Origin of the sequence: Leptospira sanjuanensis (assembly GCF_022267375.1) — a bacterium.
Classification (GTDB): domain Bacteria; phylum Spirochaetota; class Leptospiria; order Leptospirales; family Leptospiraceae; genus Leptospira; species Leptospira sanjuanensis.
The window spans coordinates 363,015-415,822 of sequence record NZ_JAIZBH010000002.1; the positions used below are offsets into that span (position 1 = coordinate 363,015).

The 52,808-nt window shown below is 37.3% G+C and carries 84 protein-coding genes and 2 pseudogenes (2 of these 86 cut by a window edge); 4 read left to right on the forward strand and 82 right to left on the reverse strand.

The window, feature by feature from the left end; genetic code table 11:
* Together LFX17_RS19665 and LFX17_RS19670 are read left to right on the forward strand one after the other, a co-directional pair.
* On the forward strand, positions 1-8 hold the end of the coding sequence (locus tag LFX17_RS19665; RefSeq protein WP_238731885.1) for a DoxX family protein. 412 nt of this gene lie to the left of the window's left edge; only the last 8 of its 420 coding nucleotides appear in the window; the start codon falls outside the window, past its left edge; it ends in the stop codon at positions 6-8.
* Between the two features lie 51 nt (positions 9-59).
* Complete coding sequence (locus tag LFX17_RS19670; RefSeq protein ID WP_118957189.1) at positions 60-299, forward strand: hypothetical protein; 240 nt, start codon at positions 60-62, stop codon at positions 297-299.
* A 5-nt stretch (positions 300-304) separates the two neighbouring features.
* Here the strand turns inward: LFX17_RS19670 and LFX17_RS19675 are convergent, their stop codons facing one another.
* From LFX17_RS19675 to LFX17_RS19685, 3 genes are all read right to left on the reverse strand, one after another.
* Positions 305-757, reverse strand: coding sequence for a transporter (locus LFX17_RS19675; protein ID WP_238748726.1), 453 nt, complete (start codon positions 755-757; stop codon positions 305-307).
* Positions 758-935: 178 nt separating this feature from the next.
* Complete coding sequence (locus tag LFX17_RS19680) at positions 936-2,492, reverse strand: NAD(P)/FAD-dependent oxidoreductase (protein ID WP_238748727.1); 1,557 nt, start codon at positions 2,490-2,492, stop codon at positions 936-938.
* A gap of 46 nt (positions 2,493-2,538) precedes the next feature.
* Positions 2,539-3,720, reverse strand: a complete 1,182-nt coding sequence (locus LFX17_RS19685) for an MFS transporter (protein ID WP_238748728.1) — start codon at positions 3,718-3,720, stop codon at positions 2,539-2,541.
* Between the two features lie 325 nt (positions 3,721-4,045).
* Between LFX17_RS19685 and LFX17_RS19690 the strand changes: the two are divergent.
* Positions 4,046-4,924 (forward strand): annotated as a pseudogene (locus LFX17_RS19690) (IS256 family transposase).
* Positions 4,925-5,062: 138 nt separating this feature from the next.
* On the opposite strand, the gene LFX17_RS19695 reads toward LFX17_RS19690, so the two are convergent.
* Together LFX17_RS19695 and LFX17_RS19700 are read right to left on the reverse strand one after the other, a co-directional pair.
* Positions 5,063-5,443 (reverse strand): PIN domain-containing protein, encoded by a 381-nt coding sequence (locus tag LFX17_RS19695; RefSeq protein WP_238731889.1) that lies wholly within the window; start codon positions 5,441-5,443, stop codon positions 5,063-5,065.
* The gene (locus LFX17_RS19700; protein ID WP_218740797.1) at positions 5,443-5,658 is read right to left on the reverse strand and encodes a DUF2191 domain-containing protein; all 216 of its coding nucleotides are present in this window, start codon (positions 5,656-5,658) and stop codon (positions 5,443-5,445) included. Before LFX17_RS19700 ends, LFX17_RS19695 begins: the two co-directional genes overlap by 1 nt.
* Positions 5,659-6,022: 364 nt before the next feature.
* Here LFX17_RS19700 and LFX17_RS19705 point away from each other — a divergent pair.
* A pseudogene (locus LFX17_RS19705) lies at positions 6,023-7,070 on the forward strand (IS481 family transposase).
* 51 nt (positions 7,071-7,121) lie between these two features.
* On the opposite strand, the gene LFX17_RS19710 reads toward LFX17_RS19705, so the two are convergent.
* From LFX17_RS19710 to vapC (LFX17_RS20090), 77 genes are all read right to left on the reverse strand, one after another.
* Positions 7,122-7,520: a helix-turn-helix domain-containing protein gene (locus LFX17_RS19710; protein WP_238731890.1), complete on the reverse strand. Its 399-nt coding sequence runs from the start codon at positions 7,518-7,520 to the stop codon at positions 7,122-7,124.
* Positions 7,521-7,820, reverse strand: coding sequence for a type II toxin-antitoxin system HigB family toxin (locus LFX17_RS20895; protein WP_319937454.1), 300 nt, complete (start codon positions 7,818-7,820; stop codon positions 7,521-7,523). It lies immediately after the preceding gene.
* Between the two features lie 307 nt (positions 7,821-8,127).
* Complete coding sequence (locus LFX17_RS19720) at positions 8,128-8,430, reverse strand: HigA family addiction module antitoxin (RefSeq protein ID WP_238731891.1); 303 nt, start codon at positions 8,428-8,430, stop codon at positions 8,128-8,130.
* Positions 8,431-8,438: 8 nt separating this feature from the next.
* The gene (locus LFX17_RS19725) at positions 8,439-8,720 is read right to left on the reverse strand and encodes a type II toxin-antitoxin system RelE/ParE family toxin (protein ID WP_238731892.1); all 282 of its coding nucleotides are present in this window, start codon (positions 8,718-8,720) and stop codon (positions 8,439-8,441) included.
* 321 nt (positions 8,721-9,041) lie between these two features.
* On the reverse strand, positions 9,042-9,317 hold the full coding sequence (locus LFX17_RS19730; protein ID WP_238731893.1) for a type II toxin-antitoxin system RelE family toxin: 276 nt from the start codon (positions 9,315-9,317) through the stop codon (positions 9,042-9,044).
* Entirely contained in the window at positions 9,307-9,549 is a 243-nt protein-coding gene (locus tag LFX17_RS19735; protein ID WP_238731894.1) for a CopG family transcriptional regulator, read from the reverse strand. The genes LFX17_RS19730 and LFX17_RS19735 overlap by 11 nt, the downstream gene beginning before the upstream one ends.
* A 342-nt stretch (positions 9,550-9,891) precedes the next feature.
* Complete coding sequence (locus tag LFX17_RS19740) at positions 9,892-10,164, reverse strand: BrnA antitoxin family protein (RefSeq protein WP_135686010.1); 273 nt, start codon at positions 10,162-10,164, stop codon at positions 9,892-9,894.
* Positions 10,151-10,396 carry a BrnT family toxin gene (locus tag LFX17_RS19745; RefSeq protein ID WP_238732083.1) on the reverse strand — a complete coding sequence of 82 codons (246 nt, stop codon included), beginning with the start codon at positions 10,394-10,396 and terminating at the stop codon, positions 10,151-10,153. Before LFX17_RS19745 ends, LFX17_RS19740 begins: the two co-directional genes overlap by 14 nt.
* A 386-nt stretch (positions 10,397-10,782) precedes the next feature.
* Entirely contained in the window at positions 10,783-11,199 is a 417-nt protein-coding gene (locus tag LFX17_RS19750) for a type II toxin-antitoxin system VapC family toxin (protein ID WP_238731895.1), read from the reverse strand.
* On the reverse strand, positions 11,177-11,437 hold the full coding sequence (locus LFX17_RS19755) for a ribbon-helix-helix protein, CopG family (protein ID WP_238731896.1): 261 nt from the start codon (positions 11,435-11,437) through the stop codon (positions 11,177-11,179). The genes LFX17_RS19750 and LFX17_RS19755 overlap by 23 nt, the downstream gene beginning before the upstream one ends.
* Before the next feature lie 282 nt (positions 11,438-11,719).
* Complete coding sequence (locus tag LFX17_RS19760; protein ID WP_238731899.1) at positions 11,720-11,920, reverse strand: toxin-antitoxin system, antitoxin component; 201 nt, start codon at positions 11,918-11,920, stop codon at positions 11,720-11,722.
* A 3-nt stretch (positions 11,921-11,923) separates the two neighbouring features.
* A complete protein-coding gene (locus tag LFX17_RS19765) occupies positions 11,924-12,214 on the reverse strand; it encodes a BrnT family toxin (protein WP_238731900.1) in 291 nt (96 codons plus the stop codon).
* Between the two features lie 304 nt (positions 12,215-12,518).
* Positions 12,519-12,944: a type II toxin-antitoxin system VapC family toxin gene (locus LFX17_RS19770; protein WP_238731901.1), complete on the reverse strand. Its 426-nt coding sequence runs from the start codon at positions 12,942-12,944 to the stop codon at positions 12,519-12,521.
* Complete coding sequence (locus LFX17_RS19775; protein WP_238731902.1) at positions 12,941-13,192, reverse strand: ribbon-helix-helix domain-containing protein; 252 nt, start codon at positions 13,190-13,192, stop codon at positions 12,941-12,943. Before LFX17_RS19775 ends, LFX17_RS19770 begins: the two co-directional genes overlap by 4 nt.
* A gap of 417 nt (positions 13,193-13,609) precedes the next feature.
* On the reverse strand, positions 13,610-14,074 hold the full coding sequence (locus LFX17_RS19780; protein WP_238731903.1) for a hypothetical protein: 465 nt from the start codon (positions 14,072-14,074) through the stop codon (positions 13,610-13,612).
* 7 nt (positions 14,075-14,081) lie between these two features.
* A complete protein-coding gene (locus LFX17_RS19785) occupies positions 14,082-14,771 on the reverse strand; it encodes a hypothetical protein (protein ID WP_238748729.1) in 690 nt (229 codons plus the stop codon).
* 324 nt (positions 14,772-15,095) lie between these two features.
* Entirely contained in the window at positions 15,096-15,419 is a 324-nt protein-coding gene (locus LFX17_RS19790) for a type II toxin-antitoxin system PemK/MazF family toxin (RefSeq protein WP_238731905.1), read from the reverse strand.
* Positions 15,413-15,661 carry an AbrB/MazE/SpoVT family DNA-binding domain-containing protein gene (locus LFX17_RS19795; RefSeq protein WP_238731906.1) on the reverse strand — a complete coding sequence of 83 codons (249 nt, stop codon included), beginning with the start codon at positions 15,659-15,661 and terminating at the stop codon, positions 15,413-15,415. The genes LFX17_RS19790 and LFX17_RS19795 overlap by 7 nt, the downstream gene beginning before the upstream one ends.
* A 357-nt stretch (positions 15,662-16,018) precedes the next feature.
* Complete coding sequence (locus LFX17_RS19800) at positions 16,019-16,858, reverse strand: hypothetical protein (RefSeq protein ID WP_238731907.1); 840 nt, start codon at positions 16,856-16,858, stop codon at positions 16,019-16,021.
* Positions 16,859-17,077: 219 nt separating this feature from the next.
* Positions 17,078-17,986, reverse strand: a complete 909-nt coding sequence (locus tag LFX17_RS19805) for a hypothetical protein (protein ID WP_238731908.1) — start codon at positions 17,984-17,986, stop codon at positions 17,078-17,080.
* Between the two features lie 253 nt (positions 17,987-18,239).
* Positions 18,240-18,641, reverse strand: a complete 402-nt coding sequence (locus LFX17_RS19810; protein WP_238731909.1) for a helix-turn-helix domain-containing protein — start codon at positions 18,639-18,641, stop codon at positions 18,240-18,242.
* A gap of 1 nt (position 18,642) precedes the next feature.
* Positions 18,643-18,930 carry a type II toxin-antitoxin system HigB family toxin gene (locus LFX17_RS19815; RefSeq protein ID WP_238731910.1) on the reverse strand — a complete coding sequence of 96 codons (288 nt, stop codon included), beginning with the start codon at positions 18,928-18,930 and terminating at the stop codon, positions 18,643-18,645.
* 123 nt (positions 18,931-19,053) lie between these two features.
* Positions 19,054-19,542 carry a hypothetical protein gene (locus LFX17_RS19820; RefSeq protein ID WP_238748730.1) on the reverse strand — a complete coding sequence of 163 codons (489 nt, stop codon included), beginning with the start codon at positions 19,540-19,542 and terminating at the stop codon, positions 19,054-19,056.
* Positions 19,543-19,904: 362 nt separating this feature from the next.
* On the reverse strand, positions 19,905-20,303 hold the full coding sequence (locus tag LFX17_RS19825) for a type II toxin-antitoxin system VapC family toxin (protein WP_238731912.1): 399 nt from the start codon (positions 20,301-20,303) through the stop codon (positions 19,905-19,907).
* Between the two features lies 1 nt (position 20,304).
* A complete protein-coding gene (locus tag LFX17_RS19830) occupies positions 20,305-20,538 on the reverse strand; it encodes a type II toxin-antitoxin system Phd/YefM family antitoxin (RefSeq protein ID WP_238731913.1) in 234 nt (77 codons plus the stop codon).
* Between the two features lie 318 nt (positions 20,539-20,856).
* Complete coding sequence (locus tag LFX17_RS19835) at positions 20,857-21,213, reverse strand: type II toxin-antitoxin system HicB family antitoxin (RefSeq protein ID WP_238731914.1); 357 nt, start codon at positions 21,211-21,213, stop codon at positions 20,857-20,859.
* Positions 21,210-21,470: a type II toxin-antitoxin system HicA family toxin gene (locus tag LFX17_RS20770; protein ID WP_238731915.1), complete on the reverse strand. Its 261-nt coding sequence runs from the start codon at positions 21,468-21,470 to the stop codon at positions 21,210-21,212. Before LFX17_RS20770 ends, LFX17_RS19835 begins: the two co-directional genes overlap by 4 nt.
* A 283-nt stretch (positions 21,471-21,753) precedes the next feature.
* Positions 21,754-22,182, reverse strand: coding sequence for a PIN domain-containing protein (locus tag LFX17_RS19845; protein ID WP_238732084.1), 429 nt, complete (start codon positions 22,180-22,182; stop codon positions 21,754-21,756).
* A 1-nt stretch (position 22,183) separates the two neighbouring features.
* Positions 22,184-22,495 (reverse strand): type II toxin-antitoxin system Phd/YefM family antitoxin, encoded by a 312-nt coding sequence (locus tag LFX17_RS19850; protein ID WP_238731916.1) that lies wholly within the window; start codon positions 22,493-22,495, stop codon positions 22,184-22,186.
* 273 nt (positions 22,496-22,768) lie between these two features.
* Positions 22,769-23,239, reverse strand: a complete 471-nt coding sequence (locus LFX17_RS19855) for a hypothetical protein (RefSeq protein WP_238731917.1) — start codon at positions 23,237-23,239, stop codon at positions 22,769-22,771.
* 325 nt (positions 23,240-23,564) lie between these two features.
* Positions 23,565-24,506 carry a hypothetical protein gene (locus tag LFX17_RS19860; protein WP_238731918.1) on the reverse strand — a complete coding sequence of 314 codons (942 nt, stop codon included), beginning with the start codon at positions 24,504-24,506 and terminating at the stop codon, positions 23,565-23,567.
* 226 nt (positions 24,507-24,732) lie between these two features.
* Positions 24,733-25,059, reverse strand: a complete 327-nt coding sequence (locus tag LFX17_RS20900) for a type II toxin-antitoxin system death-on-curing family toxin (RefSeq protein ID WP_319937458.1) — start codon at positions 25,057-25,059, stop codon at positions 24,733-24,735.
* 42 nt (positions 25,060-25,101) lie between these two features.
* The gene (locus LFX17_RS19870) at positions 25,102-25,314 is read right to left on the reverse strand and encodes an AbrB/MazE/SpoVT family DNA-binding domain-containing protein (protein WP_238731919.1); all 213 of its coding nucleotides are present in this window, start codon (positions 25,312-25,314) and stop codon (positions 25,102-25,104) included.
* A 326-nt stretch (positions 25,315-25,640) separates the two neighbouring features.
* Positions 25,641-25,904, reverse strand: a complete 264-nt coding sequence (locus LFX17_RS19875) for a toxin-antitoxin system HicB family antitoxin (RefSeq protein ID WP_238731920.1) — start codon at positions 25,902-25,904, stop codon at positions 25,641-25,643.
* Positions 25,888-26,334 carry a putative toxin-antitoxin system toxin component, PIN family gene (locus LFX17_RS19880; RefSeq protein WP_238731921.1) on the reverse strand — a complete coding sequence of 149 codons (447 nt, stop codon included), beginning with the start codon at positions 26,332-26,334 and terminating at the stop codon, positions 25,888-25,890. The genes LFX17_RS19875 and LFX17_RS19880 overlap by 17 nt, the downstream gene beginning before the upstream one ends.
* A gap of 294 nt (positions 26,335-26,628) precedes the next feature.
* A complete protein-coding gene (locus tag LFX17_RS19885) occupies positions 26,629-27,360 on the reverse strand; it encodes a hypothetical protein (RefSeq protein ID WP_238731922.1) in 732 nt (243 codons plus the stop codon).
* A gap of 210 nt (positions 27,361-27,570) precedes the next feature.
* On the reverse strand, positions 27,571-27,969 hold the full coding sequence (vapC, locus tag LFX17_RS19890; RefSeq protein WP_238731923.1) for a type II toxin-antitoxin system tRNA(fMet)-specific endonuclease VapC: 399 nt from the start codon (positions 27,967-27,969) through the stop codon (positions 27,571-27,573).
* Positions 27,969-28,199, reverse strand: coding sequence for a type II toxin-antitoxin system antitoxin VapB (gene vapB, locus LFX17_RS19895; RefSeq protein ID WP_238731924.1), 231 nt, complete (start codon positions 28,197-28,199; stop codon positions 27,969-27,971). Before vapB (LFX17_RS19895) ends, vapC (LFX17_RS19890) begins: the two co-directional genes overlap by 1 nt.
* Positions 28,200-28,496: 297 nt before the next feature.
* The gene (mazF, locus tag LFX17_RS19900) at positions 28,497-28,838 is read right to left on the reverse strand and encodes an endoribonuclease MazF (RefSeq protein WP_238731925.1); all 342 of its coding nucleotides are present in this window, start codon (positions 28,836-28,838) and stop codon (positions 28,497-28,499) included.
* Positions 28,832-29,068 carry an AbrB/MazE/SpoVT family DNA-binding domain-containing protein gene (locus tag LFX17_RS19905; RefSeq protein WP_238731926.1) on the reverse strand — a complete coding sequence of 79 codons (237 nt, stop codon included), beginning with the start codon at positions 29,066-29,068 and terminating at the stop codon, positions 28,832-28,834. Before LFX17_RS19905 ends, mazF begins: the two co-directional genes overlap by 7 nt.
* Before the next feature lie 341 nt (positions 29,069-29,409).
* Positions 29,410-29,712, reverse strand: coding sequence for a HigA family addiction module antitoxin (locus LFX17_RS19910; protein WP_238731927.1), 303 nt, complete (start codon positions 29,710-29,712; stop codon positions 29,410-29,412).
* Between the two features lie 11 nt (positions 29,713-29,723).
* Positions 29,724-30,005: a type II toxin-antitoxin system RelE/ParE family toxin gene (locus LFX17_RS19915; protein WP_238731928.1), complete on the reverse strand. Its 282-nt coding sequence runs from the start codon at positions 30,003-30,005 to the stop codon at positions 29,724-29,726.
* Between the two features lie 329 nt (positions 30,006-30,334).
* A complete protein-coding gene (locus LFX17_RS19920) occupies positions 30,335-30,685 on the reverse strand; it encodes a HepT-like ribonuclease domain-containing protein (RefSeq protein WP_238748731.1) in 351 nt (116 codons plus the stop codon).
* Positions 30,675-30,971, reverse strand: coding sequence for a nucleotidyltransferase family protein (locus LFX17_RS19925; protein ID WP_238731930.1), 297 nt, complete (start codon positions 30,969-30,971; stop codon positions 30,675-30,677). The genes LFX17_RS19920 and LFX17_RS19925 overlap by 11 nt, the downstream gene beginning before the upstream one ends.
* 312 nt (positions 30,972-31,283) lie before the next feature.
* The gene (locus LFX17_RS19930) at positions 31,284-31,829 is read right to left on the reverse strand and encodes a hypothetical protein (protein WP_238731931.1); all 546 of its coding nucleotides are present in this window, start codon (positions 31,827-31,829) and stop codon (positions 31,284-31,286) included.
* Between the two features lie 256 nt (positions 31,830-32,085).
* Positions 32,086-32,505 (reverse strand): putative toxin-antitoxin system toxin component, PIN family, encoded by a 420-nt coding sequence (locus LFX17_RS19935; RefSeq protein WP_238731932.1) that lies wholly within the window; start codon positions 32,503-32,505, stop codon positions 32,086-32,088.
* 2 nt (positions 32,506-32,507) lie between these two features.
* Positions 32,508-32,753 carry a CopG family ribbon-helix-helix protein gene (locus tag LFX17_RS19940; protein WP_135595075.1) on the reverse strand — a complete coding sequence of 82 codons (246 nt, stop codon included), beginning with the start codon at positions 32,751-32,753 and terminating at the stop codon, positions 32,508-32,510.
* 297 nt (positions 32,754-33,050) lie between these two features.
* The gene (locus LFX17_RS19945; RefSeq protein ID WP_238731933.1) at positions 33,051-33,332 is read right to left on the reverse strand and encodes a helix-turn-helix domain-containing protein; all 282 of its coding nucleotides are present in this window, start codon (positions 33,330-33,332) and stop codon (positions 33,051-33,053) included.
* On the reverse strand, positions 33,329-33,712 hold the full coding sequence (locus LFX17_RS19950; RefSeq protein ID WP_238731934.1) for a type II toxin-antitoxin system RelE/ParE family toxin: 384 nt from the start codon (positions 33,710-33,712) through the stop codon (positions 33,329-33,331). The genes LFX17_RS19945 and LFX17_RS19950 overlap by 4 nt, the downstream gene beginning before the upstream one ends.
* Positions 33,713-34,026: 314 nt before the next feature.
* Positions 34,027-34,695 (reverse strand): potassium channel family protein, encoded by a 669-nt coding sequence (locus LFX17_RS19955; RefSeq protein ID WP_238731935.1) that lies wholly within the window; start codon positions 34,693-34,695, stop codon positions 34,027-34,029.
* Between the two features lie 231 nt (positions 34,696-34,926).
* On the reverse strand, positions 34,927-35,226 hold the full coding sequence (locus tag LFX17_RS19960; RefSeq protein WP_238731936.1) for a helix-turn-helix domain-containing protein: 300 nt from the start codon (positions 35,224-35,226) through the stop codon (positions 34,927-34,929).
* Positions 35,223-35,558 (reverse strand): type II toxin-antitoxin system RelE/ParE family toxin, encoded by a 336-nt coding sequence (locus LFX17_RS19965; protein WP_238731937.1) that lies wholly within the window; start codon positions 35,556-35,558, stop codon positions 35,223-35,225. Before LFX17_RS19965 ends, LFX17_RS19960 begins: the two co-directional genes overlap by 4 nt.
* A 261-nt stretch (positions 35,559-35,819) precedes the next feature.
* Complete coding sequence (locus tag LFX17_RS19970) at positions 35,820-36,491, reverse strand: hypothetical protein (RefSeq protein ID WP_238731938.1); 672 nt, start codon at positions 36,489-36,491, stop codon at positions 35,820-35,822.
* 234 nt (positions 36,492-36,725) lie between these two features.
* Positions 36,726-36,926 carry a toxin-antitoxin system, antitoxin component gene (locus LFX17_RS19975; protein WP_238731899.1) on the reverse strand — a complete coding sequence of 67 codons (201 nt, stop codon included), beginning with the start codon at positions 36,924-36,926 and terminating at the stop codon, positions 36,726-36,728.
* 3 nt (positions 36,927-36,929) lie between these two features.
* Positions 36,930-37,220: a BrnT family toxin gene (locus LFX17_RS19980; RefSeq protein WP_238731900.1), complete on the reverse strand. Its 291-nt coding sequence runs from the start codon at positions 37,218-37,220 to the stop codon at positions 36,930-36,932.
* A 321-nt stretch (positions 37,221-37,541) separates the two neighbouring features.
* Entirely contained in the window at positions 37,542-37,865 is a 324-nt protein-coding gene (locus LFX17_RS19985; protein WP_238731939.1) for a DUF6678 family protein, read from the reverse strand.
* A gap of 16 nt (positions 37,866-37,881) precedes the next feature.
* A complete protein-coding gene (locus LFX17_RS19990; protein WP_238748732.1) occupies positions 37,882-38,406 on the reverse strand; it encodes a DUF3916 domain-containing protein in 525 nt (174 codons plus the stop codon).
* Between the two features lie 207 nt (positions 38,407-38,613).
* A complete protein-coding gene (gene vapC / locus LFX17_RS19995) occupies positions 38,614-39,015 on the reverse strand; it encodes a type II toxin-antitoxin system tRNA(fMet)-specific endonuclease VapC (protein WP_238731941.1) in 402 nt (133 codons plus the stop codon).
* On the reverse strand, positions 39,012-39,242 hold the full coding sequence (gene vapB, locus LFX17_RS20000; protein ID WP_238731942.1) for a type II toxin-antitoxin system antitoxin VapB: 231 nt from the start codon (positions 39,240-39,242) through the stop codon (positions 39,012-39,014). The genes vapC (LFX17_RS19995) and vapB (LFX17_RS20000) overlap by 4 nt, the downstream gene beginning before the upstream one ends.
* A gap of 285 nt (positions 39,243-39,527) precedes the next feature.
* The gene (locus LFX17_RS20005) at positions 39,528-40,292 is read right to left on the reverse strand and encodes a hypothetical protein (RefSeq protein ID WP_238731943.1); all 765 of its coding nucleotides are present in this window, start codon (positions 40,290-40,292) and stop codon (positions 39,528-39,530) included.
* Positions 40,293-40,524: 232 nt separating this feature from the next.
* A complete protein-coding gene (locus LFX17_RS20010) occupies positions 40,525-41,400 on the reverse strand; it encodes a hypothetical protein (RefSeq protein WP_238731944.1) in 876 nt (291 codons plus the stop codon).
* Between the two features lie 227 nt (positions 41,401-41,627).
* Entirely contained in the window at positions 41,628-42,560 is a 933-nt protein-coding gene (locus LFX17_RS20015; RefSeq protein WP_238748733.1) for a homing endonuclease associated repeat-containing protein, read from the reverse strand.
* Between the two features lie 237 nt (positions 42,561-42,797).
* Positions 42,798-43,061 (reverse strand): toxin-antitoxin system HicB family antitoxin, encoded by a 264-nt coding sequence (locus tag LFX17_RS20020; RefSeq protein WP_238731920.1) that lies wholly within the window; start codon positions 43,059-43,061, stop codon positions 42,798-42,800.
* Positions 43,045-43,491, reverse strand: a complete 447-nt coding sequence (locus LFX17_RS20025) for a putative toxin-antitoxin system toxin component, PIN family (RefSeq protein ID WP_238731946.1) — start codon at positions 43,489-43,491, stop codon at positions 43,045-43,047. Before LFX17_RS20025 ends, LFX17_RS20020 begins: the two co-directional genes overlap by 17 nt.
* A gap of 212 nt (positions 43,492-43,703) precedes the next feature.
* Entirely contained in the window at positions 43,704-45,962 is a 2,259-nt protein-coding gene (locus tag LFX17_RS20030) for a DNA methyltransferase (RefSeq protein ID WP_238731947.1), read from the reverse strand.
* 273 nt (positions 45,963-46,235) lie between these two features.
* A complete protein-coding gene (locus tag LFX17_RS20035) occupies positions 46,236-46,928 on the reverse strand; it encodes a homing endonuclease associated repeat-containing protein (protein ID WP_238731948.1) in 693 nt (230 codons plus the stop codon).
* A 255-nt stretch (positions 46,929-47,183) separates the two neighbouring features.
* Positions 47,184-47,456, reverse strand: coding sequence for a BrnA antitoxin family protein (locus LFX17_RS20040; protein WP_135686010.1), 273 nt, complete (start codon positions 47,454-47,456; stop codon positions 47,184-47,186).
* Complete coding sequence (locus LFX17_RS20045) at positions 47,443-47,742, reverse strand: BrnT family toxin (RefSeq protein WP_238748734.1); 300 nt, start codon at positions 47,740-47,742, stop codon at positions 47,443-47,445. Before LFX17_RS20045 ends, LFX17_RS20040 begins: the two co-directional genes overlap by 14 nt.
* 329 nt (positions 47,743-48,071) lie before the next feature.
* A complete protein-coding gene (locus LFX17_RS20050; protein ID WP_238748735.1) occupies positions 48,072-48,815 on the reverse strand; it encodes a hypothetical protein in 744 nt (247 codons plus the stop codon).
* Between the two features lie 227 nt (positions 48,816-49,042).
* Positions 49,043-49,315, reverse strand: a complete 273-nt coding sequence (locus LFX17_RS20055; protein WP_238731949.1) for a type II toxin-antitoxin system YafQ family toxin — start codon at positions 49,313-49,315, stop codon at positions 49,043-49,045.
* Positions 49,312-49,572 (reverse strand): type II toxin-antitoxin system RelB/DinJ family antitoxin, encoded by a 261-nt coding sequence (locus LFX17_RS20060; protein ID WP_238731950.1) that lies wholly within the window; start codon positions 49,570-49,572, stop codon positions 49,312-49,314. Before LFX17_RS20060 ends, LFX17_RS20055 begins: the two co-directional genes overlap by 4 nt.
* A gap of 312 nt (positions 49,573-49,884) precedes the next feature.
* Positions 49,885-50,310, reverse strand: coding sequence for a type II toxin-antitoxin system VapC family toxin (locus LFX17_RS20065; protein ID WP_238731951.1), 426 nt, complete (start codon positions 50,308-50,310; stop codon positions 49,885-49,887).
* Entirely contained in the window at positions 50,307-50,558 is a 252-nt protein-coding gene (locus tag LFX17_RS20070) for a ribbon-helix-helix domain-containing protein (RefSeq protein ID WP_238731952.1), read from the reverse strand. The genes LFX17_RS20065 and LFX17_RS20070 overlap by 4 nt, the downstream gene beginning before the upstream one ends.
* 341 nt (positions 50,559-50,899) lie before the next feature.
* The gene (locus tag LFX17_RS20075; protein ID WP_100755623.1) at positions 50,900-51,187 is read right to left on the reverse strand and encodes a HigA family addiction module antitoxin; all 288 of its coding nucleotides are present in this window, start codon (positions 51,185-51,187) and stop codon (positions 50,900-50,902) included.
* Positions 51,188-51,198: 11 nt separating this feature from the next.
* A complete protein-coding gene (locus LFX17_RS20080) occupies positions 51,199-51,477 on the reverse strand; it encodes a type II toxin-antitoxin system RelE/ParE family toxin (RefSeq protein ID WP_238731953.1) in 279 nt (92 codons plus the stop codon).
* 348 nt (positions 51,478-51,825) lie between these two features.
* Positions 51,826-52,548, reverse strand: coding sequence for an HNH endonuclease (locus LFX17_RS20830; RefSeq protein WP_238731954.1), 723 nt, complete (start codon positions 52,546-52,548; stop codon positions 51,826-51,828).
* Between the two features lie 199 nt (positions 52,549-52,747).
* A protein-coding gene (gene vapC / locus LFX17_RS20090; RefSeq protein ID WP_238731955.1) for a type II toxin-antitoxin system VapC family toxin crosses the window boundary here: on the reverse strand, positions 52,748-52,808 show its 3' end. 383 nt of this gene lie beyond the right edge of the window; 61 of the gene's 444 nt are visible here — the last part of the coding sequence; its start codon lies beyond the right edge, outside the window — the gene reads right to left on this strand; it ends in the stop codon at positions 52,748-52,750.

A 52,808-nucleotide genomic window follows, 5' to 3' on the forward strand; every position in this document is an offset into this window, starting at 1 on the left:
GAAAATAAGCTTTCCTAGATTCGGAATCCGATTAAACTCTCTACAGGACGGAGGGAATTATGGGAGAAGAACAGGCAAAAATTCACGCGCTGAATAAGATCGTATCGATCATCGACGAAAAGGCTTCCATTTATCGAAACGAAAGAAAGTCCATGCCTTCCGCGCGCGCGATCGCGGAGAAAAAACTGATTCTCGACTTGATCGACGATGGAATGAAGCTGGCAAAGACGATCCAACCCAAACCGGCCGAACTGATCCGAGACCTCGAAACTCTGAATAAGCAGTTTATGAATCTCTAATGTTTTTACTTTGCCGCGTTCTGGCCGAAATTAAAAAGCAGAATCGCGACAAACGCGGAAAGAATCGAAAGGTAATGATATAAATTCACTTTTTCCGAAAAAAGAAAAACGCCCACGAAGATGGAAGTCGTCAGAATCGAAAGCACCGCATAAAGAATGTAATACGAAGCGCCGTATCTGCTGTATAAAAGATAAAAACCCAAAAACGTAAAATACAACCCCACTCCGCTGATCCAAAAATAATTTCTGTTTTCGATCAGATATTCCTTCAAACCTTCGGGCTTGTAAAAGAAAAGGGAAACGATCAAAAGCACGATGCAGATCAATAAGGTGGGAATGAGAAATAAAAACGGACCGACCGTGATCGTGGATTTCTTTTGGCCGTACGCGTAAAACGCGTTTCCGATCGCCGCGATCGAAGCGAATAAAAAAGGAAGAATGGCTGCATTGAATTTCATCTAAGAAAATCTCCCGAAAATCGATGAACCCAAACTGAATCGATTCTCTCCAAAGGAAAGAAAATTCTCCGCGGATTCATTCTGATTCTTAGATCGAATTCAAAACGGTTTCAGCCGATCGATTGCAAAAAAACAAACACTCGCGGCGAAAAAACGGACTCTCAGAAATGAAAGTGAATTACGCGTTGGCGTTTATGCAAGCGAGTGCGGATCGAATTCCGTCCATCGCAGCGGAAACGATTCCACCCGCGTATCCCGCACCTTCTCCGCAAGGAAACAAACCTTGGATGCGGATATGCTGTAAGGAAATCGGATCTCTTGGAATACAAACGGGAGAAGAAGTTCTCGTTTCCGGAGCGTGAACCACCGCATCGTTCGTAAGATATCCTTTCATCGAACGGTCGAATTCTTGAAATCCTTTCCGAAGCGATTGATAAACGAAGTCGGGAAGAACTTCCTGCAACGCCACGGAAGTGATTCCGGGAGTGTAAGAAGTTTTCGGAAGGTCGGCGGAAATTTTTCCATCCACAAAGTCGGCGAGTTTTTGTGCGGGCGCTTTTTGAGTGCGACCGCCCGCAATCCATGCCTTGTGCTCGATCGATTTTTGAAATTCCATCGCCGCTAAAGGACCGTGTTTTGCGAACGGTTTGAAATCCTCTGGTTTCAGTTCGACAACGATTCCCGAGTTTGCGGTCGGTCTCGCTCGTTTGGAGGAAGACCAACCGTTCGTGACGATTTCTTCCTGTTTCGTAGCGCAAGCGGCAATGACTCCGCCGGGACACATGCAAAAAGAGTAAACTCCTCTTCCGTTGATTTGTTTTACGATGCTGTAGGGCGAAGGCGGAAGATACGGACTGCGAACGTCGCAGTTGTATTGAATCGAATCGATGAGCGATTGTCGGTGTTCGACACGGACTCCGACCGCGATCGGTTTCAGCTCGAGTTCGATTCCTTTTTGATAAAGAAGTTCGAATACGTCCCGAGCGGAATGGCCCGTGGCAAGTATTATGTTTTTTGCATGGAACTTATCTCCGTCCTTCGTAACCACGCCTTGAACGGAATTTCCGTTTAATAAGAAATCGGTGACCCGTTTTTCGAAATGAACTTCTCCGCCCATTTCCACGATCTTCTCACGGATTTTCCGGACGATCTTGGGAAGTTTGTTCGTTCCGATATGAGGATGAGCTTCGACGAGAATGTCCTTGCTCGCACCGAAGCCGACGAGCAACTCGAGAATCTGACGAACGTTCCCTCTTTTTTTGGATCTCGTATAAAGTTTGCCGTCCGAATACGTTCCGGCTCCGCCTTCTCCGAAACAATAATTGGAATCTTCGTTTACGTTATGATGAATATTGACTTCTTTTAAATCAAAAGGACGTTTGGAAACGTCCTTACCTCTTTCTAAAAGGACGGGTTTGAACCCGGAAAGAATCAACTGAAGAGCGGCGAAAAGACCGGCAGGACCCGCTCCGATCACGATCACTTCCTGCGCGTTTGATACGTTCGGAAATTCGGGAAGCGGAATCGGAGATTCCACAAAATCTTCCCGGATAAAAACGAGAACTTTCAGATTGAAGTAAACGGTTCTTTGTCTCGCGTCGATCGAACGTTGAACGACCTCTATATGACGGATCTCTTGTGCGTTAATCTTCAGCGTTTTAGAAACGAAAGCCGTGAGGGCTTCGTTTTCTCCCGCGACTTCCGGAAGAACGCGAAGCTGAAGTTCTTGGATCATAAATAGACTAGTTTTGGAGAATGCGCTTCAAAACAATCGTATTTTCTCAATCGATAGGCAGCTTCGGCAGGAAAAACAAAATCAAACAAGCCAAAGAATGCAAGCCCGCGACAAATAGACTCAAGGAAATTAAACCGAAGTGCAAAAAAGGTGCGACCAACGCCGTTCCGCCGGCAGTCACGGTGATGATGGAAAGAAGAATCAAGGAAGATCCCCTGTTGTCGTCGCCATTCGCAGCGATTACTCCTTTCAAAAACCCGGTCGGCCCGCGAAGACCCAAACCCAAATTCATTAAGGGAAAAATTGCGAGAATCCAATTCGGATCGTTATTTCCAAAAATTGAATATACAATCAACAGAATAGAGGCGACCCAAGATAGAGCCGTTCCGAATAGGAGAAGATTCTCCGATTTGATTTTTTTAGTAAGAGAAGAGGAAGAAACGGCGCCGGAAATGAAAAAAGCGACTCCGATGGTCTGCATCAACGCGAACTTGGAAATATCGGAGTTCATCGTTTTGACGATCACCACCGGTGCGCCGAATACGAACACGAGAAGCCCGCCCAAATTCAACGCCTGACTCAAAGAATATCTCTGAAACGTTCCAGAACGAAGCAGGTTCAGATAAGAACCCTGTTTTCCGTTAGTCGAAACGATCGAAGAACCGTCGATTCGAGAAATCAAAAATACGAACGCCAAAGCGGAGGAAAGAAACGCGGTAACGAAAAAAGAATACTTCCAATTACCAAAACTCAAAAGCCAAACGCCTATGATCGGAGCGAATGCAGGCACTAAGGACTCGACGCTTCCAAGAATGCCGAGCGCTTCGGTGGCCCCCTTTTCGTCGAACAGATTCTTTACGATACCGGGCGCTAAAACCGCGGGTGCGGAATAAGCCATTCCCTGCAAAAAGCGAAGAACGATCAAAGTATCGAGATTTTGAGAGAAGGAACAAGATAGAGAGGCAAGCGCGTATAACGTAAGAGAAATAAAAAGAAGGTTGGATGTGCTGATATTGGAAGAGACGCTTCCGAAGACGATCATACCGAGCGCAGTTCCAGCGATAAAAGAAGCGATGACGAACTGAGAGCGTGTCTGATCCCCGCCTAAAATGTCCGGTAAGGAGGGGATGCTTGGGAGAACCAAATCGATGCCCGAAAGTCCCAAAACGGAACCGAGTCCGAGGAGCACACAAATCAAAAGCGGATTTCTATTTTTACCGGCGTTCATTCTAATTCTACTACTTCCATCTTTCTATGAAATCAAATCCAAAGATTAAAATCTAATCTCAGAAAGCAAGGATTAAGAATGACACGCGGCTTTCGCAAACTTCGAATTTATAGAAACGAGCAACTTATGAAAATTCAAAATTAAAACAAAAGGAAGAACGTTAGGAAATTATGAATTTTGAAACCGTTTTGTCCTTCAGATCCTTCGTATTTCGATTGTTGTTATCGATGGCGATCGGCCACAATTACTTCCCCTCGTTCCGGAAACGATCCTTTTGCCATGATGGCAGAAGAAGAAAAATCACACCTGAAAGTAATCCAAGTGGATGAGACTCAACTCGGGGAAAGACTTGAGCGAACTCGTAAGAGGATCAGTGGAAGAAACACTGAACGCTCTGTTAGACGCAGAAGCAGACAAACTCTGCCAAGCCACCAAGTATGAAAGGAATCCGGATCAAGCAGATACACAAGCGGGTTCGTATAATAGAAACTTCGAAACAAAAGCTGGAAAAGTAAAGTTAAAAGTTCCGAAACTTAGAACAATTCCGTTCGAATCGGCGATCATCGAAAGATAAAAACGCAGGAAGAGTTCCGTAGAAGAAGCCAGAGAAGATAAGGAAAGTTGGCATGCTTTTCTAAAACATCTAATGGATCGAGGTCTTAAGGGAGTAAACTTAGTGATCTCTGATAAGTGTTTCGGTTTAGCTGAATCGATTCCTTATTTCTTTCCTGAATCCAAATGGCAGAGATGTATCGTTCATTTCTACAGGAATGTATTTGGGAAAGCTCCGAGGGAATCCTTTAAAGTCATTTCTCAAATGTTTAAGGCGATTCATTCTCAAGAGAACAAAGAAGAAGCTTTAAAGAAAACCAACTTTGTGGTGGAGAGATTGATCGAAATGAAATTGAAGGAAGCTTCCAAGATTCTCTTCGATGGAATCAAAGAGACGCTGGCTTACATGGACTTTCCGTCTGAACATTGGAGAAAAATTCGTACAAACAATCCTTTAGAAAGGATCATTAAAGAGATCAAGAGAAGGACAAAGGTTGTCGGAGCTTTCCCGGATGGGAAGTCGGCTTTCATGTTGGCGACTGCCCGTCTTTGGCATGTCGCTTTTACTAAATGGGGAACTAAAAATTTCAAAGTTCACGGCTTGACATACTTGAGAGCCTTATCTGAAATTCTAATTGTGCGAAACTTTTAAGACACTATCGACGCGGTTGGCACGAGGTTCGAGGCGTCTTAGCGAACCTCGTGCAAGCCGAGTGACAAACTAAGACCGTAGTGAGTGCGAACGTGAACCCCGAATGGCAAACGAAGCGAGGAGACGAAGTGCCTGCTATTATTTCGAATTAAAAATCTTTTCAGGGCTTAAGACTTTTAATATTTTCTTATCCAAAGTCCAAAGTTTTAAATTTCTTTTCATTGCTTCATTGATTATTACAGAATCAATTAGTCCAACGCCTTTATCTTTTAGCTTCTGATCGTATGAAAGCTTTCCTGCTTCAAGAAAGCTATTTTCCGCAGTCAAAGTATTCAAATTTTCCCAATACTCCAATATAAATGAAACTTCTGATTTACTTTTACAGCCTTGGAGAAGTTCTCCAAAGATAACTTCATGCACAATTATTTCAGAAGATTCTATTAAATCTCTTAATTCACTAAAATATGGTTCATTTCTTTTGAAAAACTCGATCCAGATCGAAGTATCAACTAATATCATTATCTATCTCGATTTAGATTTCGTATATTTTCGCTACTAAATCCTTTCTGGAAAGCTAATGGTGATTTATCTAATTTCTGATTTAGTTTCTTAATTTTTGCCTGTTTTAACCATTCAGAAAGTGCCTTCTGCAACGAATCTGTTATATTCTTTCCGCCGGAGTATTTCTGAACTTCCGTTATTAAATCATCGGGTAAAATAGCTGTGACTTTCATACGATTCATGATACGATGTATTTTCGTATTTTGCCAGCCTTTTTTATCATTCTCTCTAATTTCTTTATCTCTCAAAACTTAATTCTAAAATCCAGTTTTGCAGGCATTTCGCATAACGAAAGAGTCTCCTCGACGTTTGCGGTTCTGAAGCGCGCTAAACGCGCGAAAGAATTGGCACAAGGCTTAAGCGAACCTTAGTGAGCGTCTTGCAAGCCGAAGTCACAAAGCAATGTGCGAAGCCGTAGTGAGTCCGAGCGGGGACCGTGAGTGACGAACGAAGCGAGGAGGCGAAGTTAGACGAAGTGCCCTTAATTGCAATAGTTAGAACGATCTTACACTCCTTAATACAAACAAGGAGAAAAAGATGACAACAGCACAAAAGATAATCAAGAACAAGATGGGTCTCTTGAAGTTAGCAGAGACTCTGGGAAACGTATCCAAAGCTTGTAACGTGATGGGTTATTCACGCGATAGCTTCTATCGTTTTCAAGAGTTATACGAGAAGGTAGGAGAACTCGCACTCCAGGATCTGAGTAGACGCAAACCGAATCCTAAAAATCGTATCGAGCCAGAAAAAGAAGAAGCGGTAAAGAAGATGGCGATCGACTTTCCTGCCTATGGACAGCAGAGAGCATCCAATGAATTGAAAAAGCAAGTGATCATAGTTGCTCCTGCGACTGTTCGAAGTGTGTGGGCTCGTCACGATTTGGAAACTTTTCAAAAAAGACTGAAGGCTTTAGAGGCTGCAATGGCTCAAGGCAATTCCCCCGTATTAACCGAATCACAAGTCCAGGCATTAGAAAGGAGGAAATTAGAAAAACAAGTTGAAGGTGAAATAGAAACAGAACATCCCGGATACTTGGGATGCCAAGATACGTATTACGTGGGCACAATCAAGGGTGTAGGAAGGATTTACCAGCAGACCTTTATCGACTCTCTAAAGTAGCGATGGTAAAACTTTACGACAGAAAGAACACATTAGTCGCCTCTGATATGTTAAACGACAAAGTGCCCCCTGGTTTGAGGAAGAAGGCGTTCGCTTGTTGAGGATTCTAACTGATAGAGGAACCGAGTATTGTGGAAATAGGGAACATCATGAATTCCAATTATTCCTTGCTGTGGAAAATATAGACCATTCGAAAACAAAAGCAAGACATCCTCAATCGAACGGCATTTGTGAAAGATTTCATAGAACCATTCAAGATGAATTCTATGCAGTTGCTTTCAGAAAGAAGGTATACAATTCGATTGAGGATTTGCAAAAGGATTTGGATCAGTGGATCGAGTCGTATAACTATGAACGAACACATCAAGGCAAGTATTGTTTTGGCAAAACTCCGATTCAAACTTTCCTTGACGCAAAAGAATTAGCTAAGAAAAAGTATCTCGACAACTTACAGTTTCCGTTATAAAAAGAACTAAGTGTAAGATCTTATTTTGGCTATTACACATTAAACTAGAGATTAAGCTCTCGCCTTACTTTTCGAAATTGAACTGTTCTTAATCTTATAATCTTTTATCAGTATCTCAGTAGGTATTCCTAAATTTTGATTAATTTTTCTGATCATTTCTAAAGTTAATTTTCTTTTTTTGTTTAGAATTTCCGTCGCCCTACTTCGACCACCAATCCAATTTCCCAAATCTACATTCTTTAGATTCTTCTCTTCCATTACCGATTTAATTGCTTCAATTGGATCTGGATTTTCAATCGGATAACGCTTATTTTCATAAGCGTCAACAAGCGTTATTAAAATATCTAATTTGTCATATTCAGGAGTATTTTTTTTTGAGTCCCAAAGTTTATCAATTTCTTTAAGAGCAAACTCATGGTCTTTCACAGATTTTACTGGTTTAATTTCCATTTAAATATCCTCGGCATTAATTTTATCATATTGTTCATGTGTTCCAATAAAGCGAATGAAGACAGTTTGTAGATTATAATGTATCTTTACAATTAGCCTATATTTATTTCCATGAATGTTAAAAACGACTCTACTATTTCTTAAAATACTTGCGTTTCGATACTTTTCTTTAATTACGCTTGGAGAAGCCCAAATTGATTTAGAAGCTTCTTTAAACCACACTTCAATTGGTATTTTTGAATCTAAATATTTTGGATTTTCATAAAAATCTCTTAAAATTTTTCGTGAGATTATCCGCACATCGTCATTTTTTCATGTTACCATTTTGGGAACAACATTTTTCACATCATTTTGAATAAATTCCAAAGTATTATCTTGTCCGGAATTGGAGAAAATTTAGCCCAAAACTTTCGTCTAACGAAAGAGTCTCCTCGACGTTGCGTCTCCGAGCGCTTACGCGCGAAGGAGTTGGCACGAGGTTCGAGTGAGCCTTAGCGAACGTCTCGCGAACCGAAGTGACAAAGCAATGTGCCGGAGGCCGGAGTGAGGGTTGCATTAGCAATCCCGAACGAAGCGAGGAGACGAAGTTATACGCCGTTTTGAATTTTTACACGCTGATAAGCTCTTTGTAACTTTTGATTTCTTTTAATTCACCAGAAATCTTTTCTCTTTCTTCACGAATCTCGTATTCGTCTTGGATACCCATCCAAAACTCAACGGAATTACCAAAAAACTTAGAAAATCGTAACGCTGTATCCGCAGATATTCCTCTTTTGCCATGAATGATTTCACTAATTCTTGTTGGATTTAATTTGGTTTCTTTGGCTAAGCGGTAAGCAGTTACATTCATTGGTAAAAGAAATTCCTCGTAAAGAATTTCACCAGGATGCACATTCGGTATTTTTTTCATAATCGCTCCTAATGATAATCAACAATTTCGACATCGTAAGCGTTACCATCTTTCCATTTAAAGCAAATACGCCACTGGTCATTTATACGAATACTATGTTGACCTGCCATATTACCGGAAAGCTTTTCCAAATGATTAGCAGGTGGAATCTTCAAGTCTTCTATTTGCTTTGACCTAGCAATCATTACCAATTTTCGATATGCAAGCGATTGAATTTGAGTTGGTAGTTTTTTAGAAAACTCTTGATTCCAGATTTTCTCAGTTTCCTTTGATTTAAAGGAGTTAATCACGATATATATTCCTGAATAACAGTAATACTGTCAAGCAGGAATATCGCATTTCTATAACTCAAAAACTGCTTTTATTAACTTTTGTGAGATCGTCGCTTTACTAGAGAATTTCTCAAAATGGCGTATAACGACGTAGGTTTCTCGACGTTTGCGGTTCTGAAGCGTGCCTAAGCACGCGAAAGAATTGGCACGAGGTTCGAGCGACCTTAGTCGCGTCCCGCGAACCGAAGTGACAAAGCAATGTGTCGAAGACCGTAGTGAGGGTCGCATCAGCGATCCCGAACGAAGCGAGGAGACGAAGTTAGACGATGCGATCGCAGGCTACTTGTAACTATCCTTTCGTTGATCAATATCAACGAAGATGACTAATAATTCATTATCTTCTATTAGATAAAATAATCGATATTTTCCAATTCGATATCTATAGAGGCCATCGAAATCACCTTTAAGTTTTTTTATATTAGGTCCAAAGAATGGATTCTTTTTTAAAATCGGATAAACGTAGTCGGTCAGCTTCTTTTGAAGTTGAGAAAATTGACGATCTTTTAACTTACTTTGAAATAACTCTGTCTCTGCTATTTTATATTCAACGGACAACTTTATATTTTCCCTGGGCTGCTTCCTTAATACCTTTCTTTAAAGATGAAACAAGTTGTTTATCAGAGAGAATTTCATCCATTTCTTCATCTGAAGCATAGAATTCGTTCGTTAAATATTGAATTGTTGCGTTTTCAACGAAATTAGAAATTGTCCTCCGCTCTCCTTCTGCAGCTTTTTTGAAAATATCATAAATTGGATCATCAATTCTTAGAGTAATCGTCTTTGACATATTTGAATACCTTCATTTTTATTCAAAATATATCATTATAATTCTTTTGTCAAACCACTTTTGAAACCAAAAAGCGTTCTATAATCTATTTTCTTTTCAAAGCTACCTTTTACTGTAAAGTTTAGCGATCGTGTCGCCTAACGAAAGAGTCTCCTCGACGTTGCGTCCCTGAAGCGCATTTGCGCGAAGGGCTGGCACGAGGTTCGAGCGAGCCTTAGCGAGCGTCCCGCGAACCGAAGTGACAAAGCAATGTGGCTTTAGCCCGGAGTGAGGGTTGCATTAGCAATCCCGAAGGAAGCGAGGAGACGAAGTTAGTTGCAGTAGTGGCTTTAGCTACCTACCCTATCTTTTAAGCTCTTCCTCTACTTTATCTGAAAGCAAAAGTTTTATTAAAGATTGATACGGAATGTCTTTCTTGTTCGCCATAACTTTCAATCTATCAATTAGTGCTTCAGGCAATCTAAGTGAAATCATTTTTGTTGTAGGCTTTAAATTCGGAAAAGATACTTTTTTTGCCTTCGAATAATCGATATAGTCAGTAGAATCATTCTTTGACCAAAAATCAATTTCTGCACTCTCTGTTTTTAAAGACGGTATTTTTTTACGAGTTTTCATAGACTTTTCTTTCCCGAAGTGTCATTTCACGAACTGAGATAGGACGGATCTTATCTTTACGAATCGTTATTACTGCGAACAACTTTCTCCCTGAATTCGTAATCCCTAAAACGATATATCGATCTTCTTTTCCTGAATGGTAATCATCCGGTATTACAAGTAAAGGATCGTTAAAAAAGATTTCTTCTATTTCACCTGGCTTTACTTTGTGCTTTTTCCAGTTCTTTTCAATATTACCGAAATCTCAGTCAAAACCTGTAATTTGGCTTAAATCCGGTAATTCCATTTGTATATTCCTAAAATATACGAAAGAAAGTGAGTTTCAAGCAAAATTAATCACATACTCTCCGTTTTTCTTCCAATTCCTTTTATAGAGATTTTAAAATCAAACGCTGCTTTCAAATTTATTTTTGCCACTATTGCAACTAACGACGTAGGTTTCTCGACGTTTGCGGTTCTGAAGCGCGCTAAACGCGCGAAAGAATTGGCACGAGGTTTGAGTGAGCCTTAGCGAACGGTCACAAGCCGAGCGACAAAGCAAATGTGCCGAAGGCCAAGCGAGGGTTGCGGAGCGATCCCGAACGAAGCGAGGAGACGAAGTTAGGCGCTGGGTCGCGTTTATACTTTTAATAAGTTTTGTAAAAACTTTCCTTTTAATGTTTTATAAATAGAAAAGTCTGAATCAATACTAATAATCCGTTCAATCCCTTCTCTTTCCGCTATACACATTAAAGATGCATCGGCTAAATCCATAGGCAAGTCAGAATATTTTTTCATACGATTTTTTATATATCGAAGATCTTCCAAGCTTATGTCTAAGACTTTTATGCTTCCTCTTTCAATCCATTCTAAGAAATCAGATTGGGCTTCTATTGAAAAAGAAAGTAAATAAACGGCCTCAGTAACGACTGGCCACGATGAAAATAACGAACCTTTATAAGATTTAATAAATTTGTATGTTGATTTGTGAAATTTATCGTTAGAATTGAATAAAGCAACAATTGGACCAGAATCAATTAGAGCTACGTTTTGCATTCTTATCTTTAATTGATTGATGAAGATATTTTTTTCGATTTTGAGCTAAATCTGAAATGCCAGAAGAATGCTTTCCAAACAAATCTTCTCCTAACTCGAATGGAGTTTTTATACGTCCATGATTTTTAATATACTCTAAAATGGAATCTTTAACTATTTCTGAACGACTTTTACCTTCAGATTTGGCAAAAGAATCCAATTTTCTTTCTAAATCAGGTGGCAAACGTAAGCTTATCATTTTTCATATGTATTACGAATATGTATGACGGTCAAGGAACTTATTTGATCGAAAAGGCTTTTATTTCAAGCCAATTCGCGACCTTGCGCCTAACGAAAGAGTCTCCTCGACGTTGCGTCTCCGAGCGCTTACGCGCGAAGGAGTTGGCACGAGGTTCGAGTGAGCCTTAGCGAACGTCTCGCGAACCGAAGTGACAAAGCAATGTGCCGGAGGCCGGAGTGAGGGTTGCATTAGCAATCCCGAACGAAGCGAGGAGACGAAGTTAAGCGATGGTGGCGTTAATTAAATTAAGGAATTGTGTAATTCCATTTCTTTTTGTAAGATCGTATTAACAATTGTACTAAGATCTTTATTCTTCTTAAGTGCGATTTTCTTATAGTATTCTTCTAATTGCGGATCAAGATATACCGGAAAATGAAGATCCTTTAAATCCCGTGAGTAAACACCACGCTTGCCTTTTGAAAAATCGTATTCTTCTCTCATATATTAGATATCAGCTGAGTAGTATTGAGCTTTTTCTGAATTTGTAGCTGGCCTCGCCGATATGATCCTTATTATTTCTTCATCATTTTGTGATCGATCAACAAAAATTACGACCGCGATAGTAATATTTTCAATTGTCCCAAGTGCAATTTCTCTTACTTCATCAATAGAATGGTCTGGATCAGAAATGTAAATCGTTCTCGGGTCAGCAAAAACTAATGATGCTTCTCCAAATGAAAGACCATGCTTTTGAATATTTATCCTTTCTTTTTCAAGATCCCATTCAAAGCGCACTTTAATAGTATAATCGATATACTAAATATTTGTAAAGTCTTTAATTTTTTCTCTCATTGGCTTTTATCGAAAGATATTTGTATTAAGATTCAAGTTCGCCACTGTCGCTTAACGAAAGAGTCTCCTCGACGTTGCAGCCGCAAGCGCATTAGCGCGACGCGGTTGGCACGAGGTTCGAGCGACCGTAATCGCGTCCCGCGAACCGAAGTGACAAAGCAATGTGGCTTTAGCCCGTAGTGAGGGACGCATTAGCGATCCCGAACGAAGCGAGGAGACGAAGTTAGACGATCGTGCGTGCTTTAATTTAAGCCTTAATCATTTCAGAATTAAGAATATTTAATGTTTTTCCTTTTTTCGTTTTGTAAAAAAGGAAATCACTGTCCAAAGTTAAAATATCTTTAATTCCATATATTTCGGAAAGGCTAACAAGAGAAGCATCCGTAAAATCCATCGGGCGATCTGAATATTTTTCCATATAATAATATATAAATGGAAAATGCTCATTATCTTGATTTAAAATTGTAACCGCTCCGTCTTTAATCCATTCAATGAATGAATTCTGAACTTGCTTATTATCAGATAATAAATATGAAACTTCTGTTACCACGGCAATAGTCGTAAATAATCTTCCTTTGAAATCCTTGAGAAACAATCTGATGCTGTTACAATAAACATCTGATTCATCGAAAAAGGCAACAATAGGTCCAGTATCAATAATTGCTTTTATCATTTGCCTTTTTGCTTTTTCAATATTGCATCTTTAATATACTTTTGATGATTTACCGATTTATCTGAAATCTCACTCTTATATTGACCAAAGTATTTTTTACCCAATTCATAGGCCGATGGCTTTTGCGCAAAATTATCAATGTAATAAACTAAAGACTCTTTAAGAACTTCTGATTTGCTTTTATTTTCAATTTTAGCTACTTCTGACAGTTTCTTTTCTAATTCCGGGGGTAATCGAAGACTAATCATAAAAAACACCTTTTGTATTACGAACGTAATACATTTTCAAATTCGGTCAACGAAATTTTTACACTTTTTCGAATTACAAAAATGAATTTATAAAGACATTTTCATCGCAAAAGTCATTTCGCACGCATGTCGTCTAACGAAAGAGGCTTCTCGACGTTTGCGTTTCTGGAGCGCGCTAAACGCGCGGAAGAATTGGAACGAGGCTTGAGTGAGCCTTAGCGAACGATCACAAGCCGAGTGACAAAGCAAATGTGCCGAAGGCCAAGCGAGGGTTGCAAAGCAATCCCGATGCGCCGCGAGAAGCCGCAGTTAGCCGAAGTAGCGCCTGATCGGGAGCCCACGGACGGGCGACTCGGGGACAAATGCTATATTTTTTATATTTTGTTTGCTAAATTTACAATTGGAAAATTTCGGTTTTTATTCTTTTTTCAGATAATATTCGTGAATTAAGATAAAATTATCTCGAATAGTTTTTATCTGTTCCCCTATAGTATCGAGACCACTCACAGTTTCTTGTGGAAATAACTCTAAAGCTATTGTTTCAGGATTCTTGTTTTTTTCCATTAATGTGTTGTGGATCGAGTCGTATAATTCAAGGTAAAAACAAGTTAAAAGCATTGTTCGGGACCGACTGAGCCGAATTTTATGATTTCTAATCATTACATCGATTAGTTGAATAGTTCTAATGATAGAATTTATAGTTTCTTGAATGTGATTTTTATTTTGTAGGCTTTCCTTTCCCCAAAATGAATTCGCTTCCTTTGCTTTTGTTGCTATAACATTCATCAACAATAACTTAAGCTGAAACTTCGGTCCGATGAAAGCAGCATAGAGTGCCACCAAAAAAGCTAAAATGGAAATTATGATTGGAAGCCAACTCATATTCTTATTAAGACTTTCTATCCATTTTCATATATTTGCATGAACATTGTATTCCAAATTGACTTCCAACATTGCTTAAGTACCAAGCTTTATCTGCACATTGATTTTCTGTATCGAAGGCTTTTGGAGGGAATTGTTTCAACGAACCTTGCACAAAAGATGGTGGCAGATTAGAATTTCCAGTTGCAACGCAAATTGACCAATAGTGTGGCTTCGTATAAAGCTCTTTCTCTTCTTTTTCTTTCGCTATTTTTTCGTTTAATTCCGCTTGCTTATCATCTGCACTTTGAGCAGTTAGAACAGCATTTAAGTTTTCACAATAATACATTTGGCCGGGAAACTTTTTGCCAGCATTGCACGAGTAAGCGTTATTACAAAATACAAGGTTTGCTCCTTTTGCAAAGGATTGATTTTTGACATCATTAAGTAGATCCTCAGTAGTCGGTGACTGTGAAGGAGAATACTCAGCTTCAGGTGCATCTCCGAGGTAGGTACATTTAGAGTAGACTGAACTTGGGTTTTGAACGTTTTCCTGAAGAGATTTTAGAAATGAATCGTAGCTTTTAACTTTATCGCCGACACGCATAAAAATTTGAACATTTCTTGCTTCAGGCCTAAGCTCATAACTTTTGCAATAAAATAGCACTATTGATACTATTATATACAATAGGCAAATTAACATTTTATTTTTCTTCATGTGTTCATTCTCCAAACTTCATATACACAATAATTCTATAATAACTTTTAAATAAGAATTTTTTTTACTCTCGAGCGAGCCAGGACGGCTGGCTTAAATTTTTGCGCTATTTCGGCTAACGACGTAGGTTTCTCGACGTTTGCGTTCCCGAAGCCGCTTGCGCGCGAAGGGATTTAAACTCAACTTGAGTGAGCCTTAGCGAACGTCTTGCAAGTTGAGTTTAAAAGCAAATGTGCCGGAGGCCAAGCAAGGGTCGCATTAGCGATCCCGAACGAAGCGAGGAGCCGCAGTTAGACGACGGTTTTTATCAAGTTGATTGGAATGCTAATCAACCAACATTTCCTTTATAACCAGTTTCAGTTTATGAACCGTTTTAGGATCTATTTTCCCTAACTTTTTTATCAAACGCGTTTTATCCACTGTTCGAATTTGATCTAATACAACCCAACCTTTTTTTCCTTGAAATGTTAATTCAACTCTTGTGGGATAAGATCGAGATTTAGTTGTCATTGGTGCAATAATAATTGTTCCAATAGTTTTGTTCATTTCATTAGGTGAGATTATTACACAGGGTCTTGATTTTTTGATCTCATGTCCAATAGTCGGATCCAAATTTATTAAATATACCTCGTATTGAGAAATCACCATTCCCAATCCTTATTTGATAAATCTATTGAATCAGGAATAAGTAATTTATCATCTTTATTAGATGACATTGTCTTAAACTGTTTTTCCCACCCTTCTCTCGGTTTCGATTTCAGAGGAACAATAATTAGTTTATTATTATCGATTAGTAAATCTACTTCTTCTTCAATATGACATTCTTCTAAAACTGCTTTAGGAATCCGAATACCTTTAGAATTGCCTATTTTTACAACTGAAGCTTTCATAGTAATTACTATGTAATTACATCAAAATTTGTCAACCAAAAAGATATTGTTCTCTTGCCTTGAAGGCATTGGAATTGCGAACAACCGATTTCTATACTAAGTATCTTAGGAACTTTAATTTCAAAAAGATATTTAAAAACTGTCGTCTAACGACGCAGGTTTCTCGACGTTTGCGGTTCTGGAGCGCGCTAAACGCGCGGAAGAATTGGCGCGAGGCTTGAGACGCCGTAGCGTCGTCTCGCAAGCCGAGTGACAAAGCAAATGTGCCGGAGGCCGTAGTGAGGATCGCATGAGCGATTCCGAAGCGCCGCGAGAAATCGCAGTTAGGCGGCGTAATCTCATTTTCTTACTTCTAACCTAATCCTTTCTCAAATCATTAGAAGCTTCCATTTTCTTTTCACCTGTATTGATTATTAAAGCAAAAAACTTATCAGATGAAAGCCCCGCTATTAGTGATAAAAATGCTAAGCTATAAGGATTGAAAAATCCAGGATCAAATGAAGAATTCAAAAACAGTATTGCCTTACCACCAATAATCGCAATATATGCAGCAAATCCTGTTAAGAAGCCGAGAACCGCATTTGATAAGTTAATACTTTGCTGCTTACGAAAACTATGTATAAAAGTGCCTACGATAGCAGATGATATCATTAAAGCAGAAAGCAACGCTTGATATGAGAATGTTTCTATCGGATTTATCGATATTGCTTTAACTTTGATAGTCGCCGATTTCGATTCGAGTAACTTCGATTCTACTTGCATTTTAAACTCTTGAAACCCTTGTTCAGAACTCACTCCAGAATGCTGCTTAGAATATTCATCTAAATAATTCAAAGTGTCTTCTAAGCTTTTAGTAACCTCATAGCTTTTTCTTTCTTCCGCCGTCATAGCCATAATATGCTTAATTGAATAATATGGAGAGCCTGTAATACTTAGGTCTTGAATTGTATTCAACTGCCTTTTACTTACATTCAGCTCTTGCTTAACTTCATACTCAGAAGTAGTAAATTGAGACTCTCGAATCTGTTCCTCTAACAATTTAATTTTCTTTTCCAGAGACTTAATTGCATTGGATCGCGATTCAATTTCTGCAAGAGCGGTAATTGCCGAATAAAATGAAAGAATCAGAAATAAACTTGCTACAGAAACGTTTGCTATTTTTCTAATTATTTCCAAATATCTTAGGTAATTCTTCATATCAAGTCTCGTTTAGAGATTATGCCGCCTAACGAAAGAGTCTCCTCGACGTTGCGTCCCTGAAGCGCATTTGTGCGAAGGGTTGGCACGAGGTTCGAGTGAGCCTTAGCGAACGACTCGCGAACCGAAGTGGCAAAGCAATGTGGCTTTAGCCCGGAGTGAGGGTCGCATTAGCGATCCCGAACGAAGCGAGGAGACGAAGTTATGCGATGTGCCACTTTATTCAGTAACCGTCAAACGCCCAATGGTTTTTGTTTTTATTTCTAAAATCTGATTTTCAGGAAATTCAGTGATAAAAAAATCTTTATCGATTGTGTTATTGATTTTGTTATATTTCTTCAATATACCAGTTTTATTAACAAGATCTATTAAAATATATTCCTTATAAATCGAAAATTCAGCGCGGCCAATTTCTTTACTTTGGCCTATGTTATAAAATAATAATACAAGAAGAATAGGAGAAAGCACTGGACCGAATAAGAATAAAGCTCGAGAAAGATTTATAGATTTATCTATCGTGGTTTTAATTTTTTCAACCTCTTCGAAAATAGAAGCAGAATCATTTTCCATTGCCTCGATTGCTTTCGTAATTTTCTTTTTTTTATTTCGACTTATACTTAAATCAGATGCCTCTAACTTTAATCTATCAGTCCTTGTACGTGCATCATTGGATTTCTCATAAAGTTCTTGTGCTCGCCTATCTAAATCTTCATAAGCGCGTAGATCTTTTCCTACTTTGTACAAAAGGATAGAGATTTGCATTAGTGAAAAGAATTGAGAGACTATCAGATAATAAATGGAGAGGCTAAATTTGTAATATAGAAATACCAAGGCAACGGGGAATATTAAAATAAGAATACTTACTGCCGAAATTTTGTTTTTTATGGCGTTAACTATTTTAAAATCTAATAAATTCAATACTGTTAGAATAAGATAAAAAAACAAAATTATGACAGCCATCAAAATTACAAAAGTAAATGGATATATCAATTCCCGATAATCAATTTGAATAAATTCGGCTGGAATTTTGTAATGATCAAATTTGCCTAGTTTGAAGATGAACGCTAATGTATAAGTAAATCCAGTAAATAATATTACCAAGAATGCTTCAGGAATTCGATTAAACACTTTTAATATACCGAACTAATTAGATATTTTGCCGCGATGAAAACCGATGTGGCATGTCGCATAACGACGTAGGTTTCTCGACGTTGCGTGCCCGAGCGCTTGTGCGCGAAGGGACGATGAGGTTCGCTCGTCTTTAAACATCAAAGCGAACCGAAATCGAGCAATGTGGCGAAGCCCGGAGTGAGGGTTGCATTAGCAATCCCGAACGGAGCGAGGAGACGAAGTTATGCGTAGTCGCTTTGATATTAAAACTTTAAATAAAAACAGCAGGAGAAACATTAAATCTTTTAGACAACGCTTTAACTTGTCTTACATTTAATTCCCTTTTACCATTCAAAATTTCAGATACAACGCCTTGACTACCAAGCTCTTTCATATCTTTTTGAGAAAGTCCACGCTCTTCCATTAAAGACTTTAAAATTTCAATCGGATCCGATTCAATCTCTATGAAGTGATCGGATTCATAGGATTCAACAATGTTGCCAATTGTTTCCATCAATGGAGCTAATGAATGCTTTTCGTCGTTGCCTACTTCATCAATTAAATCATCTAATATTTCTACGAGTTTTTTATATTGCTTTTGAGTTCTCGGATATGAAATAACCTCTTTAATCTCAGGCCATACGTTCTTTACTTTTTCTAATTCAGCAATCATTTCATACCTTCCATTTTCCCTTGTCATATTCTGAATGAGTTAGGATTTCTCTAATATATACTTTTTTCCTATTAAAGTGAATAGCTGCAATAAGTCTGAAATTATTACCAGATATGTTAAAAACGAATAAATTTTGTACAATATCTGTTGAAGGAAAAACCTTTCTTAAATCTGAAAAATTACCAAAATCCGTCTTACTTAAGACTTTATACCATAATTCCAGTGAAGATCTTGATTTAGGATATTGTTCAATAAATTCTGTAATTTTTCGCCTACTGATTACATGCACAAATCACAGAATATCTCATATTGAGATATTCTGCAAGATTTATTTCATTCTTCAGAGAATTATTTTAAGCGATCCCGAACGAAGCGAGGAGACGAAGTTATACGCCGTAGGCTTTAATTTTGATTACAACCCTATGACCGCTGAAATTGAATAAACTATTTCTTTTTTATCTTTGTTTTTTGTTAATGTAAAATATTCACCGAATTCATTTTTCGATAAACTTATATCTTTGTTTATGATATTTTTTTCATTAGATTTTTTGAGTATGCTTAAAATTTTTGCAATATTTATGCTAGATTCGTTGTGTTTCTTGATTATTGAAAGTGATTTTTGAATTTCCAAATAATAATCTATCTTGTTATTAATGGGAAATTTGAAAGTATATTCAATCCAATAATTTTCACATCCTTTATTCTCAATAATGATGAATTGTTGATTATTGAAAGTAAAGGATTCAGTAAAAATTTGTTTTTGATTTGAAAAAGTAGTTCTAATTTTTATAGGAAAATTAGAACTGAGGGTTGCGACAGGTTCTCCCCTCTGACATTCTTCTGCTAATAAAATGTTTAAATATGAAAGAATTGATAATATGAGAAATATGATATATTTCATGATGTTTTTCTTAAATAATAAAAACGGATAGGACCATCTTTGAAAGATTATTCTAAAATTTTAAGAATCATTAGAATCATAGAGTATTTTTAATGATATAAATTATTGCATTTTTTATGATTTTTTAAAAAAAATATTTTTATAATATTTATTCTGCCTATGGCGTATAACGACGTAGGTTTCTCGACGTTCGCGGTTCTGGAGCGCGCTAAACGCGCGGAAGAATTGGAACAAGGCTTGAGACGCCTTAGCGTCGTCTCGCAAGCCGAGAGACAAAGCGAATGTGCCGAAGGCCGTAGTGAGGGTCGCACTAGCGATCCCGAACGAAGCGAGAAACCGCAGTTAGACGACGTGCGCAAGAATCACCAAAGCGTCTTTAACCCTTGCGATTTATATTTTTTCATTTCCGAATCTTTGCTTATCAATGTAAACTTTCTTAAAATACACTGCCAAATCAACATTCTATCAAACGGATCGCGGTGATACGTCGTTTTTAATTGATCATATGTACTTGCATCGACCGATTCAAGATTAATAATCTCAATATTTGATTTAGAGAGAAATTCAGGAATTTGAGATGGTTTTATTCCTGAAAGATTAAGTTTGCCTAATCTAAATTTCAAAGAAATTTCCCAAAGGGAGACCGTACTAACGCAGATCCGGTTCTCTGAGTTTTCTATTGTTTCTTTAACTTTCTTACTTAACAGATTCGATGAACCGATAGCCCAAAGAATGACGTGAGTATCAAGCAAATAATTCATTCTAACTTAAGAACTCTTCTTCGGAAATCTCAAAATCTCTCGCGAAAGAAATTTGCAGCTTCCCATCCAATAATCCAATTTTTCTTTTCTCTTTCTTTTTACTTTGCATTGGAACAATCATGGCAATAGGTTTCTTTCCCTTACCATATAATATTCCTACATTTTCACCATTTTTAACCGATTCTAAGACTTCAGAAAAATGCGATTTAAGTTCACCGACCGGATATGATTTCATATTTAGAATTTATTCATTCTTGTCTACTTGTCAAATATTAATCCGCTCAGAATTTTAGAATAAAACGTAAAAAAATCACCTTTCAACGAAAGGTATTTATTATAAAATCTTTTTAAAGTGTTCACTTTGCGCATGTTCGTCTAACGAAAGAGTCTCCTCGACGTTGCGTCCGCAAGCGCATTAGCGCGACGCGGTTGGCACGAGGTTCGAGTGAGCCTTAGCGAACGGCTCGCGAACCGAAGTGGCAAAGCAATGTGCCGGAGGCCGTAGTGAGCGCGAGCGGGAACCGTGAGACGCGAACGAAGCGAGGAGACGAAGTTAGCCGAAGTGTGGCGTTTTGAGATCAGTAATTTCTTTTTCTAAAGCTCTCTGAACTAATTGATTCAAAGAGATACCTTCTCTCAAAGATTTTCTATAGACGCGTCTATGAAGCTCTGTCGGTATGCGAACATTAAATGAACCTTTAAAAGATTTCTCTGGACTTTTTTTAGCTTTTTGACATAAAATTAAATAATCGTCTACTGATTCTTGAAATGCCTTCTTTAATTGTTTAACTGATTCACCTTCAAAGGAAACTAAATCTTCGATTCCTTCTATTTTTCCAAAAAATATTTCATCATCTGCATCAAAATGAACAGAGCCTAAAAATCCGTTATACTCGATAATATCTTTCATTTTATATAGCCCTCCGATTTTAATTCGTCTAAAATTTGATTTATCTGGTACGACTTCAAAATATTTTTAGGATGAGGTTTATGAAGTCTTATTATATGTTTGGTTTCTGAATGAATCCAAGCGACTCTTGAACCAGAGGATTTGCCGGAATTGCTTTCATTATATCCATAACTAGAGAGTAGCTTTCTAAGCTCATCGTAAGAGAAATCTCTTGGTTTTCCTTTGAATCTTTCTACTAACTTTTCACCCTTTGACACAGTCCTATTCTAAAGCTAATTCTCAGAATTGCAACTAATTTTTAGTGGCATTTTCATCCCAATTTCGAATGCAAAAGGCAGCCACATTTCGTCTAACGAAAGAGTCTCCTCGACGTTGCGTGTCCAAGCGCTTGTGCGCGACGCGGTTGGCACGAGGTTCGAGTGAGCCTTAGCGAACGTCCCGCGAACCGAAGTGACAAAGCAATGTGGCTTTAGCCCGAAGTGAGGGTCGCATTAGCGATCCCGAACGAAGCGAGGAGACGAAGTTATGCGAAGGTTTCGATTACAAAGTCTTAAAGCTTAATTCTTGTGCTATCTTATTGAAATCTTTGTCATACGAAAAAATAAGTAACTCTTCCCCGAGTTCATTGCGAAACTCAATAGCCGTTGACAAATGTAAAGCATCTAAAGTCCTGCAACCAGAAAGTAAATCTTCGTTATTCAGATTTTCCATTGTAGAAGAATCTAAATTTTTGAGATTTATCTCCTCGAGCAGTTTATCGAGTTCCGTTAATTTTCTCTCTTTCCAGCCTGTACCAAGTTTCTTTTTATTATGAAAGTAAGCCCTTTTAATACTTATTTTACATTCTGCTTCCAATAATATCGAACTTACTCTGAGTTCCGTTGCCTTCCAGATTGAAATCGATTTATCTAAAGTTGGTTCTTGAAAGATAATTGATAGCAAAACACTTGAATCTATATAGACTATCATCTCAGACACGATCAGAGCGAGAATCTTTGTGAATGGCTTCCCATTCTATTTTTGACATACTTTTAGGATGCTTTTTGACTATTGAATCAATCTGCGACTTATTTCTTTTCGCAAGCTTAATCTTTCCTATTCGATTCTGCTCTTCCAAATATAGGTATAAACGTTTCTTTGAATCTTCTAAAAATTCAGACGGTTTTTTAATCTCCGCTATTACTTGCTCATGCTCTGTAATAACGATTGTTTCCCCGGCTTTTACCAAGTGTAAATATTTACTTAGGTTATTTTTAAGATCCCTAATTCCAACAGATTTCATGCTCTAATTATAGCCACAGTGGCTCTTTTTCAAGCTGTTTTTTATCTCAAATAAAATTTTGCTAAACTTTCGCCTAACGAAAGAGTCTCCTCGACGTTGCGTCCGCAAGCGCATTAGCGCGACGCGGTTGGCACGAGGTTCGAGTGAGCCTTAGCGAACGGCTCGCGAACCGAAGTGGCAAAGCAATGTGGTTTTAGCCCGTAGTGAGGGTCGCATGAGCGATCCCGAACGAAGCGAGGAGACGAAGTTATGCGACGGTTTGAGCTCTTTCAATTATTTTACAATACAATAAATGTTATAATCTTCGAGTTCCTTGATAAATTTGTATTCATTCGAATTTGGATCATCCGTTGATGTCTTATAACTTTTATCTTTTGATGTATCTACCCAAATAATGATAACGAAACGATAACCTAATCTATAAATGAATGCTTGGCCGATCGCTTCGCGGATGCTTGCACCAGTCCTAATCACTTTCACTTCGATCGCGATTCCGTCATTTGCGATACTCATATCCGGCCTATGGTCATGACCAAATGCTGTTATTCTAGTCATAACTTGCTGAATATTTCTTTGATCTATGAAATCATCGAAATTTGGCTGTAACGCGCCGGAAAGTCTATCTTCAAATTTTCGTTCATCATCGGAGTTAATATCTAGAGATACGCGCTGAACGATTTTAAGTATTTTTTCTACACTTTCCCAATAGTAACCAGTCTTTCTACTCGCTAAAAATACAGACATTTTGAATTAACTCCTTTTGAGGCACTTGGATTCATAACATATTTCTGATAAAATGATAGGCTAATTTTTAAATACCAAACGGTTTAATATTTAATTAGCAATTTTATATCTTTCCGAATATTTTCCAAACTGTCGCATAACGAAAGAGTCTCCTCGACGTTGCGGCTCCGAGCGCATATGCGCGAAGGAGTTGGCACGAGGTTCGAGCGACCTTAGTCGCGTCTTGCGAACCGAAGTGGCAAAGCAATGTGCCGGAGGCCGGAGTGAGGGTCGCATTAGCGATCCCGAACGAAGTGAGGAGACGAAGTTATGCGACGGTTTCACTTTATTGAATGTCTTTTAAGAGAATATTTTTTACCTTGGTTTGATTATCCATTGCTTCTTGAGTCCCGATAATTTTTGCATTTTTAGTCACCATATAATTAAGCTTAAATTCTTCTATAATTTCATCATAAATAAATTGAATAAAAATAACTTCAAATAACTTATTTGCTTTTTTCGCATAACTTAAAGTAAGCGATACCTTATCTTTATTTAATGCTTTGATAATAATATCCGGATTGTCAATTTCTTTAAAATAATATTGAACAATAGGAGTTCCTTTAAGTTTAAATAAATAAGAATCAATTTTATTAGGATTTTTTCTGTTTAAAACTGATTGCTCGAATATCGCTTGGACAAAGTAATAAAATAATTTTAGCTCTTGAAGAGCAGAATCAAGAACTGCATCTCTGATTTTATCATGAAAATATGCATATATTAGAGACGAAAAAGTTATAATAACTTCAGGAGGTGCATCTAGTGATTTATTAAACTGATGCAAGAAATTGAAATTATAATTTGAAGTTTTCTTAACTTGATCAACAATATTCTTTTCAATATTTTCTCTTTCCTTATAATGATTTCTATCTAACGTAAGAAGAGTTATTTCGTCTTTTTCTATTTCATTGTCTTGCGGCGACATTGGTGATTCCACTTTATCACCTTCCAGAATCACTAAATTCCCTAAATCCGGGTCCTTGAAGTTGGATGTCTTATCAAAAATATCTTGAATTCCATATAATTCGTAATGCCCGTCATCGGCTCTGATAATTTCCACACTCTCAATTCGACCTATATATGGAAGGGATGAGTCATGCAGTAATCCAACAAATTTTGGAATCTTTGCTTCATTAAATTGTCTTTGCGCTGATTGCAAAGCTTCCAGTGTAAAAATATCTCCTTGGAGATCCTGTCGAGTTGTCATCATTAATATTTTTGTTTTCATTCAAAATCCTTTGAAACTGTCGCATAACGAAAGAGTCTCCTCGACGTTGCGGCCGCAAGCGCATTAGCGCGACGCGGTTGGCACGAGGTTCGAGTGAGCCTAGCGGACGGCTCGCGAACCGAAGTGGCAAAGCAATGTGGCTTTAGCCCGTAGTGAGGGACGCATTAGCGATCCCGAACGAAGCGAGGAGACGAAGTTATGCGCTGAAGCCCCTTCTCTATCAAAATTAAAGTTTTAATTTTTCTAAAGTCTTTATAATGCTTTCTAGTGAAACGCTTCCATCAGCGATCCCAATCGTAAGTTCATATAATAAATCGTCTTGGTCTTCTATTTCAATTCCGTTTAGATCGAGAAAGATAAGAGCGGACGCAAGTGCTACGCGCTTATTTCCATCAACAAAGGCGTGATTTTTACATATATAAAATAAATATGCAGCAGCCTTTTGTATTAAGCCTGTATGAAATTCTTGATTATCAAAGCTCGAAAGTGGTTGAGAAATTGCTGACGCAACCGTAAGAACCGCCGTATTCTTCGATCTGGTTTTTATGAATATATAATACTTCTTCGTAAGTTAAATATCTAATCGAATCGGCGTTCATTCAGCAAGTAGCTTAAGTGTCTTGCCATGTTTCTTGTTTATTTTTCCAAGACTGGCTTCTAATTTTTTATCAATCGGAGTGATTATTAAACTTTTACCATCGGTACTAATATCCAATGAAGTATCTGAAGTAATATGTAAAAGTTCAAGTATTGGTTTTTCTATAATTAAGGCTGAACTGTTACCATGTTGAATCAGTTTTTTGACCATTGCTTTACCCGTTACAACATAGTATATACAATAGTATTACCGATGTCAAATAAGATTTAGATTCTCCCCCATTTTTCCCTCTGTGAAATTTTTGTTATGCAATCCAATTCTGGGGCTTTTGCGCATAACGAAAGAGTCTCCTCGACGTTGCGTGCCCGGAGCGCCTGTGCGCGAAGGGATTTTAACGAGGCTTGAGCGAACCTTAGTGAGCGTCTTGCAAGCCGAAGTTAAAAAGCAAATGTGCCGAAGGCCAAGCAAGAGTCGCGAAGCGATCTCGCAGCGCCGTGAGAAACCGTAGTTAGACGACGTGCCCCGATTATTAGATATTATAATTTATCCCAAGCAGGAATTTTATCGTCGCTATTGATCTGAGAAAGAACATTTCTAAAATCTGCGAAAATTTGTTTCTTAGTTTTACCTTTGTAATATTTTTCAAAATATTGAGAAGTTTCAAGATCTTGAATTTCTTTTGTAAATGCGTAAAGTGCTAATTGATTTATTGAAACACCCTGCTCTTCAGCCACTTTCTCAATTTTATGCTTCAATTCAGAAGGAATTCTAATAGTCAATACACTAGCTTTTGTTTTCATAATTCTCCCTCCAATAATTCATAAAATTCGACGGTGTTATAACTTTCAAATCTTGAAATTTTAAATCGTTATCTATTAGATAATCTTTTACGTTACTAGTAATTAAATAATCCGCGTTACAGGCTATTGCAAGTTCGACAAAATGATTATCATCCTCATCGCGCAGGTTTGGACGAAAGGCAAAATAAATCGTTTGCGGATAACTTGCGTAAGCAATAAATCCCAATATCTTTTTTATTTCTTTATCGTTAATTCCTAAATCTGCTTTTGAAGTCCGCCTATTTAGCACTTCTTCATATTCTTTAAAGACTGGTATCGATAATCCTAACTTAATTTTCTGATCGAAAACTAATTCCAGAATTGCTCGGGAAGCCCCTTTTTTTGCTCTTAACGCTTGATAAAGAACATTTGTATCTAAGACGACTTTCAATTTCTGTATGATAGTATATACGCTATCATTTGTCAACAGCTAATTTAGGCTCTCTACGCAAGATTTGGGGCATGTTCGTCTAACGAAAGAGTCTCCTCGACGTTGCGTCCCTGAAGTGCATTTGCGCGAAGGGTTGGCACGAGGTTCGAGGCGCCTTAGCGCTGGCTCGCGAACCGAAGTGACAAAGCAATGTGGCTTTAGCCCGTAGTGAGGGTCGCATTAGCGATCCCGAACGAAGCGAGGAGACGAAGTTATGCGTAGTGCCAAACATTAAACAGCAATTTTTCATTAAGATTATTCGTTAAAGAGAAATTTGTGCAAAGCCTCGCGAATAACTGGTTCTTTAAAATGCTGAATGTAACTTTCAAAAAATAAATTTACTTTATCAACAAAGTATTTAGCAATTTCACGATTAGAAAAATATGAATATAAATCGAGCCCCATTTTTTTATCCGCTATTAAACCTCTACGAATAAGCGGCTGCAATTTATCTTTTCCAGGATAATCAGAATAAAATACACCAATAAAGATGACATTCCGTTCATCAAATAATGAACTTCTAATTTCTTCTTTTCTATCTATTTTAATATTATAAGTAAGTAAAGACGGATGAATTATTGCGTTTCTAATTTGTCTTAAATCAGCCCAAATCGATTCAAAATTTTGAATAAATTTTTGACTTTCAATATTCATTAAAGATGAAAATGCTTTTAAGATTTCTAATGGATAAAATTTTCCCATCCTTACAATCTTAATAATTTCCTGAAAACGATTAATGAATGGAGTAATATCATAATCCGCCTTAAATAAAATATCTTTATCGAATTCGAGCGCCCTATCAAATTCGAGAATCTCTCTTGCATAAACTTCAACCGCAGAAGTTAGTAAAGAGTAAATTGGAAGAATACGGTCATCATAATTTATGCCTTCTTTAGCTGAATCAGTAATAAATTCGGCCAAATCTAAATATCTTCTTCTGATATTTACAAGACCAATATCAACTATTTGATTTTTATCTTCTGACATTTTCACATTTGGCATTACGCATAACGAAAGAGACTTCTCGACGTTCGCGTTCCCGGAGCGCCTGTGCGCGCAGGGATTGACGGAGGCTTGAGCGACCTTAGTCGCGTCTCGCAAGCCGAACGGCAAAGCGAATGTGGTGAAGCCCGTAGTGAGTCCGAGCGGGAACCGTGAGTGACGAACGGAGCGAGAAGTCGTAGTTAGCTGAAGTGGCTATTGGGTCCAATCTTCGATTTTTAAGTCCTTAATTCTTTTAAATTCTTTTGTATTATTAGTTACAAAAATATAATTATTAGCAATTGCTTGAGCTGCAAGAAGCATATCTATTGAACCAATTACGCTTCCCCTTTTTTCTAAGTCAGCCCTAATGAACCCATAAGACTCAGCATCTTTATCAGAAAAAGAAAGTATATTAAAAATTGTTAAAAATTCAATCAGTGCAACTTTGTTTTTTTCCCTATGTTCACTTTTCTGAATTCCAAATTCAAGCTCCGCGACGGTTAAAGAAGAAATAAATAAATCTTTATTTAATTTTTTCTTAAGGTTTCCCAAAAGAACCGCGTTTTTCTTTTTAATTAGAAAAATACAAATATTGGTATCCAAAAGATACATTAAAACTTTTCTCTTTTATCGGATTTCGGTTGTTCTCTTCCCTCCTCCAGAAAATCATCTGAAAATCCATTTAATCCTTCTAAAAATACGTTCCAGGCCTTATTCTTAGGAACTAATATTACCGCTTCTCCAACTTTTTGAATAAGGACATCATCTCCGGTAAATTGAAATTCTTTTGGCAATCTGACCGCTTGACTTCTTCCATTTATAAATAATTTTGCTGTTTGCATTAAACTTTCTCCAAAATTAATATATATCAAGATATATACTTGTCAAGGGATTCTTATCGGATTTGTTTTAAATTACAACAAATTTATAGCCATTTCAGCTAACGAAAGAGTCTCCTCGACGTTGCGTCCGCAAGCGCTTGTGCGCGACGCGGTTGGCACGAGGTTCGAGTGAGCCTTAGCGAACGTCCCGCGAACCGAAGTGGCAAAGCAATGTGTCGAAGACCGTAGTGAGTCCGAGCGGGAACCGTGAGTGACGAACGAAGCGAGGAGACGAAGTTATACGCAGTTGCCCATTTATTAAAATAATAATAACTTAATATTATCTAAAACTTCTTTCAAAGAAACTTTATTGACCGATTCAATAAACTCTGCTTCACGAATAGTCCAATCTAGGTTTTTAACTTGATCGGAAAGAACTACTCCATCGATTTTCCTTGATTTAATCAACACTTCGAATGGATAACCTTTAATTTTACTTGTAATTGGACAAAATATTGCTAATCCAGTTTTCGAATTGTATTCCTTCGGTGATAATACAAGTGCAGGTCTACGACCTTTCTGTTCATGACCTGCTTGAGGAGTAAAGCTCAACCAAACTATATCTCCTTTCTCAGGAGTATATCTTTTACTCTTTACCACGCTTCCTTACCTATCGAATTACCAGTAGATATTTCAGAATGAAGATTTTGTTTTGTAATTTTAGAGAGTTTTTCTTCCAATGAGGCCTTTCTCATTGGATATATTACAATCTTATCCCCTTCATATTGTAATTCAACGTGGCTTCCGTCATTTAACTCTAATTCCGTTGCCATTGCTTTTGGAATTCTAATTCCTAAGCTATTTCCCCATTTTTGAATAATTGATTCCATAAATCCCTATATATACATTGTATATACTTTTGAAAATTTGTCAGTAATTTTTTAGAGTCAAATTTAACGATTTCGAAATGAATTTCTTTCTTTAAGATTTGTAAGGGAAGTCACAACTATCTACATATTTTTTTGGGCTATTGCAACTAACGACGCAGGTTTCTCGACGTTTGCGGTTCTGGAGCGCGTCGCGCGGAAGAATTGGAACTCGGTTCGAGCGACCTTAGTCGCGTCTCGCGAACCGAAGTGACAAAGCGAATGTGCCGAAGGCCAAGCGAGAGTTGCGGAGCAATCTCGAAGCGCCGCGAGAAGCCGCAGTTATGCGAAGTTGGGCAATAAATTCAACCAGTTCTTTGAAGCGTTTGAATATTATCTAATTTGAGCTTTAACTTCTCTTTCTGTTTTCTTATTTCTAAATCATTTTGAAGATTTATCCAAAATTTATCAGACATTCCGAAAAATTTAGCCAATCTCAAAGACATATCGATTGTGATTTTACGCTTATCGTGCAAAATCTCTAATACTGTAGAAGTGGAAACATGTAGCTCTTTTGCCAGTCTATATGGAGTTACTTCTAATGGATCCAAAAACTCTTCTCTGAGGATTTGAGAGACTGTGGGTGTCGGAATTCTTTTAGTTTTCATAATAAGTCTCCTCAATGATAATCAGCGATAGACACATCAAAGCAATTTCCATCAGCGAATTTAAATGTAATTCTCCACTGGTCATTTATCCTGATTGAACAATAATTCTTTAAGTTCCCTTTTAAATGCTCAAATCTATTAGCTGGTGGACTCTTTAAATCTTCTTCTTTTTCAGCATTTTCTAGAATGAGAAGTTTGATTAGCGCCCTACTCTGTATTTCCGGAGGAATTTTCTTTGAGAATTCTTGATGAAAAATCCTCTCAGTTTCTTTATCTCCGAAAGATTTGATCATTTATCCATATAGTCGCATTGCGGATATATCTGTCAATCCGATATACTTTAATTTAACTTTAAAAATACTATGACGAGGAAGACAAATCGAACATTTTTCTACTTTCTAAAAAAAGTCTTTTGCCCAATTTCGCATAACGAAAGAGTCTCCTCGACGTTGCGTCTCCGAGCGCTTACGCGCGAAGGAGTTGGCACGAGGTTCGAGTGAGCCTTAGCGAACGTCCCGCGAACCGAAGTGGCAAAGCAATGTGCCGGAGGCCGGAGTGAGGGTCGCATGAGCGATCCCGAACGAAGCGAGGAGACGAAGTTAAGCGACGTTGTGATTTTTAGTTAATCAAAAAGAGTTTTTTCTTTTGATATAATTAAATTAATTTGAATTTCTAGATTGGGAATTTTAGTTATTACCAAATCCCAAACAATATCATAATCCACTACAAAGTAACCATGAATTAAGCGATTCCGGGTAGCCGACAGCTTTTTCCATTCCACATCGGAATATTTTTTCTTGAATGAATCTGATAGTTTATTAGAAGCCTCGCCTATTATCTCAATGCTTCTAACGAAAGCTCTTTTCATTAAATCATCAGAAACGAACTGATCACGATTTAATTTTTTCGATTCAATCTGTAAGAAAATAATCTCTTCTTTAAAGTGATTTATATAACCTAAATCAGATTTCAATAAGAATTGCCTCAGAAAGTATAAAATCTCGTAAATCTTTAGTAAGAGACTCTTCAGTTAATAGATCAACGTGAGTATTTAAAAGATCTTCCAATCGGAAGGAAAGATCCATAAAGCTATCAAAGTTTTTCTTACCAGAATGGAATTGAACAAGAATATCTACGTCACTACCTTCATGATTTTCATTTCTCGCAACGGAACCAAAAAGCAAAAGTTTTTGAACTCCTAAATTTAGGAGTTCTTGCTTATGTTCGACTAATATATCTTTAACTTCGCCGGAATTCATACTTACTAATTATTTGTTCAGTAATTTTCTTTTCTCGCTTAATAAATGTCAAGATTATTTAGATCCGGCAATTTCTAATCTACTTTCATTCTAAAGTGATTTTTCTCACAATGTCGCTTAACGAAAGAGTCTCCTCGACGTTGCGTCCCTGAAGCGCATCTGCGCGAAGGGTTGGCACGAGGTTCGAGGCGCCTTAGCGCCGTCCCGCGAACCGAAGTGACAAAGCAATGTGCCGGAGGCCGGAGTGAGGGTCGCATGAGCGATCCCGAACGAAGCGAGGAGACGAAGTTAGGCGAAGTGATGCAAAATACACTACAAGCATCCTTCTACTAAATTTAATTCGGGATATCTTCCAACACTAATTGATGTAATATTCTTATTATTTGTCTCAAAAATAATTCCATAATTTTTATCTGATTTATCCACTGGCTTATAAGTATATTCCAAGTAGTTTGTATAATGCCCGCGCGTTTCTTCTAACTTTTCTTTATATACACTTTTTAATTTAGCTAATGAATCTCCTATTTTAATGCCAGAAATTGTTTCATTCTCTGGCTTGTATAAGTAAATTCGTGCAAGTTTCATGTTATTTTTAGCAGGTCCAGTAAACATAAAGCCCAAGCTAGAAGTAGAATTTTTGAAATAATAGAAAGCGCAATTTTGCTCTACTAACGGATCCTCTTCTATTTTCAATTTTTGACCTGTCACTTTTTCAATTTCAACAACACTCATACCAATAAGAATTTTACCAACGCCACGAATGTGAATTTTGTATTTCTCAACGGTAAGCGGTAGATCCTGTGCAAAGCCAATTTGAGCATAACAGACTGCTAAAAGTATTAGTATTTTCTTAATCATAAAACATGTTTTCCTGTAAAAAATTGCATCATTTCGCCTAACGAAAGAGTCTCCTCGACGTTGCGTCTCCGAAGCGCTTGTGCGCGAAGGAGTTGGCACAAGGTTCGAGGCGCCTTGGCGCCGTCCCGCGAACCGAAGTGACAAAGCAATGTGTCGAAGACCGTAGTGAGTCCGAGCGGGAACCGTGAGTGACGAACGAAGCGAGGAGACGAAGTTATACGCAGTTGCGGAATTTCGCGACACGGATGTCGCTGAATTAAGTTTCGTTTCTTACTTTAATACTTAAATACTCATCTGGAGTAATGATGTTAAAGTTCTTAATTTTCTGAAGAGTTAATAAATCTTTGTCTCCAGTGATTAAATAGTCTACTTTTGCTGCAAAAGCAGACTCCAGAATGTGATAATCATCTCTATCTCTTAACTCTAAATAATCTTGAATAGGTTTATTTTTAACAAGCGCAGTAATATCTCTGATTTCAGATAAAACAATCTGAATAAAATTATCATCAAGTTTGAATTTTGGTTTAGAGAGTGTAGATTCAATCTCAGCTAATATTTCTTTCGAAATATATCCTGTAAAAACCTCATCAATTAAATCTTGGAAAACAAGCCTTGGTTTTCCTCTAAATAAAATAGCAGAGATGTAAATATTAGTATCTAATAATACCTTCAACATTATTAAGAAGCATTTCTTTTATTTCTAACGGATTTAATTTCATTAAAAACATCCTTTTCAGAAATATTACTTCGATCAGTAACTTTTGAAGTGAAGTCAAAGATGGCTTGCCATCTAGTTTTTTTCTCAATATACGCTCTAGCGGCTTCACGAATCAATTCTGACCTGGACCTGTGTTCCCTCTTTGCAATTTTATCGATTTCTTTTAAAAGTGCTTTTTCAAAGGAAATATTAACAGTCTGATTCATAATCTAAATAATATACAATGATTGTATGCTTGTCAACCTAATTTCATCCTTTTCGCCCCTACTTCTCGCCACATGGATGTGGCGTCTCCCCCGCAATTGCGTATAACGAAAGAGTCTCCTCGACGTTGCGTGTCCAAGCGCTTTAAGCGCGCCGGACTTGGCACGAGGTTTGAGCGACCTTAGTCGCGTCCCGCGAACCGAAGTGACAAAGCAATGTGTCGAAGACCGAAGTGAGGGGCGCATTAGCGATCCCGAACGAAGCGAGGAGACGAAGTTAGACGGCGTCTGCTTTCAAGTTCAAGCAATATGCTTGCGAGATTTAACCTTTACTTCTAAATCTAATGCGTGACAGACTTTCAAGAAAGTAGCTAAATTGCAGTTAATTCCATTTTCAATTTTCGAAAGTTGTTGCTGAGTCACGTGAGCTAATTTCGCTAATTCAGATTGAGAAAGCCCTTTCTTTTCTCTTAAATCATGTAATTCCAAAGATAAATTAATTAGTTCTTTTTCTTCTTGAAACTTTTCTTTGAATTTCGCATTTTTAATTTTAGATTTTAAATGTGTTCTGAATGATTTCATGATAATAACTTCCCTATTTCTTTTTCCGGATATTTTTTAAGAAACTTCTCTCTTCTCTTCATTGCTTTATCAATTTCAGTTTTCGGAACTTTATCAGACCGTTTAATAAAATGATTCGTTAGTATAACATAGTCTTTATAACAGAAGAAATATAATATACGAACCTGATCGCCGGAAAGTTTAATTCTTAGCTCATGAATTCCGTTTTTTAAAATATCAGCGTAAGGTCTTGGTAAATTTGGACCTAATTCTTCAAGTTTCTCGATCCAAGCTAATATCTTTGCTTGATTTCGTTCATCCTTAGAATTGATAAAAGTTTCGATTTCACTTTCTTCGTTCTCAGATTCCGAGTAATAGTAAACTTTCCATTTTCTCGCCACAAATCAATTTACATCATATAAGATGTATTGTCAACCGCGAAATAGTCAAAACGACTTTAAATAGTAAATCAAGTTGCAAGTCCATTTTTAGCAGATGCCGTCTAACGAAAGAGTCTCCTCGACGTTGCGTCTCCGAGCGCTTACGCGCGAAGGAGTTGGCACGAGGTTCGAGGCGCCTTAGCGCCGGCTCGCGAACCGAAGTGACAAAGCAATGTGGCGAAGCCCGTAGTGAGGGGCGCATTAGCGATCCCGAACGGAGCGAGGAGATGAAGTTAGGCGTTCGTTGTCGCTTATTAAAGTATTCCTATTACTGATTACTTTCCATCATTGGATTTCGATGATACAAACCAAGAAGCGACGAAGCCGGTGAAAGTTCCAAACAAACCAACTCCGGTCGTCATTAAAATCGCCGCTATCAATCTACCCTCAGTTGTAACAGGAAATCTATCTCCATAACCTACTGTTGTAACCGTTGTATAAGACCACCAAAGAGCGTCTTCCGCAGTCTTAATATTACTATTCGGATCATCTTCAACCTGAAGAATTGAAATCGACGAAAAGATAATAATTACAAACGCGATTAAAGCAACAGAAGAGAATGCACCTTGTGCCTTATTTTTAAAAATGAAATGAATTAAGTTTTTTGTAGATCGTAATGCTCTAAGAACTCGTAAAAGCCGAATTAACCTGAATAGTCGCCCTGCCCTAAAATAATCTAAAGTAGGAATACTCGAAAGCAAATCGATCCATCCCCATTTTAAATACGAGAGCTTGCTTTCCGCAGTGAATAACTTGTATGTAAAATCAAAGATGAAAAAGATGCAAATCAGATTATCGATAAAATTTAATAATCTTTCTAATTCTGAATCAAGTTTAATGAAAGAACTTAGCAATAACGCCGTTAAAACGTAAACAGATAATACAACCGTCGCCAGATCGATAATTGCGAAAGGAACTTGCCTTTGAGTTTCTTCATTTTCCATTTAATCTTCTTTAATGATTATTGCGACAATGACGCCTAACGAAAGAGTCTCCTCGACGTTGCGTCCCTGAAGCGCATTTGCGCGAAGGGTTGGCACGAGGTTCGAGCGACCTTAGCGCCGTCTCGCGAACCGATGTGACAAAGCAATGTGGCTTTAGCCCGAAGTGAGGGTCGCATTAGCGATCCCGAACGAAGCGAGGAGACGAAGTTATGCGAAGTGGCTGATTGTTATTTAAGCGTTTTTACTCTTTAAATGTATTACTGGCTCAGCATCCAGTGCTTTTGCAAGTCGGTTAATCAATGACAATGATAAGTTCTTATAATTTCCTGATTCAATGCGTGCTATCGCTGGTTGAGAAGTGCCAATTTTCTCTGCTAAATCCTTTTGAGTCAGATTTCTCTTTTTTCTCAATTTGATAATTTCTTTGGCTAAAGTAAACTCATTGGAAAGAGCTTCATAATCTTTCTTAAAATCTTTATTTTTCAGCTCTTTATTTAGAAGTAAATCAAAGCTTTTCGTCTTAAGTTTCATACTTGCTCTCCTCTATAAGTCTTCATCAACTTGAAGGCCTTAGTCAATTGATCTTTACTCGTCTTTTGCTCTTTCTTTATATATCCTGAAGTTAAAATAACAACGCGATCTTTCTCAAAGAAATAAAAGAATCTACAAATATTAGAACCCTGTTTAATTCTTAGCTCGAAGAGCCCTTCGTAACCTTGAATTTTCTTAGAAAATGGTTCTCTTAATTCTGGCCCAAATTCTCCTAATAATTCAATCGTTCTAAATGCTTTGGCTTTAAGTTTGTTTTCCAGTTTTAAAAGAAACTCTTCCGCAGGTTCTAATAATTGGATTTTAAACTTCACTATTCAAATATATCAAATTTGATATATTTGTCAATCCCAATTTCAATTTAGTTTTCAGCCATTTCGCATAACGAAAGAGTCTCCTCGACGTTGCGTGTCCAAGCGCTTTAAGCGCGCTGGACTTGGCACGAGGTTCGAGGCGTCTTAGCGCCGGCTCGCGAACCGAAGTGACAAAGCAATGTGTCGAAGACCGAAGTGAGGGGCGCATGAGCGATCCCGAACGAAGCGAGGAGACGAAGTTAGGCGACGGTTCGTATGTGTTTAATAATCTGCCTCGTACCCATGTCCATTTTTTCCATAAAAAATAAGCCATTTTGCAAGGGAAAAAAGAATATGTAATTTTGCATCCATTGAATCTTCTTCACTTTTTGGTGGAATCCTTATTGATTTTAGATATTCTAAATTATGTTTGATTGCTAATTTGTCTGCAATATCCATAAGTCTATTTCCGTAATCTAATGCTTCGTGAGACAGTTTAGAAATCCATGCTTCAGATGTTAATTTTTCACCGATTAAATCTTCACAATCTCTGAGAAACTCACCTCGAAACACATTTGCATCAGCGACAGGAGATTGATACATTGGAACACCCTCAAGCTCTTTTGCTAATTCTATTACATAGTATCCATTGTAATTTTGAAAAAATTCTTCTTTTTCTATAGATTTGTCAGTTGTTTCATAAAGAGAATTGAGCCACATATTTGCTTCGAAATCTCTTCCGACCATAGGAGCTTTTATGGTTTCGAATGGTGAAATTTGTAATTCATTCCAAATAACCAAAAGCTGTTCGAATGTATTTTCTTTTTTTCCTAATAGTTTCTCGATTAAATTAATTTTTTGTTTTTCTCGACTCTGAAGAATATTAAAGATTTTGATGTATTCGTTTTCGTATCCAGGTTTAGGCCTACCTAAAGGTCTCATATCTAATCCCATATTGATCTCATTATATATTAAATTTTCGAACTGTCGCCTAACGAAAGAGTCTCCTCGACGTTGCGGCCGCAAGCGCTTTTGCGCGACGCGGTTGGCACGAGGTTCGAGGCGCCTTAGCGCCGTCCCGCGATCCGAAGTGACAAAGCAATGTGGCTTTAGCCCGGAGTGAGTCCGAACGGGAACCGTGAGTGACGAACGAAGCGAGGAGACGAAGTTAAGCGATGGTGGCGTTAATTAAATTAAGGAATTGTGTAATTCCATTTCTTTTTGTAAGATCGTATTAACAATTGTACTAAGATCTTTATTCTTCTTAAGTGCGATTTTCTTATAGTATTCTTCTAATTGCGGATCAAGATATACCGGAAAATGAAGATCCTTTAAATCCCGTGAGTAAACACCACGCTTGCCTTTTGAAAAATCGTATTCTTCTCTCATATATTAGATATCAGCTGAGTAGTATTGAGCTTTTTCTGAATTTGTAGCTGGCCTCGCCGATATGATCCTTATTATTTCTTCATCATTTTGTGATCGATCAACAAAAATTACGACCGCGATAGTAATATTTTCAATTGTCCCAAGTGCAATTTCTCTTACTTCATCAATAGAATGGTCTGGATCAGAAATGTAAATCGTTCTCGGGTCAGCAAAAACTAATGATGCTTCTCCAAATGAAAGACCATGCTTTTGAATATTTATCCTTTCTTTTTCAAGATCCCATTCAAAGCGCACTTTAATAGTATAATCGATATACTAAATATTTGTAAAGTCTTTAATTTTTTCTCTCATTGGCTTTTATCGAAAGATATTTGTATTAAGATTCAAGTTCGCCACTGTCGCTTAACGACGTAGGTTTCTCGACGTTTGCGTTCCCGGAGCGCTTGTGCGCGAAGGGATTTTAACGAGGCTTGAGCGAACCTTAGTGAGCGTCTTGCAAGCTGAAGTTAAAAAGCAAATGTGGCAAGGCCCGCAGTGAGTCCGAGCGGGAACCGTGAGTGACGAACGAAGCGAGAAACCGCAGTTAGCCGACGTGGCTATCAACGCTATAGCATTTTACAAATAATTCAAGATTTGATCTTTTTGATAGCCGTAGATTGTTATTATTTTATCATTTATTTTACCGGGAACGTGAATTGCTTTAAGATCCGCTAAAACTTGTTCAAATTTCTCTTCTTCAACGACTTTGATTTCTAGTAACTCGATCGTTTTATATCCACCTAATGTAAAATGATAAAACCACTCACCATCCCAATTTGAAATGTGTTGAGTGTAAAGATCTTTTGTTCTCCAATAAACGAGGAAAGAGTAATTTACCATTAGAAGTTTAATTTCTTTCCATTTGGTTTCATTCATTACTGATAAATATTCTTCTGACATATGTTATAAAATCTTGCTATTCAAGCTCGCCTATGACTAATAATTCATCTTTCCAAACGACATCACCATCGTATATATTTTCCAAGTAGTATTTAATACTGAATCTTAATGGAATATTATACATTGATTTAATATCGAATTCGTTTGTTTCTATTAGGATCCATACTTGCTCTTCATCATTCCGGATAAAAAAGCTATTAAAATATTCTTTATTGAAAAAGATAATTATTTGAGATCTAGACAATTCCTGCTTACAGATAATACAAACCACTTTGCAAAATACATTCCCAGAAGGCTTTAACGTAGATAAATATTCTGAGCGATTAATGAGTGTTTGAATTAGTAGTTTTCTTGCTTTTTTCGGCGTTCTCTTCGAATCGGCAAATGATTTTTTTACAGGTATATGAAAATGCCAAAATTCCTTGTCTGAAGATCCTTCTGGGAACTCCTCAGTAAGTTTAATAAGTGTCGCAACGAGCACCCTACATTTCCGCCTTAAGCCTCTTGTTTTCTTTTTCATATTTTGTATAAAATTCATCATTAGCCATGTCGGCTAACGAAAGAGTCTCCTCGACGTTGCGGCCGCAAGCGCATTAGCGCGACGCGGTTGGCACGAGGTTCGAGTGAGCCTTAGCGAACGGCTCGCGAACCGAAGTGGCAAAGCAATGTGGCTTTAGCCCGTAGTGAGGGACGCATTAGCGATCCCGAACGAAGCAAGGAGACGAAGTTAGACGCTGGTCAGCATCTTTTAAAGCCAGTTTTCAATTTTAAGATCTTTAATCCGATTAAATTCCTTCTCATTGTTTGTCACAAGAGTAAGTTTATTCGATAACGCCTGAGAACCTATTAAAAGATCGAAAGGGCCAATTGGCTTCCCTACTTTCTCTAATTCTACTCGAACTTTTGCAGCTTTATTCGTGTCTTCACTAACAAATGGAAGAATATTCAAATAACTTAAAAAATCTTCTAAGACTCTCGAATTCTTTTCAGAATGTAGACTTTTCTGAACACCATACTTCAGTTCAAATTCTGTAATTGATGAAATAAAGATATTTTCAAATTTGATCTTTTTGAATTTTTTATAAACCGACTCTGGCTTTTGATTAATTATATAAATGCAAATATTTGTATCTAATAAGTATTGAATCATATTCTATTTCGTTTGTCATACTCCGCTGGTTGATTTCGATCAATTACAAGATCATCTGAGAAATTATTAACTGCGTTCCAAAATCTATCAACGGCATCATCTATTGGTGTTAAAATAACATTATTCCCGTCTTTCCTTATATAAACCTCTTTACCTTTAAAACGATAATCTTTAGGCAAACGAATTGCCTGACTGTCACCATTTTTAAAAATTTTAGCCTTGTTCATATATATTTAAGCATATATATAATAAAACAAGCGTCAATGATTTTTTCGATAATTTGAATAAAATAATTTTGAAACTATAAATTGGGAAAAACAGGAATTTTTGCTGACTTGCGTCTAACGAAAGAGTCTCCTCGACGTTGCGACTCCGAGCGCCTCTGCGCGAAGGAGTTGGCGCGAGGTTTGAGGCGCCTTAGCGCCGTCTCGCAAACCGAAGCGGCAAAGCAATGTGTCGAAGACCGTAGTGAGGGTCGCATTGGCGATCCCGAACGAAGCGAGGAGCCGCAGTTATACGCCGTCGCTTTCTATAAATTTCAAAACAAGTGACATTGGCTCAAAAAATATATCAATTCGCGTTGCGATCTTATCGACTCGATACGCTTTACCTATACCTGCAATAAATATATCTTTTGAATCTTTAGGGATGTAAAATATTGGTGACCCACTTAGGCCATTTAACTCTGGAAGAGAGCTACCATCAGATCTTTTTATTGGAATATAGTAATTATAATAGCCTAATTCGTTCTTAACGAAATCAAGTTGGTGGACAAAAATCGAACTTTTAAGACGTCTTAACTTTAATACGAATTCAGTTTTCGAGATTAAATACCCAGCTACAATTAAACTGTCGCCTTCCTTGAAATCATCTTTGGAATATACTAAACTATGATCAAATATAATCGGCAGATGCACTAACTCCTGCAAAAAATTGTCCGATAATTTAATTGTGCAAAAATCGATATCAATCAAATCCTTTAATACTTTATTTTCGTTAATTATGACTGGTTGGTTTAGCGTTCCAGTGATATTTACAAAGCGGCCCTTATCGTGCGTATAAAATTCTTTTCCATTATCCTTTACTACGTGATTTGCTGAAATTAGAAAGTGATCCTTTCTATGACCTAAAATAAATCCAGTCCCTATTAAAAAATACTGTTTATCTCTTTTAACGAAAATTGGCACAACTACGTTTTGATAGAATGATTCGATAGAGCCGTTAAACTTTTTATCATCAATTCTTAATTTTCGATAAATGTATTTATTTAAGTTCATAATGTCTATTTAATATAAAGCGATGGCGTATAACGAAAGAGGCTTCTCGACGTTTGCGTTCCCGGAGCGCTTGTGCGCAAAGGGATTTTAACGAGGCTTGAGCGAACCTTAGTGAGCGCCTTGCAAGCCGAAGTTAAAAAGCAAATGTGGCGAAGCCCGAAGTGAGTCCGAGCGGGAACCGTGAGTGACGAACGAAGCGAGAAACCGCAGTTATGCGCAGTAACATGTAACCTTAAAACTTTGGCTCATCAATCAGACCTTTCGGGTACAAATCGTAGTTAATTTGATTATTCGTATCAAAATTACTTGTTGAGTTTTCAACAATTGTATTCCATGCTTTCCGTAAATTTTCATGTGCGTTCTTAGCATCAGCGATTCCAGAAGTCAATGCCGCAGTTATAATCAACAATTGAGCCAGCTTTGAAAGGATTATACTCCATTTTGGCTTTTCCTTAACAGTTTCCTGCTTAAGTTCTATTATTGTTTCCGAAATTATCTCTAATGTTTGTTTATTCTCAGAATGTAGACTATTGATTACCTCTAATGCATTATCTAAATATACTAATATTCTTCCTTTGTCTGACTTATTAAGATCAAAAAGACCATCGATCGTAACTGCATTTTCATCACGACCTGAGTAAACTTTTGCGTCAAAAATGCTAATCCCAATTAATTGTGAAATTCTTTGCAAAGCACTTGCAATATCTAAGAGTGTTGTTCTATTGAATCGAGTATTCTCTTCATATTTAAATAAGAATAAATTAAGAATCCATCGAGAAATGACTGGCAATGATCGGAAACTCACTCCGCCTGATTGAGTTAATGAGGCAACAACGGACATATTTTGTCGTAATGCAAATCCATTTTCAATTGTATAAAGGTCAGTCAACTTTTCACTATTAATCTTTCTTAGCATCGAGGTAGTAATATGAAATACCTTTTCGAATTCATTAATAATCCCATCTCTATTCAAGATAGTTAGTGTCTTTGCGTTTATTGAGCGACTACAATCAAGAAAGTATTGTTCGGAAAATTTCAATTTATCTATTATTTCATATTCAAATAGATAGGGTTCCAAAAATTTTTGAAGCTGTTCTTTAGTGATCATTTTATATTAGTATTTATTACCCATGTTATTGCGCATAACGACGTAGGCTTCTCGACGTTCGCGGTTCTGGAGCGCGATAAACGCGCGAAAGAATTGGAACGAGGTTCGAGCGACCTTAGTCGCGTCTCGCGAACCGAAGTGACAAAGCGAATGTGCCGAAGGCCAAGCGAGAGTTGCGAAGCAATCTCGAAGCGCAGTGAGAAGCCGCAGTTAGTCGACGTAATGAATTATAAGACATTACTTTTGCCCTGGTTACATTCAAAGCAAAGAGTTTGAAGATTTTCTATAGCTGTTTCACCACCTTTACTCCAGGGTAGAATATGATCTACATTAAGTTCTATATCGGGATTTTTAGAAGGGGATTTTCCGCAGGCTTGGCAAGTAAATCGGTCTCGTTTCAGTATAAAAAATCTTAACCTCAAATTAATTTTTCTAGGGCTTCTTTTTATTTTAATCTCATTTTCACTTATATGAATCGGAGGTTCCAATTTCGCTAACTGGGATTCATTTGGACCAACATCTTCTGATATTGATTCGGTTTCTTTTTCAAAAGAGTCCGAATCGATAAATTTTACAAATGATTCTAATGCAGCTTTCCAAGATCCAAATTTATTTTCATATGAGCTGACATGATATTTAGATAGTGGCTTAGCCACTTCCTCGTATCGAGGTTGTCTGCCTAAATAAGTCCAAATATTTAAGATATTCTCTAAGTAGTCTTCAACGGAAGTATTATAATGCCTTCCCACTTCCAAATTAGCTTTTTTCTTTGCATTATTCCATCCGCCAAAACGTTTAATTAAAGTAGTAGACCCATATTTCCCATACTCGTCATACTCAGAAATTGTAAGCTTAGTATTATTTAATTTTAAAGCTACTTCTTGAATATCTTTAAGTAAAAATTCATCTCTAATAGAATTTTCTCCGTATTCAATGCCATGGATACTTGCTTCAGTATTTAATCTTGCTTTATGCAGCGCTCTCTCCCAACTCCCGAATCGTTTCTTAGCCGTTTGGTAGGAATATTTTGCCCCATTTTTCTTTGAATAGTCTCTGATCTTTAATGAATCTTTTTGCAAATTTTTTGCTACAGACTGAAGGTTTTCTATAATGTCCAGATCCGAAATCTTTTGATGTAAATCTCTTAATTCGAATTTCATACATTTTTCTTGTTAAATTTGATTTTCATTATGTCGACTAACGAAAGAGTCTCCTCGACGTTGCGTCCGCGAGCGCCTATGCGCAACGCGGTTGGCACAAGGTTCGAGGCGCCTTAGCGCCGTCCCGCGAACCGAAGTGACAAAGCAATGTGGCTTTAGCCCGGAGTGAGGGTCGCATGAGCGATCCCGAACGAAGCGAGGAGCCGCAGTTAGACGACGTGCCCCGATTATTAGATATTATAATTTATCCCAAGCAGGAATTTTATCGTCGCTATTGATCTGAGAAAGAACATTTCTAAAATCTGCGAAAATTTGTTTCTTAGTTTTACCTTTGTAATATTTTTCAAAATATTGAGAAGTTTCAAGATCTTGAATTTCTTTCGTAAATGCGTAAAGTGCTAATTGATTTATTGAAACACCCTGCTCTTCAGCCACTTTCTCAATTTTATGCTTCAATTCAGAAGGAATTCTAATAGTCAATACACTAGCTTTTGTTTTCATAATTCTCCCTCCAATAATTCATAAAATTCGACGGTGTTATAACTTTCAAATCTTGAAATTTTAAATCGTTATCTATTAGATAATCTTTTACGTTACTAGTAATTAAATAATCCGCGTTACAGGCTATTGCAAGTTCGACAAAATGATTATCATCCTCATCGCGCAGGTTTGGACGAAACGCAAAATAAATCGTTTGCGGATAACTTGCGTAAGCAATAAATCCCAATATCTTTTTTATTTCTTTATCGTTAATTCCTAAATCTGCTTTTGAAGTCCGCCTATTTAGCACTTCTTCATATTCTTTAAAGACGGGTATCGATAATCCTAACTTAATTTTCTGATCGAAAACTAATTCCAGAATTGCTCGGGAAGCCCCTTTTCTTGCTCTTAACGCTTGATAAAGAACATTTGTATCTAAGACGACTTTCAATTTCTATACGGTAGTATATATGCTATCATTTGTCAATGGCTAATTTAGCCTTTCCACGCAAGATTTGGGGCATGTTCGTCTAACGTTTCCGAGATAGCCGACGTTGCACGACGGCGGCGAACTTGCTTAGCAAGTCTCGATGCCGGAGTAGCAATGTGCCGCAGGCCGAGCGCCAGCGATGCGGTTATCTCGTGTTAGCCGATGGCGCGATTTTAAGAAAGATTAAAAAGGGTTGGTTGTGATTCTTCTCTTTTTAATTTCCAAGAATCTTCGTTAACTCTCTCGGCGATGTCTTCTAAAACTGAGAGTATGGTTTGCTTTTCTGGCGTAATTCCATTTTTTAAAAGAGGTAAGATATAAAGAATAATTTCATCAAAGTGTGTTGATTTGTTTTCTCGTTGCATTCTGGTTAGGAAGCTAATCAAATAATATTTTATTCTTAGTTTTACATCTATATGAGTTTTGAATTTCATTCCTTTTTTAATTGTGAAAATTTCAGTAGCTTCATTGTAATCAAAATTTTCTAAGAGAATAGGTGTAAGATCAGTGTATTCTTTTTTCAATAGATCTAAAAAACCCAATTCTAGGCCTTTTATAATTAATTCATCATTGATTTGTTCTAATGTAGCGCCATTATTTTTTGCAATTATGCCTTCAATGGTTTGCATTACTATTGTAGCTATATTCATGCCTAAGTTTGCTTTTAAGATTGCTTTTGGATTTGTAACTTTTCTAAAATTTATAATTAATTGGCCCGATAAAACTGTAAATGGATTTTGTCGTTTCTTAAAACTGGTTTGTCCGTTTTTTTGAGGAACTGCTCCGACGTACTCAAAGCCGCAACTTTCAGCTGTATCTATAATTAGATGCCAGAATTCTGGATCTTTATGTGCAAACACAAAAGATAGCCATCTATCAAATTTTAAAACACGATACATTTCTTTAATGCTTTCAGCGATTAAATTGTTATAATTTTCTTTTGTTTTTTCTTTCTCTCCGCCTTCAATGGCTTCCTGTTCATAATCTTCTTCTGAGACTGGTAAGTCGAGCCAAGCATTCCACATAACTGATAAGTCTAAGTATGGTATTTTTTTTCCGTAAGGAGGATCTGTATAAATATAATCAATGCTTTCTTTAGGAATTGTTTTTAGATTTGTGGCTGTTCCTTTTAGAATTTCGATATTATTAATTGTAGTTTCATTAATAAAATATTCCATTTCTCTTTTTGCATCAGCTAATCTTTTAAATTTAGTTTCGAAGATTTCCATTAATTCTAATTCGCCCGGATCAGGTGCCATTCTATAACGATAATAACGAAATGGGGCACTATCACCACCACCTTCACTTTTAGTATAATGAAAAGTTAAATTAAATTTATTAACGCTACTTGAAAAAGCTACCATTAGTGAATTTTTTATATTTTCATCTGGTTCTTTCTTGATTATGGATTTTAATAGCGCTAATTGAGCTAATTGTTTATCACTAAATAATTGCTCAACAGTTTCAACATCGGAACCTTTCGGTAAAGGAAATCCTTTCGGATAGGGATATTTCTTTAAAGCTGCTTTGATATCTTCTTTGGTTTTCGGTTCTTTTTCCAAATATTCTTTTTTAATTTTTTGAAAGGAATCTGACAGGAATGCTAATTTAATTGGGCTAACCAACGACTTTACTATAAAAACTGCCATTGGATTTAGATCAATGCTTATTGCCTTTCGATTGTTCATTAAAGCTTCAATGGCTGTGACTCCGCTGCCGCCAAAAGGGTCCAAAATTATGTCGTTGGGTCGACTGAAATTTTTTATATAGTCAGAGACTATATTCCAGGCTTGTTTTGTAAAATACCCATGTACTCCGAAATGTCTTTTTGCTTGTTGCTTTCTAACCGGAATTTCATCTAGTAAAGGTCGTAATTTATAATCGAATTCTCCAGTTTTAGCGATAGTTAATGAATCATAGGAAAGATTTTTACCAATTTGAAAACTATTAGCAGATAATAACATTGATAGTTTTTCCCAAGAATGTTCGATTTCTTCTATTTGAAATAAAAGGATTGGTTTATTTGTTGATTCTCTTCGATATAGAGCAAATTCAAGACCATTACATAGAGCGAAATATGTGCTGCGGATTTCAGGATGTGATGCATAACTGTAAACTTGTCCAATATTATCTTCATCCATTATGTTGATGTCTGGAGATTTTGCATCTAGAGTTAAGGCATAATTTTCTTCTATTAAAATTAGATAATCTGGAATTAGCTTAATTGGAATTTTCTTATTACTGCCGATTTTCAGAAATGGATGCTCTAACGTTTTACTTCTTATAATTTGTCCTTCTTTGTATCCGAGAGCATTCAAAATAGGAAGTATTATTACTTCTCTAACGCTGTCTTCTTTAAATTCATTATTTTCGTGTAATTCTTGAAAGTTCAGATTTCCGAACAGGGTTTTTGAATTAATTTTTGCAGACATTTTTTTTATTTCGGTTAATAGTTATTATTTAATGTAAATTTGCAAGCGCTTTCGGCTAACGACGCAGGTTTCTCGACGTTTGCGGTTCTGGAGCGTGCCTAAGCACGCGGAAGAATTGGCGCGAGGTTTGAGCGACCTTAGTCGCGTCTTGCAAACCGAGTGACAAAGCAAATGTGCCGAAGGCCAAGCGAGAGTTGCGGAGCAATCTCGAAGCGCTGCGAGAAACCGCAGTTATCTGCTGGTGGCGGCTTCTGTTTCGATTTTATATGTTTCTTATTTCTTTGGATATTCTAAATTACTTTTAGCGAGATTATGCTTTGAACAAAGCACTTGTAAATTTTCCAAAACCGTTTCTCCACCTTTTGACCATGGAATAATATGGTCAAAATGAATATTATCACCTGTTAAAGTTATACCGCAAAGTTTGCATTTATTTCCATCACGCATTAAAACTTGAACCTTTAATCGCTCACTCGGATACCTTTTGGTTTTATGTTTTATTATAGGTTCACTTGTTAAATCATTTGGAGAACTCTTTCCTATCAATTCTTCTACAGAATTTTCATCACTGGGAGTATTAATAAATTCAATAAACGATTCTAAAGCCTTTCTCCATGTTCCGAATCGTGAAACATATTGTGCGCGGGGGTATTTAGAGATAGGCGACTTAATATCTCTGAAAACTGGTTGCTTTCCTATTTTAAGCCAAACATATTCAATATTTTCAAATAAGTCTTTTTCTGAAATATTTCTTAAATGAACTAAACTTAAACCTGCTTTTTCTACTGCTTTGTTCCAACCACCAAAACGAACGATAATTGTCCCAGATGTGAATTTGCCACCGTTGCTGTCATAGTCCCGCGATGAGAGCTTGGTCACGCCGAGTTTGGCGGCGACATTCTTAACGTCGTCAAGTAAATCATTATCTGGAATATTTCTATGAAAATCCTTCAATTGATATTTCATATTTGTCCTTGAAACACTTTCTAGTTAGTTCGAACTGCCGCCACTTGCAGATAACGAAAGAGTCTCCTCGACGTTGCGTCCCTGAAGCGCATTTGCGCGAAGGGCTGGCACGAGGTTCGAGCGAGCCTTAGCGAGCGTCCCGCGAACCGAAGTGACAAAGCAATGTGGCTTTAGCCCGGAGTGAGGGTTGCATTAGCAATCCCGAAGGAAGCGAGGAGACGAAGTTAGTTGCAGTAGTGGCTTTAGCTACCTACCCTATCTTTTAAGCTCTTCCTCTACTTTATCTGAAAGCAAAAGTTTTATTAAAGATTGATACGGAATGTCTTTCTTGTTCGCCATAACTTTCAATCTATCAATTAGTGCTTCAGGCAATCTAAGTGAAATCATTTTTGTTGTAGGCTTTAAATTCGGAAAAGATACTTTTTTTGCCTTCGAATAATCGATATAGTCAGTAGAATCATTCTTTGACCAAAAATCAATTTCTGCACTCTCTGTTTTTAAAGACGGTATTTTTTTACGAGTTTTCATAGACTTTTCTTTCCCGAAGTGTCATTTCACGAACTGAGATAGGACGGATCTTATCTTTACGAATCGTTATTACAGCGAACAACTTTCTCCCTGAATTCGTAATCCCTAAAACGATATATCGATCTTCTTTTCCTGAATGGTAATCATCCGGTATTACAAGTAAAGGATCGTTAAAAAAGATTTCTTCTATTTCACCTGGCTTTACTTTGTGCTTTTTCCAGTTCTTTTCAATATTACCTAAATCCCAGTCAAAACCTGTAATTTGGCTTAAATCCGGTAATTCCATTTGTATATTCCTAAAATATACGAAAGAAAGTCAGTTTCAAGCAAAATTAATCACATACTCTCCGTTTTTCTTCCAATTCCTTTTATAGAGATTTTAAAATCAAACGCTGCTTTCAAATTTATTTTTGCCACTATTGCAACTAACGAAAGAGTCTCCTCGACGTTGCGTCCGCAAGCGCATATGCGCGATGCGGTTGGCACGAGGTTCGAGGCGTCTTAGCGCCGTCCCGCGAACCGAAGTGACAAAGCAATGTGCCGGAGGCCGGAGTGAGGGTCGCATGAGCGATCCCGAACGAAGCGAGGAGACGAAGTTAGACGACGTAGACCAAACTACTCTTTATTTTCTTTTTTACTCGAAGTAATACCTTCGATTCTTGAGACAGAACCTAAATATTTAAAATCGTCCCTGTATTTTTCTATACCTGGTACAGCCTCAATTCCTGCTTGAAATGAAATATTTCTAGCCATACCCGTTAATTCATATTTTTTGCCTTTTATATCAAAGCATATGACTTTGATATTTATTTTCTCCTGAATATTTTCAGGTAGCCAAGTCCCATAATACTCTTCTACAAACAATAAATACCCTGTCTGAAAATTATATGCTGCAATTCTCCCATCTGCTGAAAAAGTTCGATCACCCGTAAGTGCTTCTGTATCTAGGAATCTTGTAAAGAAAACTGGGAATATTTTTACACTGTCTCCTACTTTAGTCCGGGGGGAACTAGGAAAGGTGGTTGGAAATAAACTTTCTGACCACTTGTTATCTTTATTACGAAACTTTAACTCAAAACGTTTAATAGATAATAATTTTTCTGAAGGATTCGCTATACTTAAATTTAACCAAATTGCAAATCTCTTGGAGAATCCTTTTCCATCTTCAGATTCTTTTAAATATAAGATTCTTGCTGAAGAAGGTTCAATTTCTAAGCGTAACCTAATATCCAATTTCTCAATGTATAAACGTATTAGCTTAAATATTCCGGAAATCCAAGCGACTATTAAGCCTAAAATAAATAGCATTATTTTATTCGTCTCTGGATGTGTTTCGATAAAAGTCATTATATCATTCATAATATTCCTTGGTCTATGTCGTCTAACGAAAGAGTCTCCTCGACGTTGCGTCCCTGAAGCGCATTTGCGCGAAGGGTTGGCACGAGGTTCGAGCGAGCCTTAGCGAGCGTCCCGCGAACCGAAGTGACAAAGCAATGTGGCTTTAGCCCGCAGTGAGGGTCGCATGAGCGATCCCGAACGAAGCGAGGAGACGAAGTTAAGCGACGTGCCGCATCGTTAAGATAAAATTAATCGAATAAATCCGAATGTGTTCCAGTTCTTTCAAATATGATTAAATTGCCTTCTAACTTGTAGATCAAAAGCCAATCAGGTTCAATATGACATTCACGTCGATTCTTATAATTCCCAGTTAACTTATGATCTTTATGCTTTGAACTTAGTGAAATCCCATCAATCAGTAGCGACATGATTTCTTTAAGTTTGCCTAAGTCCTTTTTGCGCTTTTTCTGTAACTTAATATCTTTATTGAATTGAGTTGTAAAGCTAGGATTAAATTTCATATTCCCAGCTTCGTGAATAATTCCTCTTTAGATTTAAAAGACTTTATTCCTTTCTTTTTATCAGTGGCTTCAAAAGTCTTTTGCGTTACTTTATTTGGTAGTTTAACTGGAAATGGTAAACCTTTACTAAGTTTAATTTGATGATAAAAAATATTGATAGCTTCTGAAGCAGAAATACCTAAATGGTCGAGTATGTTTTCTACGTCCTTTTTTAAATTCCCTTCAACTCTCGCCCGAATCATTGCTGTTTTTGCCATGACAATTACCTTTAATTTAATTGTTCCCCAATTGAGATACATTGTCAATCATTACTTTGCCTTAAAAATACTCAAACAAAATGATTTTAATTATCTGATAAATCGCGGCATGTTCGCTTAACGAAAGAGTCTCCTCGACGTTGCGGCCGCAAGCGCATTAGCGCGACGCGGTTGGCACGAGGTTCGAGCGACCTTAGTCGCGTCCCGCGAACCGAAGTGGCAAAGCAATGTGTCGAAGACCGTAGTGAGGGTCGCATCAGCGATCCCGAACGAAGCGAGGAGACGAAGTTAGACGATCGTGCGTGCTTTAATTTAAGCCTTAATCATTTCAAAATTAAGAATATTTAATGCTTTTCCTTTTTTCGTTTTGTAAAAAAGGAAATCACTGTCCAAAGTTAAAATATCTTTAATTCCATATATTTCGGAAAGGCTAACAAGAGAAGCATCCGTAAAATCCATCGGGCGATCTGAATATTTTTCCATATAATAATGTATAAATGGGAAATGCTCATTATCCTGATTTAAAATTGTAACCGCTCCGTCTTTAATCCATTCAATGAATGAATTCTGAACTTGCTTATTATCAGATAATAAATATGAAACTTCTGTTACCACGGCAATAGTCGTAAATAATCTTCCTTTGAAATCCTTGAGAAACAATCTGATGCTGTTACAATAAACATCTGATTCATCGAAAAAGGCAACAATAGGTCCAGTATCAATAATTGCTTTGATCATTTGCCTTTTTGCTTTTTCAATATTGCATCTTTAATATACTTTTGATGATTTACCGATTTATCTGAAATCTCACTCTTATATTGACCAAAGTATTTTTTACCCAATTCATAGGCCGATGGCTTTTTCGCAAAATTATCAATGTAATAAACTAAAGACTCTTTAAGAACTTCTGATTTGCTTTTATTTTCAATTTTAGCTACTTCTGACAGTTTCTTTTCTAATTCCGGGGGTAATCGAAGACTAATCATAAAAAACACCTTTTGTATTACGAACGTAATACATTTTCAAATTCGGTCAACGAAATTTTTACACTTTTTCGAATTACAAAAATGAACTTATAAAGACATTTTCATTGCAAAAGTCATTTCGCACGCATGTCGTCTAACGAAAGAGTCTCCTCGACGTTGCGTGTCCAAGCGCTTTAAGCGCGCCGGACTTGGCACGAGGTTCGAGGCGTCTTAGCGCCGTTTCGCGAACCGAAGTGACAAAGCAATGTGGCTTTAGCCCGTAGTGAGGATCGCATTAGCGATTCCGAACGAAGCGAGGAGACGAAGTTAGGCGATCGGTTTGGCTGTATTTAAAATCATACCTAAGCAGAAATTGGAAATTTAATCACATTCTTAGGTTTATCTTGTAAAGCATTCCATAAATCTAATTTAGTCTGCATATTAAGCCAACTTTCGGGAGAAGTATTAGTCGCTAATGCAATCCTAATTGCTGTTTCAGGAGTAATTGAACTTTTGGAATTGACGATCTCAGAAAGTGTTTTACGTGATATCCCTAAATCTTTTGCCGCTTCTGTAATAGTCAAACCCAATGGTTTGATTACGTCTTCCAATAATACTTCCCCTGGATGCGTTGGTTTTCTTTTATTCATAATAGTTACTTCTAATGATAATCTTCGTAATCGACTAAGATTGCGTTTTCACCTTCGAATTCAAATATAATACGCCAATTTCCATTTACCCAGACCGACCATCGATCTTGCTCCTTACCTTTAAGTTGATGCAATTTAAATGAAGGTAAATCCATATCCTTTGGATTTAATGAAGCGTCTAATCTATCTAAAATTCTACCTAACTTACCTGCGTGATCCGGTTGAATTCCTTTCTTACTGCCGGTTTCAAAATACTGCTCTAAACCTTTATGTTTAAATGAAAGTATCAATCGCCTCCATTGTAACCCAATAGGTTACAATGTCAAACAATTTAATGATTTAAATCCAAATTTGCCAAACTGTCGCCTAACGAAATAGGCCTCTCGACGTTTGCGGTTCTGAAGCGCGCTAAACGCGCGAAAGAATTGGCGCGAGGTTCGAGCGACCTTAGTCGCGGCTCGCGAACCGAGTGACAAAGCAAATGTGCCGAAGGCCAAGCAAGAGTTGCGTAGCAATCTCGAAGCGCCGCGAGAAGCCGCAGTTAGACGACGTTTGGTTGTTGAATCATCTTCTTATTCAAGTAATTTATCAGGCTTCGAAAGACCTGATAAATTTAGTATCACTTTCAAGTCCGAATTTCATTCTTCAATGTAATCAACATGATTTTTATCATTTAAAACCTGATGAACTAATTTGCGATCAATACCAAGACTTATTAAATACCCTTCCCTATCTTTGTTCCAAAAATCCCAGTTGAATTCAAACTCAAAAACTTCTTTTTCTTTAATTAAGAATTGCTGAAGCTCTTGTAATTCTTTTCTAGAATAGAACTTCTCTGGTGGATTATCCCATTTTTGACCATTACACTTTCTACAAAGAGCAACTAGATTACCTGGTATTAAATGTCCGCCCAAAGACATAGGAATATGGTGATCAATAACTAAGTGCTTTTCTTTCTTACATTTAAAGCATTGATTGTCGAAACATTCAAAGAATTTTTGCTTATAGTGATTAATAATTACGCGAAGTCTGAATCGCTTAAATAACTCCGATTTTTCCTTTCGTCTTAGTCTTTCGAGACTTTTTTCATTAATCGACTCCTGCTGATTTGAATAATTTTGAATTGGATTATTAAAATCAGTTGGAGTCTTTAGATTTAGAAAAGTATAAATGTTTTCAATTAACTCACCAGAACTTGGGATAACCGCTTCTACGATTCCTGAAATCATGAATCCCATCTCCATGTCCCGTAAATGGCAGTAAGCATAAATTTTATCATCGCCATTTGGTCGAATATTTGTGATTCGCCTGCTCGTAATTTTACCTTCAACCGCTCTATATTTTATTATTAATTCTTTCACTGATATAATGAAATTTTCCAAATGTCGTCTAACGAAAGAGTCTCCTCGACGTTGCGTCTCCGAGCGCTTACGCGCGAAGGAGTTGGCACGAGGTTCGAGGCGCCTTAGCGCCGGCTCGCGAACCGAAGTGACAAAGCAATGTGGCGAAGCCCGTAGTGAGGGGCGCATTAGCGATCCCGAACGGAGCGAGGAGATGAAGTTAGTCGACGTTGCGTTTTCTTTTAGATTTCTTATATTCTTCGAAATTAAAAACTTTTAAC

Bases quoted from the DNA above. Each gene is read 5' to 3' on its own strand.
- LFX17_RS19850 (WP_238731916.1), bottom strand. From the start codon at position 22,495: ATGAAATCTGTTGGAATTAGGGATCTTAAAAATAACCTAAGTAAATAT.
- LFX17_RS19940 (WP_135595075.1), bottom strand. From the start codon at position 32,753: ATGAATCAGACTGTTAATATTTCCTTTGAAAAAGCACTTTTAAAAGAA.
- LFX17_RS20040 (WP_135686010.1), bottom strand. From the start codon at position 47,456: ATGAAAACTCGTAAAAAAATACCGTCTTTAAAAACAGAGAGTGCAGAA.
- LFX17_RS19990 (WP_238748732.1), bottom strand. From the start codon at position 38,406: ATGATGAATTTTATACAAAATATGAAAAAGAAAACAAGAGGCTTAAGG.
- LFX17_RS19945 (WP_238731933.1), bottom strand. From the start codon at position 33,332: ATGAAATCATTCAGAACACATTTAAAATCTAAAATTAAAAATGCGAAA.
- LFX17_RS19910 (WP_238731927.1), bottom strand. From the start codon at position 29,712: ATGAAAACTAAAAGAATTCCGACACCCACAGTCTCTCAAATCCTCAGA.
- LFX17_RS19670 (WP_118957189.1), top strand. From the start codon at position 60: ATGGGAGAAGAACAGGCAAAAATTCACGCGCTGAATAAGATCGTATCG.
- LFX17_RS19675 (WP_238748726.1), bottom strand. From the start codon at position 757: ATGAAATTCAATGCAGCCATTCTTCCTTTTTTATTCGCTTCGATCGCG.
- LFX17_RS19795 (WP_238731906.1), bottom strand. From the start codon at position 15,661: ATGAAAGCTTCAGTTGTAAAAATAGGCAATTCTAAAGGTATTCGGATT.
- LFX17_RS19875 (WP_238731920.1), bottom strand. From the start codon at position 25,904: ATGAAAACAAAAGCTAGTGTATTGACTATTAGAATTCCTTCTGAATTG.
- LFX17_RS19925 (WP_238731930.1), bottom strand. From the start codon at position 30,971: ATGAATTCCGGCGAAGTTAAAGATATATTAGTCGAACATAAGCAAGAA.
- LFX17_RS19750 (WP_238731895.1), bottom strand. From the start codon at position 11,199: ATGCAAAACGTAGCTCTAATTGATTCTGGTCCAATTGTTGCTTTATTC.
- vapB (WP_238731924.1), bottom strand. From the start codon at position 28,199: ATGCAAACAGCAAAATTATTTATAAATGGAAGAAGTCAAGCGGTCAGA.
- LFX17_RS20070 (WP_238731952.1), bottom strand. From the start codon at position 50,558: ATGATTAGTCTTCGATTACCCCCGGAATTAGAAAAGAAACTGTCAGAA.
- LFX17_RS19825 (WP_238731912.1), bottom strand. From the start codon at position 20,303: ATGAATTATTTGCTTGATACTCACGTCATTCTTTGGGCTATCGGTTCA.
- LFX17_RS19935 (WP_238731932.1), bottom strand. From the start codon at position 32,505: ATGTTGAAGGTATTATTAGATACTAATATTTACATCTCTGCTATTTTA.
- LFX17_RS19955 (WP_238731935.1), bottom strand. From the start codon at position 34,695: ATGGAAAATGAAGAAACTCAAAGGCAAGTTCCTTTCGCAATTATCGAT.
- LFX17_RS19845 (WP_238732084.1), bottom strand. From the start codon at position 22,182: ATGATAGTCTATATAGATTCAAGTGTTTTGCTATCAATTATCTTTCAA.
- LFX17_RS19740 (WP_135686010.1), bottom strand. From the start codon at position 10,164: ATGAAAACTCGTAAAAAAATACCGTCTTTAAAAACAGAGAGTGCAGAA.
- LFX17_RS20060 (WP_238731950.1), bottom strand. From the start codon at position 49,572: ATGGCAAAAACAGCAATGATTCGGGCGAGAGTTGAAGGGAATTTAAAA.
- LFX17_RS19905 (WP_238731926.1), bottom strand. From the start codon at position 29,068: ATGGAATCAATTATTCAAAAATGGGGAAATAGCTTAGGAATTAGAATT.
- LFX17_RS19830 (WP_238731913.1), bottom strand. From the start codon at position 20,538: ATGAAATCATATCCGGTCGGTGAACTTAAATCGCATTTTTCTGAAGTC.
- LFX17_RS19695 (WP_238731889.1), bottom strand. From the start codon at position 5,443: ATGATATTAGTTGATACTTCGATCTGGATCGAGTTTTTCAAAAGAAAT.
- LFX17_RS20050 (WP_238748735.1), bottom strand. From the start codon at position 48,815: ATGAATGATATAATGACTTTTATCGAAACACATCCAGAGACGAATAAA.
- LFX17_RS19835 (WP_238731914.1), bottom strand. From the start codon at position 21,213: ATGAAAGATATTATCGAGTATAACGGATTTTTAGGCTCTGTTCATTTT.
- LFX17_RS19970 (WP_238731938.1), bottom strand. From the start codon at position 36,491: ATGGGATTAGATATGAGACCTTTAGGTAGGCCTAAACCTGGATACGAA.
- LFX17_RS19780 (WP_238731903.1), bottom strand. From the start codon at position 14,074: ATGAGTTGGCTTCCAATCATAATTTCCATTTTAGCTTTTTTGGTGGCA.
- LFX17_RS19915 (WP_238731928.1), bottom strand. From the start codon at position 30,005: ATGATCAAATCTTTCGGAGATAAAGAAACTGAGAGGATTTTTCATCAA.
- LFX17_RS19710 (WP_238731890.1), bottom strand. From the start codon at position 7,520: ATGGAAATTAAACCAGTAAAATCTGTGAAAGACCATGAGTTTGCTCTT.
- LFX17_RS19860 (WP_238731918.1), bottom strand. From the start codon at position 24,506: ATGAAAACAAAAATATTAATGATGACAACTCGACAGGATCTCCAAGGA.
- LFX17_RS19985 (WP_238731939.1), bottom strand. From the start codon at position 37,865: ATGTCAGAAGAATATTTATCAGTAATGAATGAAACCAAATGGAAAGAA.
- LFX17_RS19885 (WP_238731922.1), bottom strand. From the start codon at position 27,360: ATGTCAGAAGATAAAAATCAAATAGTTGATATTGGTCTTGTAAATATC.
- LFX17_RS20065 (WP_238731951.1), bottom strand. From the start codon at position 50,310: ATGATCAAAGCAATTATTGATACTGGACCTATTGTTGCCTTTTTCGAT.
- LFX17_RS19685 (WP_238748728.1), bottom strand. From the start codon at position 3,720: ATGAACGCCGGTAAAAATAGAAATCCGCTTTTGATTTGTGTGCTCCTC.
- LFX17_RS19775 (WP_238731902.1), bottom strand. From the start codon at position 13,192: ATGATTAGTCTTCGATTACCCCCGGAATTAGAAAAGAAACTGTCAGAA.
- vapC (WP_238731923.1), bottom strand. From the start codon at position 27,969: ATGTATCTTTTGGATACCAATATTTGTATTTTTCTAATTAAAAAGAAA.
- LFX17_RS20030 (WP_238731947.1), bottom strand. From the start codon at position 45,962: ATGTCTGCAAAAATTAATTCAAAAACCCTGTTCGGAAATCTGAACTTT.
- vapB (WP_238731942.1), bottom strand. From the start codon at position 39,242: ATGAACAAGGCTAAAATTTTTAAAAATGGTGACAGTCAGGCAATTCGT.
- LFX17_RS20035 (WP_238731948.1), bottom strand. From the start codon at position 46,928: ATGAAATATCAATTGAAGGATTTTCATAGAAATATTCCAGATAATGAT.
- LFX17_RS19770 (WP_238731901.1), bottom strand. From the start codon at position 12,944: ATGATAAAAGCAATTATTGATACTGGACCTATTGTTGCCTTTTTCGAT.
- LFX17_RS19810 (WP_238731909.1), bottom strand. From the start codon at position 18,641: ATGATTGCTGAATTAGAAAAAGTAAAGAACGTATGGCCTGAGATTAAA.
- LFX17_RS20005 (WP_238731943.1), bottom strand. From the start codon at position 40,292: ATGAACTTAAATAAATACATTTATCGAAAATTAAGAATTGATGATAAA.
- LFX17_RS19800 (WP_238731907.1), bottom strand. From the start codon at position 16,858: ATGAAGAATTACCTAAGATATTTGGAAATAATTAGAAAAATAGCAAAC.
- LFX17_RS20045 (WP_238748734.1), bottom strand. From the start codon at position 47,742: ATGGAATTACCGGATTTAAGCCAAATTACAGGTTTTGACTGGGATTTA.
- LFX17_RS19975 (WP_238731899.1), bottom strand. From the start codon at position 36,926: ATGAGAGAAGAATACGATTTTTCAAAAGGCAAGCGTGGTGTTTACTCA.
- LFX17_RS20020 (WP_238731920.1), bottom strand. From the start codon at position 43,061: ATGAAAACAAAAGCTAGTGTATTGACTATTAGAATTCCTTCTGAATTG.
- LFX17_RS20010 (WP_238731944.1), bottom strand. From the start codon at position 41,400: ATGATCACTAAAGAACAGCTTCAAAAATTTTTGGAACCCTATCTATTT.
- LFX17_RS19720 (WP_238731891.1), bottom strand. From the start codon at position 8,430: ATGAAAAAAATACCGAATGTGCATCCTGGTGAAATTCTTTACGAGGAA.
- LFX17_RS19870 (WP_238731919.1), bottom strand. From the start codon at position 25,314: ATGGTCAAAAAACTGATTCAACATGGTAACAGTTCAGCCTTAATTATA.
- LFX17_RS19760 (WP_238731899.1), bottom strand. From the start codon at position 11,920: ATGAGAGAAGAATACGATTTTTCAAAAGGCAAGCGTGGTGTTTACTCA.
- LFX17_RS19960 (WP_238731936.1), bottom strand. From the start codon at position 35,226: ATGAAACTTAAGACGAAAAGCTTTGATTTACTTCTAAATAAAGAGCTG.
- vapC (WP_238731941.1), bottom strand. From the start codon at position 39,015: ATGATTCAATACTTATTAGATACAAATATTTGCATTTATATAATTAAT.
- LFX17_RS19930 (WP_238731931.1), bottom strand. From the start codon at position 31,829: ATGATTAAGAAAATACTAATACTTTTAGCAGTCTGTTATGCTCAAATT.
- LFX17_RS19790 (WP_238731905.1), bottom strand. From the start codon at position 15,419: ATGGTGATTTCTCAATACGAGGTATATTTAATAAATTTGGATCCGACT.
- LFX17_RS20075 (WP_100755623.1), bottom strand. From the start codon at position 51,187: ATGAATAAAAGAAAACCAACGCATCCAGGGGAAGTATTATTGGAAGAC.
- LFX17_RS19855 (WP_238731917.1), bottom strand. From the start codon at position 23,239: ATGTCTGTATTTTTAGCGAGTAGAAAGACTGGTTACTATTGGGAAAGT.
- LFX17_RS19820 (WP_238748730.1), bottom strand. From the start codon at position 19,542: ATGAAATATATCATATTTCTCATATTATCAATTCTTTCATATTTAAAC.
- LFX17_RS20055 (WP_238731949.1), bottom strand. From the start codon at position 49,315: ATGAAATTTAATCCTAGCTTTACAACTCAATTCAATAAAGATATTAAG.
- LFX17_RS19755 (WP_238731896.1), bottom strand. From the start codon at position 11,437: ATGATAAGCTTACGTTTGCCACCTGATTTAGAAAGAAAATTGGATTCT.
- LFX17_RS19680 (WP_238748727.1), bottom strand. From the start codon at position 2,492: ATGATCCAAGAACTTCAGCTTCGCGTTCTTCCGGAAGTCGCGGGAGAA.
- LFX17_RS19735 (WP_238731894.1), bottom strand. From the start codon at position 9,549: ATGTCAAAGACGATTACTCTAAGAATTGATGATCCAATTTATGATATT.
- LFX17_RS20015 (WP_238748733.1), bottom strand. From the start codon at position 42,560: ATGAAATTCGAATTAAGAGATTTACATCAAAAGATTTCGGATCTGGAC.
- LFX17_RS19785 (WP_238748729.1), bottom strand. From the start codon at position 14,771: ATGAAGAAAAATAAAATGTTAATTTGCCTATTGTATATAATAGTATCA.
- LFX17_RS19700 (WP_218740797.1), bottom strand. From the start codon at position 5,658: ATGAAAGTCACAGCTATTTTACCCGATGATTTAATAACGGAAGTTCAG.